The sequence below is a fragment of the Nostoc sp. LEGE 12454 genome, from assembly GCF_056620565.1.
On the sequence record NZ_JBWQXL010000004.1, the window covers coordinates 230,685 to 288,355 of the forward strand.

58 protein-coding genes and 1 pseudogene (2 of these 59 cut by a window edge) are annotated in these 57,671 nt (G+C 42.0%); 26 read left to right on the forward strand and 33 right to left on the reverse strand.

From position 1 onward, the window contains the following. The 3 genes from AC1F2U_RS06510 to AC1F2U_RS06520 all read right to left on the reverse strand — a co-directional run. On the reverse strand, window positions 1–539 hold the 5' portion of the coding sequence (locus tag AC1F2U_RS06510) for a choice-of-anchor E domain-containing protein (protein ID WP_480260361.1). It extends 166 nt beyond the left edge of the window; only the first 539 of its 705 coding nucleotides appear in the window; its start codon is at window positions 537–539; the stop codon falls past the left edge of the window. Window positions 540–1,120: 581 nt separating this feature from the next. Continuing rightward, window positions 1,121–2,497: a dihydrolipoyl dehydrogenase family protein gene (locus tag AC1F2U_RS06515; protein WP_480260362.1), complete on the reverse strand. Its 1,377-nt coding sequence runs from the start codon at window positions 2,495–2,497 to the stop codon at window positions 1,121–1,123. A 290-nt stretch (window positions 2,498–2,787) separates the two neighbouring features. Continuing rightward, complete coding sequence (locus AC1F2U_RS06520; RefSeq protein ID WP_480260363.1) at window positions 2,788–3,612, reverse strand: alpha/beta fold hydrolase; 825 nt, start codon at window positions 3,610–3,612, stop codon at window positions 2,788–2,790. 328 nt (window positions 3,613–3,940) lie between these two features. On the opposite strand from AC1F2U_RS06520, the gene polA reads away from it, so the two are divergent. From polA to AC1F2U_RS06535, 3 genes are all read left to right on the forward strand, one after another. Then, window positions 3,941–6,886, forward strand: a complete 2,946-nt coding sequence (gene polA / locus AC1F2U_RS06525; RefSeq protein WP_480260364.1) for a DNA polymerase I — start codon at window positions 3,941–3,943, stop codon at window positions 6,884–6,886. Between the two features lie 117 nt (window positions 6,887–7,003). Then, window positions 7,004–7,939 (forward strand): ABC transporter substrate-binding protein, encoded by a 936-nt coding sequence (locus AC1F2U_RS06530; RefSeq protein ID WP_480260365.1) that lies wholly within the window; start codon window positions 7,004–7,006, stop codon window positions 7,937–7,939. Between the two features lie 157 nt (window positions 7,940–8,096). Next, entirely contained in the window at window positions 8,097–8,669 is a 573-nt protein-coding gene (locus AC1F2U_RS06535) for a hypothetical protein (protein WP_480260366.1), read from the forward strand. A gap of 372 nt (window positions 8,670–9,041) precedes the next feature. Here AC1F2U_RS06535 and AC1F2U_RS06540 read toward each other — a convergent pair whose 3' ends face one another. From AC1F2U_RS06540 to AC1F2U_RS06560, 5 genes are all read right to left on the reverse strand, one after another. Continuing rightward, complete coding sequence (locus AC1F2U_RS06540) at window positions 9,042–9,479, reverse strand: hypothetical protein (RefSeq protein ID WP_480260367.1); 438 nt, start codon at window positions 9,477–9,479, stop codon at window positions 9,042–9,044. Window positions 9,480–9,750: 271 nt separating this feature from the next. Further along, window positions 9,751–10,719, reverse strand: coding sequence for an FTR1 family iron permease (locus tag AC1F2U_RS06545; protein ID WP_480260368.1), 969 nt, complete (start codon window positions 10,717–10,719; stop codon window positions 9,751–9,753). 127 nt (window positions 10,720–10,846) lie between these two features. Then, window positions 10,847–11,281, reverse strand: a complete 435-nt coding sequence (locus AC1F2U_RS06550) for a ferritin-like domain-containing protein (RefSeq protein ID WP_099099278.1) — start codon at window positions 11,279–11,281, stop codon at window positions 10,847–10,849. Window positions 11,282–11,438: 157 nt separating this feature from the next. Continuing rightward, window positions 11,439–12,476 (reverse strand): ComEA family DNA-binding protein, encoded by a 1,038-nt coding sequence (locus tag AC1F2U_RS06555; RefSeq protein ID WP_480260369.1) that lies wholly within the window; start codon window positions 12,474–12,476, stop codon window positions 11,439–11,441. A gap of 171 nt (window positions 12,477–12,647) precedes the next feature. Then, entirely contained in the window at window positions 12,648–13,673 is a 1,026-nt protein-coding gene (locus AC1F2U_RS06560) for a multicopper oxidase domain-containing protein (RefSeq protein ID WP_480260370.1), read from the reverse strand. 702 nt (window positions 13,674–14,375) lie between these two features. Between AC1F2U_RS06560 and AC1F2U_RS06565 the strand changes: the two genes are divergently transcribed. The 3 genes from AC1F2U_RS06565 to cofH all read left to right on the forward strand — a co-directional run bounded on the left by AC1F2U_RS06565 (window position 14,376) and on the right by cofH (window position 17,594). Beyond that, on the forward strand, window positions 14,376–14,567 hold the full coding sequence (locus AC1F2U_RS06565) for a CbtB domain-containing protein (RefSeq protein ID WP_322670735.1): 192 nt from the start codon (window positions 14,376–14,378) through the stop codon (window positions 14,565–14,567). Window positions 14,568–15,004: 437 nt separating this feature from the next. Then, on the forward strand, window positions 15,005–16,174 hold the full coding sequence (locus AC1F2U_RS06570) for a hypothetical protein (RefSeq protein WP_480260371.1): 1,170 nt from the start codon (window positions 15,005–15,007) through the stop codon (window positions 16,172–16,174). 274 nt (window positions 16,175–16,448) lie between these two features. Further along, on the forward strand, window positions 16,449–17,594 hold the full coding sequence (gene cofH, locus AC1F2U_RS06575) for a 7,8-didemethyl-8-hydroxy-5-deazariboflavin synthase subunit CofH (RefSeq protein ID WP_480260372.1): 1,146 nt from the start codon (window positions 16,449–16,451) through the stop codon (window positions 17,592–17,594). A gap of 36 nt (window positions 17,595–17,630) precedes the next feature. Here cofH and AC1F2U_RS06580 read toward each other — a convergent pair whose 3' ends face one another. Further along, complete coding sequence (locus tag AC1F2U_RS06580) at window positions 17,631–17,786, reverse strand: hypothetical protein (RefSeq protein WP_480260373.1); 156 nt, start codon at window positions 17,784–17,786, stop codon at window positions 17,631–17,633. 61 nt (window positions 17,787–17,847) lie between these two features. On the opposite strand from AC1F2U_RS06580, the gene psb27 reads away from it, so the two are divergent. From psb27 to AC1F2U_RS06595, 3 genes are all read left to right on the forward strand, one after another. After that, entirely contained in the window at window positions 17,848–18,252 is a 405-nt protein-coding gene (psb27, locus tag AC1F2U_RS06585) for a photosystem II protein Psb27 (RefSeq protein ID WP_190240755.1), read from the forward strand. Window positions 18,253–18,514: 262 nt separating this feature from the next. Then, window positions 18,515–18,643, forward strand: coding sequence for a hypothetical protein (locus tag AC1F2U_RS06590; protein WP_480260374.1), 129 nt, complete (start codon window positions 18,515–18,517; stop codon window positions 18,641–18,643). A 361-nt stretch (window positions 18,644–19,004) separates the two neighbouring features. Continuing rightward, the gene (locus AC1F2U_RS06595) at window positions 19,005–20,504 is read left to right on the forward strand and encodes a family 10 glycosylhydrolase (protein WP_480260375.1); all 1,500 of its coding nucleotides are present in this window, start codon (window positions 19,005–19,007) and stop codon (window positions 20,502–20,504) included. A gap of 107 nt (window positions 20,505–20,611) precedes the next feature. On the opposite strand, the gene AC1F2U_RS06600 is transcribed toward AC1F2U_RS06595, so the two are convergent. Both AC1F2U_RS06600 and AC1F2U_RS06605 read right to left on the reverse strand, forming a co-directional pair. Next, window positions 20,612–21,253, reverse strand: a complete 642-nt coding sequence (locus tag AC1F2U_RS06600) for a chloramphenicol phosphotransferase CPT family protein (protein WP_480260376.1) — start codon at window positions 21,251–21,253, stop codon at window positions 20,612–20,614. Between the two features lie 351 nt (window positions 21,254–21,604). Beyond that, window positions 21,605–22,201 carry a molybdenum cofactor guanylyltransferase gene (locus AC1F2U_RS06605; RefSeq protein WP_480260377.1) on the reverse strand — a complete coding sequence of 199 codons (597 nt, stop codon included), beginning with the start codon at window positions 22,199–22,201 and terminating at the stop codon, window positions 21,605–21,607. Window positions 22,202–22,294: 93 nt separating this feature from the next. Between AC1F2U_RS06605 and AC1F2U_RS06610 the strand changes: the two genes are divergently transcribed. Both AC1F2U_RS06610 and AC1F2U_RS06615 read left to right on the forward strand, forming a co-directional pair. Then, complete coding sequence (locus AC1F2U_RS06610) at window positions 22,295–22,519, forward strand: hypothetical protein (protein WP_480260378.1); 225 nt, start codon at window positions 22,295–22,297, stop codon at window positions 22,517–22,519. Continuing rightward, window positions 22,516–22,938: a PIN domain-containing protein gene (locus AC1F2U_RS06615; RefSeq protein ID WP_480260379.1), complete on the forward strand. Its 423-nt coding sequence runs from the start codon at window positions 22,516–22,518 to the stop codon at window positions 22,936–22,938. Before AC1F2U_RS06610 ends, AC1F2U_RS06615 begins: the two co-directional genes overlap by 4 nt. 102 nt (window positions 22,939–23,040) lie before the next feature. Here AC1F2U_RS06615 and AC1F2U_RS06620 read toward each other — a convergent pair whose 3' ends face one another. Both AC1F2U_RS06620 and AC1F2U_RS06625 read right to left on the reverse strand, forming a co-directional pair. Next, a complete protein-coding gene (locus tag AC1F2U_RS06620; protein WP_480260380.1) occupies window positions 23,041–25,098 on the reverse strand; it encodes a thioredoxin domain-containing protein in 2,058 nt (685 codons plus the stop codon). Window positions 25,099–25,344: 246 nt separating this feature from the next. After that, window positions 25,345–25,500 carry a hypothetical protein gene (locus AC1F2U_RS06625; RefSeq protein WP_179065022.1) on the reverse strand — a complete coding sequence of 52 codons (156 nt, stop codon included), beginning with the start codon at window positions 25,498–25,500 and terminating at the stop codon, window positions 25,345–25,347. 478 nt (window positions 25,501–25,978) lie between these two features. On the opposite strand from AC1F2U_RS06625, the gene clpP reads away from it, so the two are divergent. Next, window positions 25,979–26,590, forward strand: coding sequence for an ATP-dependent Clp endopeptidase proteolytic subunit ClpP (gene clpP, locus AC1F2U_RS06630; protein ID WP_335197050.1), 612 nt, complete (start codon window positions 25,979–25,981; stop codon window positions 26,588–26,590). Window positions 26,591–27,369: 779 nt separating this feature from the next. Beyond that, entirely contained in the window at window positions 27,370–27,843 is a 474-nt protein-coding gene (locus tag AC1F2U_RS06635) for a hypothetical protein (protein ID WP_480260381.1), read from the forward strand. Between the two features lie 272 nt (window positions 27,844–28,115). Here AC1F2U_RS06635 and AC1F2U_RS06640 read toward each other — a convergent pair. Together AC1F2U_RS06640 and AC1F2U_RS06645 are read right to left on the reverse strand one after the other, a co-directional pair. Next, a pseudogene (locus AC1F2U_RS06640) lies at window positions 28,116–28,337 on the reverse strand (hypothetical protein); the annotation flags it as partial. A 394-nt stretch (window positions 28,338–28,731) separates the two neighbouring features. Continuing rightward, complete coding sequence (locus tag AC1F2U_RS06645; RefSeq protein WP_480260382.1) at window positions 28,732–29,616, reverse strand: hypothetical protein; 885 nt, start codon at window positions 29,614–29,616, stop codon at window positions 28,732–28,734. A 1,018-nt stretch (window positions 29,617–30,634) separates the two neighbouring features. On the opposite strand from AC1F2U_RS06645, the gene AC1F2U_RS06650 reads away from it, so the two are divergent. From AC1F2U_RS06650 to AC1F2U_RS06660, 3 genes are all read left to right on the forward strand, one after another. After that, the gene (locus AC1F2U_RS06650; RefSeq protein ID WP_480260383.1) at window positions 30,635–32,989 is read left to right on the forward strand and encodes a ribonuclease R family protein; all 2,355 of its coding nucleotides are present in this window, start codon (window positions 30,635–30,637) and stop codon (window positions 32,987–32,989) included. Between the two features lie 17 nt (window positions 32,990–33,006). Next, a complete protein-coding gene (locus tag AC1F2U_RS06655; RefSeq protein ID WP_480260384.1) occupies window positions 33,007–33,627 on the forward strand; it encodes a flavin prenyltransferase UbiX in 621 nt (206 codons plus the stop codon). 166 nt (window positions 33,628–33,793) lie between these two features. After that, entirely contained in the window at window positions 33,794–34,495 is a 702-nt protein-coding gene (locus AC1F2U_RS06660) for a LapA family protein (protein ID WP_480260385.1), read from the forward strand. Between the two features lie 19 nt (window positions 34,496–34,514). On the opposite strand, the gene AC1F2U_RS06665 is transcribed toward AC1F2U_RS06660, so the two are convergent. The 3 genes from AC1F2U_RS06665 to AC1F2U_RS06675 form a co-directional block, all read right to left on the reverse strand. Further along, entirely contained in the window at window positions 34,515–34,709 is a 195-nt protein-coding gene (locus tag AC1F2U_RS06665; RefSeq protein WP_480260386.1) for a hypothetical protein, read from the reverse strand. 851 nt (window positions 34,710–35,560) lie between these two features. Further along, the gene (locus AC1F2U_RS06670; protein WP_480260387.1) at window positions 35,561–35,899 is read right to left on the reverse strand and encodes a DUF5615 family PIN-like protein; all 339 of its coding nucleotides are present in this window, start codon (window positions 35,897–35,899) and stop codon (window positions 35,561–35,563) included. After that, window positions 35,868–36,209, reverse strand: coding sequence for a DUF433 domain-containing protein (locus AC1F2U_RS06675; protein ID WP_480260388.1), 342 nt, complete (start codon window positions 36,207–36,209; stop codon window positions 35,868–35,870). Before AC1F2U_RS06675 ends, AC1F2U_RS06670 begins: the two co-directional genes overlap by 32 nt. A gap of 197 nt (window positions 36,210–36,406) precedes the next feature. Between AC1F2U_RS06675 and AC1F2U_RS06680 the strand changes: the two genes are divergently transcribed. After that, window positions 36,407–36,952 (forward strand): shikimate kinase, encoded by a 546-nt coding sequence (locus AC1F2U_RS06680; protein WP_480260389.1) that lies wholly within the window; start codon window positions 36,407–36,409, stop codon window positions 36,950–36,952. A gap of 144 nt (window positions 36,953–37,096) precedes the next feature. Here AC1F2U_RS06680 and AC1F2U_RS06685 read toward each other — a convergent pair whose 3' ends face one another. Genes AC1F2U_RS06685 through AC1F2U_RS06695 form a run of 3 tightly spaced genes read right to left on the reverse strand, consistent with a single transcriptional unit; the run spans window position 37,097 to window position 38,124 of the window. Beyond that, a complete protein-coding gene (locus tag AC1F2U_RS06685; protein WP_480260390.1) occupies window positions 37,097–37,699 on the reverse strand; it encodes a Uma2 family endonuclease in 603 nt (200 codons plus the stop codon). Beyond that, complete coding sequence (locus AC1F2U_RS06690; protein ID WP_480260391.1) at window positions 37,674–37,907, reverse strand: PIN domain-containing protein; 234 nt, start codon at window positions 37,905–37,907, stop codon at window positions 37,674–37,676. Before AC1F2U_RS06690 ends, AC1F2U_RS06685 begins: the two co-directional genes overlap by 26 nt. Continuing rightward, the gene (locus AC1F2U_RS06695; protein ID WP_480260392.1) at window positions 37,897–38,124 is read right to left on the reverse strand and encodes a hypothetical protein; all 228 of its coding nucleotides are present in this window, start codon (window positions 38,122–38,124) and stop codon (window positions 37,897–37,899) included. The genes AC1F2U_RS06690 and AC1F2U_RS06695 overlap by 11 nt, the downstream gene beginning before the upstream one ends. A gap of 189 nt (window positions 38,125–38,313) precedes the next feature. Between AC1F2U_RS06695 and argB the strand changes: the two genes are divergently transcribed. Beyond that, window positions 38,314–39,210 (forward strand): acetylglutamate kinase, encoded by an 897-nt coding sequence (argB, locus tag AC1F2U_RS06700; protein WP_480260393.1) that lies wholly within the window; start codon window positions 38,314–38,316, stop codon window positions 39,208–39,210. A 67-nt stretch (window positions 39,211–39,277) separates the two neighbouring features. Here argB and AC1F2U_RS06705 read toward each other — a convergent pair whose 3' ends face one another. Then, the gene (locus AC1F2U_RS06705; RefSeq protein ID WP_480260394.1) at window positions 39,278–39,676 is read right to left on the reverse strand and encodes a hypothetical protein; all 399 of its coding nucleotides are present in this window, start codon (window positions 39,674–39,676) and stop codon (window positions 39,278–39,280) included. A gap of 169 nt (window positions 39,677–39,845) precedes the next feature. On the opposite strand from AC1F2U_RS06705, the gene AC1F2U_RS06710 reads away from it, so the two are divergent. The 3 genes from AC1F2U_RS06710 (at window position 39,846) to AC1F2U_RS06720 (ending at window position 42,428) form a co-directional block, all read left to right on the forward strand. Then, window positions 39,846–40,388, forward strand: a complete 543-nt coding sequence (locus AC1F2U_RS06710; RefSeq protein WP_480260395.1) for a tetratricopeptide repeat protein — start codon at window positions 39,846–39,848, stop codon at window positions 40,386–40,388. Between the two features lie 172 nt (window positions 40,389–40,560). Beyond that, a complete protein-coding gene (locus AC1F2U_RS06715) occupies window positions 40,561–41,463 on the forward strand; it encodes a DUF3153 domain-containing protein (protein ID WP_480260396.1) in 903 nt (300 codons plus the stop codon). Window positions 41,464–41,810: 347 nt separating this feature from the next. Next, complete coding sequence (locus AC1F2U_RS06720) at window positions 41,811–42,428, forward strand: FMN-dependent NADH-azoreductase (RefSeq protein WP_480260397.1); 618 nt, start codon at window positions 41,811–41,813, stop codon at window positions 42,426–42,428. A 138-nt stretch (window positions 42,429–42,566) separates the two neighbouring features. On the opposite strand, the gene pdxH is transcribed toward AC1F2U_RS06720, so the two are convergent. Next, window positions 42,567–43,211 (reverse strand): pyridoxamine 5'-phosphate oxidase, encoded by a 645-nt coding sequence (gene pdxH / locus AC1F2U_RS06725; protein ID WP_480260398.1) that lies wholly within the window; start codon window positions 43,209–43,211, stop codon window positions 42,567–42,569. Window positions 43,212–43,349: 138 nt separating this feature from the next. On the opposite strand from pdxH, the gene AC1F2U_RS06730 reads away from it, so the two are divergent. From AC1F2U_RS06730 to AC1F2U_RS06740, 3 genes are all read left to right on the forward strand, one after another. Further along, window positions 43,350–44,435, forward strand: coding sequence for an AI-2E family transporter (locus AC1F2U_RS06730; RefSeq protein ID WP_480260399.1), 1,086 nt, complete (start codon window positions 43,350–43,352; stop codon window positions 44,433–44,435). Window positions 44,436–44,748: 313 nt separating this feature from the next. Next, window positions 44,749–45,591 carry a segregation/condensation protein A gene (locus tag AC1F2U_RS06735; protein ID WP_480260400.1) on the forward strand — a complete coding sequence of 281 codons (843 nt, stop codon included), beginning with the start codon at window positions 44,749–44,751 and terminating at the stop codon, window positions 45,589–45,591. Between the two features lie 412 nt (window positions 45,592–46,003). Next, window positions 46,004–47,173, forward strand: coding sequence for a nucleotidyltransferase family protein (locus AC1F2U_RS06740; RefSeq protein WP_194044580.1), 1,170 nt, complete (start codon window positions 46,004–46,006; stop codon window positions 47,171–47,173). 91 nt (window positions 47,174–47,264) lie between these two features. Here the strand turns inward: AC1F2U_RS06740 and speA are convergent, their stop codons facing one another. Beyond that, a complete protein-coding gene (speA, locus tag AC1F2U_RS06745) occupies window positions 47,265–49,283 on the reverse strand; it encodes a biosynthetic arginine decarboxylase (protein WP_480260401.1) in 2,019 nt (672 codons plus the stop codon). A 309-nt stretch (window positions 49,284–49,592) separates the two neighbouring features. Here speA and ndk point away from each other — a divergent pair, with 309 nt between their 5' ends. Next, a complete protein-coding gene (gene ndk / locus AC1F2U_RS06750; RefSeq protein ID WP_104910011.1) occupies window positions 49,593–50,042 on the forward strand; it encodes a nucleoside-diphosphate kinase in 450 nt (149 codons plus the stop codon). A gap of 71 nt (window positions 50,043–50,113) precedes the next feature. Here ndk and AC1F2U_RS06755 read toward each other — a convergent pair whose 3' ends face one another. Next, a complete protein-coding gene (locus AC1F2U_RS06755; RefSeq protein WP_480260402.1) occupies window positions 50,114–50,836 on the reverse strand; it encodes a TerC family protein in 723 nt (240 codons plus the stop codon). A gap of 90 nt (window positions 50,837–50,926) precedes the next feature. Then, a complete protein-coding gene (locus tag AC1F2U_RS06760) occupies window positions 50,927–51,088 on the reverse strand; it encodes a hypothetical protein (protein WP_480260403.1) in 162 nt (53 codons plus the stop codon). 20 nt (window positions 51,089–51,108) lie between these two features. Here AC1F2U_RS06760 and AC1F2U_RS06765 point away from each other — a divergent pair, with 20 nt between their 5' ends. Next, entirely contained in the window at window positions 51,109–51,372 is a 264-nt protein-coding gene (locus AC1F2U_RS06765) for a DUF5615 family PIN-like protein (RefSeq protein ID WP_480260404.1), read from the forward strand. Between the two features lie 21 nt (window positions 51,373–51,393). Here the strand turns inward: AC1F2U_RS06765 and AC1F2U_RS06770 are convergent, their stop codons facing one another. The 7 genes from AC1F2U_RS06770 to AC1F2U_RS06800 all read right to left on the reverse strand — a co-directional run. Then, window positions 51,394–52,779, reverse strand: coding sequence for an EH signature domain-containing protein (locus AC1F2U_RS06770; protein ID WP_480260405.1), 1,386 nt, complete (start codon window positions 52,777–52,779; stop codon window positions 51,394–51,396). A 13-nt stretch (window positions 52,780–52,792) separates the two neighbouring features. After that, a complete protein-coding gene (locus tag AC1F2U_RS06775; protein ID WP_480260406.1) occupies window positions 52,793–53,458 on the reverse strand; it encodes an OmpA family protein in 666 nt (221 codons plus the stop codon). Beyond that, entirely contained in the window at window positions 53,436–55,715 is a 2,280-nt protein-coding gene (locus AC1F2U_RS06780; RefSeq protein WP_480260407.1) for a hypothetical protein, read from the reverse strand. The genes AC1F2U_RS06775 and AC1F2U_RS06780 overlap by 23 nt, the downstream gene beginning before the upstream one ends. A 25-nt stretch (window positions 55,716–55,740) precedes the next feature. Further along, window positions 55,741–56,088, reverse strand: coding sequence for a hypothetical protein (locus AC1F2U_RS06785; RefSeq protein ID WP_480260408.1), 348 nt, complete (start codon window positions 56,086–56,088; stop codon window positions 55,741–55,743). A gap of 346 nt (window positions 56,089–56,434) precedes the next feature. Further along, complete coding sequence (locus AC1F2U_RS06790; protein WP_480260409.1) at window positions 56,435–56,638, reverse strand: hypothetical protein; 204 nt, start codon at window positions 56,636–56,638, stop codon at window positions 56,435–56,437. A gap of 29 nt (window positions 56,639–56,667) precedes the next feature. Next, window positions 56,668–57,108, reverse strand: coding sequence for a hypothetical protein (locus AC1F2U_RS06795; protein ID WP_480260410.1), 441 nt, complete (start codon window positions 57,106–57,108; stop codon window positions 56,668–56,670). A gap of 67 nt (window positions 57,109–57,175) precedes the next feature. Further along, on the reverse strand, window positions 57,176–57,671 hold the 3' portion of the coding sequence (locus tag AC1F2U_RS06800) for a hypothetical protein (protein ID WP_480260411.1). Its footprint extends 194 nt past the window's final position; 496 of the gene's 690 nt are visible here — the last part of the coding sequence; its start codon lies beyond the right edge, outside the window — the gene reads right to left on this strand; the stop codon is at window positions 57,176–57,178.

Below are 57,671 nucleotides of genomic sequence, written 5' to 3' on the forward strand. Positions count from 1 at the left end.
ATGTTGCCCGAACCCGTAACTACTGAGTTGGCTAAAGCTGAGAACAAAAAGTCTATATCGCCATTACCAGTGAAAGACTGCAAGAATTGTGTATTGGTGAAAGACTGAGTAGCAGATTGTGTGGCAGTTAAGTTAGAAATACTCTTTCCAGAGGTGCCACTATAATCAGTAATGCCGTCATACTTAGCAGCTTGATAACTCGATATATCTTGTGGATTGAGCGCAAACAGAGACTGATTATTTAGTTTTAAACTGAGTTGACTAGCGAGATTTACTGTCACCTGAGTCGGGGTTGGACTCCTGTTTTCAAAACCTGCATTTCCAAGTATGTCGCCAGTAAAGCTTATCGTTACACCCTTGAGTGTACCCAGGGATGAGTCAAATTTTTGGACGCTCAGAGGTGCATCAATAATATTTGTGAAATCGTAATTAGTGGAATTAGTGTAGGAGAGAGAAGCTGCATTAGCTGCTCCAGATGTTGCAACAATTCCTGCCAAAGTTGTAGCAGCAGCTAGAGTGTTGAATAGTTTTGTTGTCATGGATAAAAGATGCCTTTCTGAAACGAATCATTACGGGATTACTAACCTATTTCTAACTCTGAAACTTTGCTTGTAGTCTTGATAAATACACGTAACTTTATGTAAAGTTATTATGTTTAAATTTCTTCGACAAATAGACTTTTTCAACGGTATATATAAAGTTTTGTTAAGGTAAAGTGATTTAATAGTGGTAATTTGATGTCGAAATATTAAGCTAGTTTTTGTTGGTTCCTGAGATGTAAGCTAGGTCAACCTAATTAAATGTAAAAGGCTCAGGAGATAGATCCCCGACTTCTGGTGATAACTTAGGGATCTAGTTACTATCTGGTTACTATGCTTATACTCACGTACTTAATTGGGCTGGTATACCTGCCAAGAGTTGGTTATACTTGGCTTCCGTACTAAAGCTGCAAATATGTAGACGTTAAGCTGTATAAAAAGCACAAAAAAGCTCATTAGTACCAGGGGTAAATGAGCAATCGAAACAGAGAACAGTTTTGTCACCGAGTCAGGAGGATGTCTTCCTGGCTTAGGCATCTACTTATTAATGCCAATTGATGTTGTACATCAATAAAACCTCTTCACATATTCGGACACCCTGGCATATTATCTCCAAGCAGCAACCGTGCCAGACTAGGTAAAGCTTCACCATAGGTGGGATGGATGTGAACCGATCGCTCTAATAATTGCCAGGTTGCTCCTGCTTCTATCAGGGATAAAAAAACATGCACCAGTTCAGCAGTTTCGTAGCCCACCAGGGTTGCTCCCAGAATTTTGTCTGTGTCGTTGTCGATCGCCATACGATAAAATCCGAGGTCATGTCCCCACTCGATCGCACGCGCAATTTGGCTCATAGGTAACGTGACAGCACGCGCGTTGATGCCTTGTTTCTGAGCCTGTTCTAAGGTCATACCCACTCGCCCCACCTGGGGTTCTGTGTAAACCGCATAGCCAAGGACGCGATCGCTCCGTGTCCGGTTTTCTCCACACAAAATTGCTTTTAAGCGGCGATAATCCTCCCACGACACATGCGTAAAGGCAGGCTGTTTGGCAGCATCTCCGATCGCATAGACTCCAGAACAGGTGGTATGGAACTGGTCGTCAATTTTAATAAACCCTCGATCGTCTAGCTCAATTCCGCTGGCGGCTGCATTTAATGCACTTGTATTCGGTTTGCGTCCAATCACAACCAGCAACGCTTCTCCTTGAAGTTGTTCGCCACTGCTCAGAGTCAGGCTAAACACATTATTCTCATGGGCAACGTGATTTACATTAACTCCAAAATGAAGCTTAATCCCATCCTGCTTTAATGCTTCTGCTAAGACTTTGCTGACATCAGACTCTTCCTGTCCGAGGACGCGATCGCCCCGGACAATTAAGTGGGTCTGACTGCCCAAACGCGCTAGTCCTTGTCCCAATTCCAAGCCAATATAGCCGCCTCCAATCACCAATAAACGGGGTGGTAAGGTGTTCAAGTCAAAGAAGTTGCGGTTGGTCAGGTAGGGAGTTCCTGCAAGTCCGGGAATGTCAGGAATCAGCGATGACGTACCCGTGTTAATGATTACCAGAGGAGCCTGAAGGGTAACATCCCCACCTTTGACCGTCCGTTCACCTACAAAAGCAGCTTCGGCACAAATGACTTTGACACCCGCAGTCTCCAATCGCTGGCGAATCCCTTGATTAAAGCTGCTGCGGATTCCCCGAACTCGCTCCATGACAGCGGGAAAATCCACTTCTACTTCCGTGTGGATGCCTAACTTCTTAGCCTGGCGCGATCGCCCTGCTGCATGAGCCGCTGCTAAAAACGCTTTGGACGGAGTGCAGCCATAGTTAATACAACTGCCGCCTAAAGCATCCCGCTCAAACAAGACAACCTTACGTCCCTCATTGGCAAAATCAGCCGCCAGTGGAATGCCTCCTTGACCACTGCCGATGACAATGACATCTGCTGTTTCCATCAGTGCAAAACTCCTTGGAGATAGTTTGCTTTTATCAGACTCTCACACTCAAAGTTAAAAACTCTCTGGCTATTGAGGGAAGGGTGCAATGATTGCAGCTGCCAGATGTTTGGCGATCGCGGCACTGATGCCTTTTGAAGCACCTGTAACGACTGCGATTTTTCCCTCTAGTTTAGTTTTTGATTCCTGTGGTTGTTGGGTTTAAAATAGCTGTCCCAAACAGGTGCGAACCTATAAGAATGAACCCATTGAGATTTTTAACAGTGATGTCTCACATCCATACTTCCACATCAGGATTTGATAAATTCCAGCAGATCGGCGTTAATCTGTTCCTTGCTCGTGTCGCCCAGAGCGTGCGCTCCCCCAGGATAGATTTTCAAAGTCGAATTTTTGACGAGCTTTGCAGACAGGAGGGCAGAAGCACCAATCGGCACGATCTGATCGTCATCACCATGAACGATCAACGTCGGCACATCAAACTTCTTCAAATCCTCGGTGAAATCTGTTTCCGAAAACGCCTTAATGCAGTCATAGGTGTTTTTATGTCCAGCCATCATCCCCTGCATCCACCACGAATAGATTAGCCCTTGGGAGACTTTGGCACCGGGTCGATTGAAGCCAAAGAATGGCCCACTGGGTACATCTAGGAAGAATTGCGATCGGTCAGCCAACAACGCCGCCCGAAAGCCATCAAAGACCTCAATGGGTAGCCCACCCGGATTCGCCTCCGTCTTGAGCATGAGTGGCGGCACCGCGCCCATCAGCACTGCCTTGGACACGCGTTCTGTGCCATGCCGTCCAATGAAGCGCGCCACTTCACCGCCGCCGGTAGAGTGTCCGATCATCACCGCATCTTTAATATCCAGCGCCTGGAAAAGCTCCGCTAGATCGTCAGCGTAGGTATCCATGTCATTGCCATTCCACGGTTGGCTCGACCGTCCATGACCGCGACGATCGTGCGCGATGCAGCGGTAGCCATGTGAGGCGAGAAAAAACATCTGCGATTCCCAAGCATCCGCGCTCAATGGCCAGCCGTGGCTGAAGACAATAGGCTGTCCTGTGCCCCAGTCCTTGTAATAGATTTGCGTACCATCCTTAGTCGTGATTGTACTCATGTGGCTCCTATGTAAATTGTGAGCGTTTCCCAATCTGTATCTGGTTCGGATCGTAAAGATAACTACATTCGCGATCGGCAACTTATCGATAAATTGCTACTCGATCAATTGATACATAACTGATTTCAGCACTCTTATTTTGATGATCTGATTGCTTGCGAAGATGGCTTATCTACCTATAAATCAGTTGTCTGACTCAAGTTCTTTAATTTAAGATACCAGTTAACTGAGGGCTTACTCGCTTCTTGACATCAACGAGTAACAATAAAGGTAGCCAAAGCTTTGAAATTGCTAACTATGTGACAAAGCTTCTGGCTAAAATAGGGCTATGTCTGAAACTTTCACTTCTGCAACTGCAACACGCCCCACGTTCATCCTCGTAGATGGACACTCCTTGGCTTATCGTTCATACTTTGCTTTCGCCAAAGGGCGAGATGGAGGACTGCGTACCAAAACAGGCATTCCCACCAGTATATGTTTTGGTTTTGTGAAGTGCCTGTTGGAGGTAATGGCAACACAACAGCCTCAAGCAATGGCGATCGCTTTTGATTTGGCTGAGGCAACTTTTCGCCACGAAGCGGACGAGACTTATAAAGCCGATCGCCCGGAAACACCAGAAGACTTTATTCCCGACTTAGCAAACCTGCATGAGTTGCTAAATGGCTTCAATCTGCCCTTTTTCACTGCCCCTGGTTTTGAGGCTGATGATGTTTTAGGAACCTTAGCACAGCGAGTAACTGCGGCTGGGTATAAAGTGAAGATTCTGACTGGCGATCGCGATTTATTTCAACTAATCGACTCTGACAAAGAAATCACTGTTCTGAATTTTAGTCCAGATGCCCTTAAGCGCTCTACAAATAGCATCACGGAATTTAAAGCAGAACAAGTCAAAGAGAAGATGGGCGTTTTACCTTCACAAATTGTTGATTTTAAAGCTCTTTGTGGTGATAAATCAGATAATATTCCTGGTGTCAAGGGAATTGGCGAAAAAACAGCAGTGCAGCTGCTGAATACATACGGTTCACTTGAGAATGTTTATGCTGCGTTAGATGAAATTAAAGGCGCAACTCAGAAAAAACTCGCAGTCGGTAAAGAAGATGCCGAGAAGTCTCGCTATTTGGCAACCATAGTTTTAGATGTTCCTATAGAATTTGATTTAGAAGATTGCAAATTAAAAGGCTTTGATACAAACGTTTTATCACCAATTTTAGAAAAGTTAGAATTTAAGTCTTTTTTAGGTAGAATCAACGACCTTCAGCAACGTTTTGGCGGACAAGTTGAAGAAAAGCAAGAAGCCAAAATAAATGCAAGTAATTCCAATTTTACTAACTCAAAATTCAGCGCTGATGAAGATAATGATTTGTGGTTTTTTAGTGCTAGTGATACAGCCGCAGTTCCACAACAATCTACTTCTCCAATTACACCACGTATCATCAACACCAAAGCCAAATTAACTGAGTTAGTGAAAGTTTTGCTAAAATTCACTAATCCAGAAACACCCGTTGCTTGGGATACTGAAACCACCGATTTAGAACCAAGAGACGCTGAGTTAGTAGGAATTGGTTGCTGTTGGGGAACCCAACCAGATGAAGTAGCCTATATTCCTGTGGGGCACAAAATTGGGGAAAATTTAAATAAAGATTTAGTGCTGGAAGCATTACGCCCAATTCTCGAAAGTGCCGATTATCCTAAAGCTTTACAAAATGCTAAATTTGATCGCTTAGTTTTTAGGATTCAAGGAATTAACTTGGCGGGAGTGGTGTTCGATCCCATGCTGGCAAGTTATATTCTAAATCCAGATTCAAGCCATAATTTGATGGATTTGTCGCAGCGATATTTGGGATTGATAGCTAAAAGTTACTTAGATTTAGTTCCTAAAGGCAAAAATATCGCTGATATAGATATTCCCGCCGTTGCAGATTACTGTGGAATGGATGCTTATTCTACCTTTGGTTTAGTGTCGAAATTGCGCGAGGATCTGGATAAAATTCCAGCTTTATCTAAGCTCTTAGTGGAAGTGGAACAGCCGCTAGAAGCAGTTTTAGCCGAAATGGAATACACAGGTGTTCGGATTAATTCAGCTTATTTACAAGAACTTTCGCAGCATTTAGAAACTGAGTTAGCCAGGTTAAAAGAAGAAGCAACTGAAATAGCTGGGGAAAACTTTAACTTGGGTTCTCCTAAGCAGTTGAGCCAAATTTTGTTTGAAAAATTGGGGTTAAGCACCAAACATTCTCGTAAAATTCAAACGGGCTACTCTACAGATGCAGCAACACTGGAAAGACTTCAAGAAGATGATAAAACTGGATTTGTTGAAGCGATTGTTGAGTATCGCACCCTATCTAAATTAAAGTCTACTTATGTTGATGCATTACCTGCATTAGTACGTCCAGATACCCAGCGAGTACATACTGATTTTAACCAAGCAGCAACATCAACTGGTAGGTTATCTTCTTCTAATCCGAATTTGCAAAATATTCCCATTCGTACAGCTTTTAGTCGCCAGATTCGGAAGGCGTTTTTACCAGAACCTGGTTGGTTAATGGTGGCTGCTGATTACTCACAAATTGAATTACGGATTTTGGCTCATTTGAGTCAAGAGCCGATATTAGTGCAAGCATATCAGCAAAATGAAGATGTTCATACTGTGACGGCGCGGTTAGTTTTTGAAAGAGAAAATATCACCTCAGAAGAACGAGGAATAGCAAAAACTATCAATTTTGGCGTTATTTATGGAATGGGTTCTCTCAGGTTTTCGCGCTCAACTGGGATAGATAAGTCCATTGCCAACGAGTTCATTAAGCGGTTTAATGAACGATATCCGAAAGTTTTTGCATATTTGGAGCGAGTGAAAAAAGAAGCGATCGCTCTTGGTTATGTAGAAACTATTTTCGGTCGCCGTCGCTATTTTGACTTTACTAATAACAGTTTACGCAAATTAAAAGGCAGCAACCCAGAAGATATCGATCTGAGTAAATTGAAGAATTTAGGTGCTTTTGATGCAGGTTTATTACGCTCCGCGGCTAATGCACCAATTCAAGGTTCCAATGCTGATATTATCAAAATTGCAATGGTGAGATTGCATGAGGTTTTGAAGAACTATCAGGCGCGTTTGTTGTTGCAAGTTCACGATGAATTAGTGTTTGAAATTCCCCTTAATGAGTGGGAAGAATTACAACTACAAATTAAGTCAGTGATGGAAAATGCAGTGCAGTTGAGTGTACCGTTACTGGTAGATGCACGTGTCGGTGAAAATTGGATGGAGACCAAATAAGTTTAACTGGGGGATTGGAAGAATTACATTAGTATGGGTGTATATCTGTGTTAGTAATTACAACAGCCCTACTCTATATCAATTTTATACCATTATTACCCCAGAAGGAATTTTAATATGTATCGTCGTTGGCTCCTATCTGCTTTAGCAATTTTGTTGAGTATAGTTTTAGTTGCTTGTACCACTGCAAATACTCAGCAACTACAAACAAAAGTGGAAAATGCCACTGATGCGACTAACACGAACTCTCGGCAATTACCAAAAGGATCGGCAAAAAGAGTAGTTGCTCTTTCTTCTCTTTCTGCTGATATTATCTCTCGACTCGATCGAAAAAAAGTTGTTGGAATCACCGGTAGTAAATTATTTAAGAATGACTTAAGATTCAAGGATATTCCCCGCGTTAGGGAAGGCCAAAGTCCGCCAAATTTAGAGAAAGTGGTAGCGCTAAAACCAGATTTAGTTATTGGTGCTGAAGGTTTTTCTAACATTCCAATTCAAAAACTTCAGCAGCTAGGTATTCAAACTTTGCTCACTAAAGTGAATAGCTGGGAATCTCTAGAAGAACTTACTAAAAAGCTCGCTGAGTTAATTAATGCCAATCCTCAGCCTTTGTTAAATCGTTATAAAACTTTCTTACCAGATAAACTAACTCAGAGTCCTTCTACTCTAGTACTGGTCAGTCGTCAACCAATTTTAGCGCCGAATAAAAACAGTTGGGCAGGGGATTTACTGGCGAAATTCCAGGCGAAAAATATAGCAGCAGATTTACAAGGAAAAAGTCCAATCGGTGGCTATGTGACGCTTTCGGCTGAGAAAGTTTTAGAAGCAAATCCAGAGGTGATAATTTTAGTTAATCCTCCACAAGGAAATTCGGAAGCGACGCTTTTAGATTCTTTGAAAAAGGAAAATTTTTGGCAGCAACTACAAGCAACTAAAAATAATCGAGTCTATGTGTTTGATTATTTTGGCCTAGTGAATCCAGGTAGTATAGATGCAATAGAAAAAGCTTGTCAGCAGCTTAAGCAAGCGTTATTTGCACCACAGGGTACTTAGCTCGATACTGGGAGAACAGTCAATAAAGGATGGATTTATCGGAGATGATTTTAGATAAAATCCCGATCAAACAGCCTTTTCAGTGTCAGTATGTTTTCAAAAATAAAATCTGAGTGCTATATTAAGGAGTATTATTTATAGATACCAGTATTTAAAGATGCAGATTGCTAAACTTGTCAAAAACTTTTGGCGATGGGTTCGTTTGTTCTTGATAAGTAGACTTGATAGACCTTCAGATAACTTAGTGGTTATTATAATTAGTCTAATACCGCTCGTTTTTAACTGGGATTTAAATTGGTCAAGCAAAATTATTTTTGAGTTTGACCTATTCAACAAAATTACCACATTATATTTTTATATCACACCTTTATTACTATTTATCAATAGCTTTTTGTTCAAAGAAGACTTGCTAAAATTTTTTAGTATTCTAGTAACAGGATTTTTTGGCTGTTTCATTCTTTTTGTGTTTATCGTACAATTCGCTCTAGGTAATCATATTAATCTTGTTGAGCGAGTAGAATGTCCAAATGGTAAAATTTTTAGTGTTTATGAGAACTTTGAACCGAGTTTCATCACTTCTGATGACGCTATTTGCCGATTTGAGTTACAACAAGAGAGAATTTTTATAGGAGTTATCAAAAACAGCAGGGAAGTTGAAAAAAAGGAGTGTCAAGTTAATACTAGAGAACCTAGTTTTCCAAACCGTCTTATAAATGCGTGTACCCGATAGATCGTAAGACAACATAAATTTGACAATTACTATAGCGGTTCTCGAATGGAAGCAATACAGTTTGACCTCTCTCCAAACCTTGCTCCTAAAAGGAGAGAGGCTTTGAATTTTACTCCCCAACGCTAGTAGGGAAGGGGCTGGGGGTTAGGTCTGTATTTATTGCACTCAACCCAGAAGCGCTATATGATTAGTTTAACATTCCAATTACTTTGAAACTGCTGCAAAGCATCTGTATTGTTATTTTTTACTAAAAAATCATTAACAAATTCGTGCTTTAAAGCATTCTTTGCACTCAATATTCTTACTTAACAACACTTTGTATTACAAAGCAGTTAAATAAAGGCGCTTCAGCTTTTGCATCTACTAAACTAGCTATTTACAGTGTTGTTGAAGAAGAGATATAGCTAATTCAAAACTATTAGGTTGAGTTTGCACTGCATAAGCTTCTTTTTCTAAATCTTGTCGTTTGACATCGGTATAGCGCCTAAAAAATGGTCGAGCATAATTGCTTGGTTGAATGTCTAAACCTAAAGCTTTTATTTTTCCTTTTCCGGCACATACCTGGGCTGCATGAACAGTTTCATGGATTAGTGTTTGAATTCCAATATGTAACTCAAACACTACGGGATTGATCCAGATTTTTTTGTCAGCTTCTCTTAGTAAACCATAAGCTCCTCGCTTTGGTGGTAGTGCAATGATTACCTGAAACCCTTTATTTTCTAGTTTATTTTTTAACTCTAAAAATTTTGCTTCTTGATTGGGTATTTGAGAAAGTAACAGTAAGGAATTTAATATAAAAACTTTGCTCATTTACTTTTTTGATTACACCAATTCAATTAATGATTGCAACACGTCCTTGGCTAAAGACGCGATGAATCGCGTCTCTACAAATAGTTGCATTATTTTTTCAAATTGGTATTACTTGAAAACATTTGTATTCAATTACAATGGCAAAAATATTAACTGTGGTTTTAACTAAGGCAGCTACTTCTAAATCGACATAAGCGTAGCTATCCAAAGGCGATTCCCAGTCATAGACTGGGAATAAGGGAGACTGCAAACGAGGTAACTGACTGTGCTTTTAATCTTTTGCAGAACTAATTGGTTTTTGACCAAAAGGGACATTCTTTTTACCTTCAGAAGAAGCACCCCCAAGGCTGCGGAAATACAGCCCTCCAATGGTGAGTAAAAATCCCACGTATCCCACTGCTTGTACAAGATAGAGATTGTCTCTATAGCCAAATAAAGATTTGAGAATAATCCCAGGAAACTGTTCGTCAGGTAAGATTGTGGAAGTATTGGAAACCATTGGTCCCAAAATACAGGAGTGGACTTTTGTAAAACGTTCGTAATAGAAACAAAGGTTTTCTGTGGCACGACTGCTAAGGGCAAGGTTAGCTACAGCTTCATCAAAATGTTTCAAGGCTGAAACTACCAATCCAGCGACAATCAACACTAATAAAATGCCCATTACCTGGAAAAACTGGCGGATGTTAATTTTGACACCCCATTTAAATAGCAGTACCCCAATGGCAGATGCGGCTACCAAACCAGCAATAGCGCCCAAGGCTGGCATTAATCCCTGTTGAAAATTAGCTGCAACGAAGAGAACAGTTTCAAACCCTTCGCGGACAACGGCAATTAAAATTAAAGTAAAAACACCCCAGCCAGCATTTGAGTTTTGTGTCAGTGCTTGTGTTACCGCTCCCTCAACTGTAGCTTTCATGAATCTGGCTTGTTTGGTCATCCAGATTAGCATCCAACTGAGCATTGCGATCGCTAATACACTAAATACACCTTCTAGCGCTGGTTCAACTACGGTGGTGTATTGAGGATTCGCGGCTCCCAGTACTTGAATTATCCAACTGAATAACACGCCTATTAAGGCACTGACGACAATGCCAACGCCGACACCAGCATATACCCATGAATTGAGTCGGGATTGTTTAGCTTTTTTCAGCAAAGCTAGCACAATGCCAACAACAAGGGCAGCTTCCACTCCTTCTCGAAGTGTTATTACAAAAGTAGGTAGAGCAGTACTAAAATTCATCTTTTGTCCTTTGTCTTTTGTCCTTTGTCATTAGTCCTTTGTCCTTTGTCATCTGTCCTTTGTCCTTTGAATTTCTTTTTGACTAATGACCAATGACTAAGGACTAATGACTAATGACTAATGACTATTAACCAAAATCGCGTAGCATCTTTTTCAGTTCGAGATTATGCATCTCTTCTTGTCCAATCATACCGCGAGCGAATTCTTCAAGGTAAATGCTGGCATTGGTGACAGTTTCGAGCAATTTTTTATACAGCTCCAATGCCTTTTTTTCATGGGATAAACTTTCTTCCAAGATATCCTTGACTTTATGCTGGTAGGTTTCTTCCATTGGGGCGATTTTCAGGGAGGGATGCCCATCTAAACCAGTGAGAATTTCTCCCACTTGTTCGGCATGAAGTAAAGATTCACTTGCCTGTGCTTTGAAAAAAGCCACAATTGGAATACGGTTAGGGCCAGTTACCATCAAAGAATAATGTGTGTAGCGCACTACTCCTGCTAGTTCAAATTCCATGATGGCGTTCAGCAGGTCAATAGTCTTTTTATGGTCAAGTTCTTGCATCAGTTGTTAGTTAAAGTAACGAAGGGAGTGTAATTAGTTAGGAGTGAGGAGTTGGAAGTTAAGAGTTAGTATTTTGGGATTCATAACTCATAATTCATAACTCCTAACTCCTACTAGTTTAAACTCTTTAACCTATACTTCCCATTAAATTAAAGTGTTATCGCTGTGCTTGGGTATTGGATTTGTCAACCACTTTTTGAGAGTTTTCCTCAATGGTTTTCACTAGCTTGGTAACATCATTAGGAATTTTTACTGCTTTTGCTGGTGGGATGGCGGCGGGCCAAACTTTTATGAGTTCAGTAAAACTAGTGTCGATCGCTTTGTGTGCTTCGGGATCTGCTTGAGCTACTTGACTAGAAATTCCTTTGTATAATTCATTGGCGTAAAAGACAAAACCACGGGAGTCTTGATACTCAATTGGCGCGGTTACTTTACCATTTGCGATCGCCGCACCATATTCGGAGTTAGCTGAATCTAGTAGTTCGTTAATTACTTGGAGCGCAAATCCTGGTTTTGAGCGTTGATCTGCTGGCAAAGCTGCGATCGCTCCATCAACTGCTTGCATTGAAGAAGTAAAATTAGTTTTAACTTTGCTATCCTTCGGACTAGATTTCACTAAATCTTGCAAACTTACTAAAGTTGTCTTAAATTCTTTGACTTTACGTTCATTAAGTTGATCTTCTACATCAACGTAAATCTCTTCTACTGGATGCCCAATATGAGGTTCTGCCTGTTTCGGCTGATTCTGATCTAGCAGTTCTTTGGCTACCAAAAGATGCCCTTTCATTAAGCCTAATTTAGACATATAATCAACATCTTTTGCCTCACCCGTGAGTACCACTTCCTGAACGCCAACCTGGTCTTTAATTTGGTCGAACTGTTCTTGAGTAATTATTTTTTTAGTAACTAAATCTTCTGGTTTTCCATAAGGACGACCTGCCTGGATTTTGTTAGATAAAGCTGGAACACCTAGTTTGGCTTCAAACTTATCTAATTCTGACAAGATAGCACTATTAATGTTAATTTTTTCTTTGCTACCGTGACCACTATGACTGTTATTACTTACTGCCTCTGTAGCTGGAGTGCTAGCAACTGGTGCTGATGGATTTTCTGCGGTTGGGGTATTACTACAGGAACTCAAGGTAACTATTACCGCTGCTGCTGCTGCTAAACATATATAACGAAGTTTTATCATTTTTGCTCCTCACACTAATTAAAAGGTATTAATTGAAACATTTCAAACTATTATCTAGAAAGTAGTTTGTTTGACAGATTGTCATAGATTTTACTGTTGCATATAATGAGATTTTTTATCAACTACTTACGGAAACTTTAATAAATTAATTACAAATTACTAATAATATTGTCAGGAATGTTTAACATTATTTTGAGAGTTACTTTCAGCAAGTACTTCAAATTGACCCATGCAACCGTTTTCTGCGATCGCATCTTGATGGGGATGGAACATATACTTACCTGGATAACGAAAAGCAAATTCTAAGATGTGCCTTTCTGCGACACCCATCGTAATCACATCTGCTTTCTCGCTAGGAGTCATAGTCATACCAGAGCGATAAACATCAAAGAAGTTGGCGTGGAGATGAAACGTCACTGCCGGATCGTATTCAATGATGTTGAGGACATACAACCGAATCAACTGATCTTTGTAAATACCAATGGGATGATGCATGTAATAGTGGGGCAGACCGTTGAAGGCGTAATAATCGTTATGGCTATCATCATTCACGTCATATCCACCCATCACTAGTACGATTTCATCAGCTGGGGGACGAGGAGTCGGTGGATCGATGATAAACATTCCGTACAGTCCCTTGGCAATGTGACGGGTCACTGGTTCAATATGACAGTGGTATAAATGAACGCCATAAGGTTCAGCATCAAATTCGTAGATTGTGGCATTACCATTGCTGATTGGGCGAACACCATCCATTTCTGCTGGATGAACGCCATGAAAATGCAAAGAGTGAGAATGTCCCGCGTTGTTGAGAAATAGTACCCGGATGCGATCGCCCTGTTTTGCCCGTAGCGTTGGCCCTGGTATGCGACCGTTTAAATCCCAGATGTTGTAAGAGACAGCACTATTGAGCTTTATGATGGAAGAACCAGCAGTTAACTTAAATTCGCGGATAGTTCGCCCATTTTCTTGCTTTACCGTCCCATAATCAAAATCTCTCAACATCTTCATTGGGTTAGTAACATCGTCTGGTGCTGACCTATCGAATGGTGGCACTTTAACGATTGACTTACTTGGTAGATTTAGCATCTGCCAAAGTCCAGCTGCACCAGTTATTCCAGCACCTGCTAGGCCCAGCTGCAATAATTGACGGCGGCTCCAAGGTTTTCCGTTACCTAGAACGAAGTTGTTGGGCATGACATTTAGTTACAGTTAGCGCCAAAAAAGAATTGCAAAAGATTTGCAATTGCTTTTAGATATTAGAGGAATTAATAATTATTGTCAATAATTTTTCAGTGCTTCTAAATTGCCAGTTAAGTTATTGAATCTAGATCGAACTCTAAAAACTATCGCAATATTTTCGTGATTTTAACTGTAGTTATACGCTTAGTTATGTATAAATAACCTTTACACAAAACTAGCTGTTTCATACATCTTCCTGATATACTTATTGCTTCAGCAATACTTACAGTATAAATAATGAGTATAATAACACCTTGAATATGGACACAAGCAAAAAACTATTGCTAATCTCTAGTGTATTGAATTGGTTTAGAGATAACAGAAGTTACCTTTATTCAAGGATTTTTGAATGCTTGGCAACGTAAGAACTTTTAATTTTTAATTTTTATCTGTTACCTTCGTGTTAGCAGCGCTGAAAATGCCGTCACTCAAAATCATGTGTCATTCTTTTGTTATTTGTATGGACTTTATGTGTAGATTTCTGCATCGCGATCGGCCGATGTCAAAGGATAGTATAGTATTCACTAAAGTCGAATTACACAATACATTTGATACACACTTGTCAAATACAAAGTTGATGGTATATCTTTTTGCAATCAAGCGGCGTTATGCCCTTTGATTGATGAACTACCGAAATTTATTATTAGGAGGTCAAAAATGACTAGTTTTTCTCATATTTCACTATTGCAGAAGACCGCAGGTATTACCTTATCCAAGCCTGTGCAGGTAACACTTTATATGCTTCTATCTTCTTTAGTTATCTGGACTGTTTTGTTCTCCACCTATCCTGCGGTTCATAACACAGCACACTCAGCGCGTCACCACACATTAGGCGTTGCATGTCACTAAATTATCATAATCCAAAGATTTTTAGGTGCATGAAGCTTTGCTACATCACATAACAAAGTTATGACGCTAAAATAGTGCACATTTCGCACCAGTTTTTTGCTGGAAAATAACTTTTAGGTTTTGTAGAGATGCTTTGTTTATCATCTCTACATCACCTTAACTTGATACCAATTCTTTATGAAGATGCACAGAATATTAAACGAACCGCCAAGAACGCCTTCGCGTAGCGTCTCGTTAGAGAAGAACGCCAAGAATAGACAGTTACTCATTTAGTGCAGCTTCACATTAAATTGGTATAAGATGATGTCTGATTTCTGACTAATTCTTTAACTGGAATTTTTTTACTTAGTAATAATAATCTGGAGTAACTTTCATCCATTGCTATGAAAGTTTAACTTGCAGAAATTACATGAGCTTCACATTTACCGTAGGTTCGTATGAAAAAATATCGAATTTTTGGAGTTATCAGCACTGTTTGCATTGTTTTGTCAGTTCTTTATTCATTTGTGGGAAGTTCCCAAATTTCTACATCTAGAGTGCTACTTTCCACCAACCCACCTTTAGAACGTATTCTTCCTTTTGAAGCAGAGGCAGAAAAACCGCAATCTCCTGTTACTTTAACTTTACAAGCTGTTGATGCTGCGGGTAAATCTTTAACAAATGCCAAAATTAATTTACAAATTCTGACACCACCGCGTAATCCTTGGTTAACAACAGATTTTCCCATTGTTGAGGGAACAAAATTGTTGCAAATGAATGCCAATGCACCTGATGGTAAGCTAGAAATTCAGCAGATGTTACCCATTCGTGGTAATTACCAACTGTTAGTTAAAGTGTCACCCTTGGTAGCAAACACTTTTACTGCTTATGAACAAACTTTAAATCTCAATGTCCACGAAAACCCAATCAAATATAAATATTTTGTTGTAATCGCAGCTATTTTATTGTCACTTGGATTGTTGGGTGGTTGGGTTATCGGTGGACAAGAAGAACTACAACAAGGAGAAATCGCACCACAGTCAGTCCGCCTTTTATTAAGTGCATTAACTGTAGTGGCTATAGTAACCCTATTAGTTATCAATATTAGTGCAGAAGTTGCAGAAGCTCATGGCAGCGAACATCACTCAACTAGTACTGAAACGATCGCACCATCATCTCAAAAATCTCAGGGATTAGAAATTAACCTTGGCGGAGATAAAAACGCAACTGTCGGAAAACTTGCGAATTTAGCGTTACAGGTGAAAGATACCGCAACCGGACAGCCTATAACAGATGTAGCTTTGCAAGTAAAAGCGATCGCTACAGAACACAATTTAACAGTCTTTGACTACAAAGGTATTCCCGACGAACAAGGGAAGTTAACATGGCTTGAACAGTTTTTTGATGGTTCACCCCACAAAATCGAGGTGGAAGCCACTCCTCTACCAGGATCTAGCCGTCAATTTACACCAGTGAAAGTAGCGCAGGAAGTTGAAGTTGAAGCGATCGCACCACCAATGTACATCCGATTAATTGGTTTATTCTACTTTACAGCCTTTGTCGGCATTGGTATGGCGATTGGATTGCTAATACAACATCGACGAAAACCACAAGCAAGGACAAATTAGTAATATCAGAGTTTTACTAAAGATTCCTACTAATACAAAGATGTAAATTAATCAATTAAAATAGTTGTGGTTCAATCACAACTATTTTTTTATTAATGGGTTTTATAAACTATAAAAAGGTAGTGTCATGGGATAAAATAAGCTCTTTTAACAGCTTTCAAGGTAAAACTTATGTTCAAGCTTGGGATTTTCAATAAATTGGTATATTGATTAAGTAGAATTTTATTATTTACAAGCTCATAAAATTAATATTTACCGAGAAATTAAGAAAGTAATGCTGACACAAATTGGGTTTGAAACAATTCTGGAACGTGCTTTGATGGGATACGACTTATCTCCCGAAGAGGGAGTGGTATTGTTACAACAAACAGAGCCAGAGGCGATCGCAGCAATACGTACTACATCAGATACACTCCGCCACAGACAAGCAGGCGATACTGTCACCTACATAATTAACCGTAATATTAACTTTACTAATATTTGTGAGCAGCACTGTAGTTTTTGTGCATTCCGTCGAGATGATGGCGATGCCGATGCATACTGGTTAGATTCGGCGCAAATTTTGGAAAAAGCTACAGATGCAGTACAACGGGGTGCGACAGAAATCTGTATGCAGGGGGGGTTAAATCCACAAGCACTGATAAATGGTAAATCTTTGCCCTATTATCTCAAAGTCGTAGAAACGATTAAACAGGAATTTCCCCACATACATTTACACGCTTTCTCTCCCCAAGAGGTGCAATTTATCGCCAGACTTGATGGACTGGAATATGCTGAGGTGATTACTGCTTTGCGCGATGCTGGTGTTGGCTCAATGCCGGGAACAGCAGCGGAAGTGTTGGACGATGAAGTAAGGCGGATATTGTGTCCAGAGAAGATTGACACAGCCACTTGGCTAGAAATTGTCAGTACCGCTCACAAATTAGGCTTGCATACCACTAGCACCATGTTATCTGGGCATATTGAAACCCACGAACAGCAAATCGGGCATTTAGAAAAATTGCGATCGCTTCAAAAAACCGCCATCGATCGGGGATATCCAGCAAGAATCACAGAGTTTATTTTATTACCCTTCGTGGGACAAGAAGCGCCCAAATCCTTACGTCGCCGTGTTGGACGCGATCAACCAGTTTTAAATGATGCACTGCTGCTAGGGGCTGTAGCGCGGATTTACTTAGGTAATTGGATTCCCAACCATCAGCAGAGTTGGGTAAAACTGGGGCTTGCAGGCGCGACAGAAGCCTTAGCTTGGGGTTGCAACGATATCGGCGGCACTTTAATGGAGGAACATATTACCACAATGGCAGGTGCTTTAGGTGGTACGTGTATGGAAGTAGAAACCTTGCAAACTGCGATCGCTTCTTTAGAACGACCTTACCAACAACGAGATACTCTATATCAAAAAGTTATTAGTCGTTAATCATTGGGCACAAGAGGCAGAGGATAAGACTTACTGTTACTTCTCCTCTGCTCCCCTGCTCCCCTGCTCCCCTGCTCCCTGCTCCCCTGCTCCCTGCTCCCTTGCTCCCCTGCTCCCTGCTCCCCTGCTCCCCTGCTCCCCTGCCCCCCTGCCCCCCTGCTCCCCTGCCCCCCTGCCCCACTCTTCACTCAATTGATCCCCAAGTTACCAATCCAAGATAGGATGGACGTTGATTTACGTATTCTTTTACTTAATGCATATGAAGCGCTATTGGTCGCGTTTGCTTGCGCTGGTTTTGGTTGTAGCTATCGGCTTAATGGGTTGTTCTGGCAGTCCAGATAGTTTGACTGGGGATTATCGTCAAGACACCTTAGCTGTGGTCAATATTATGAGACAAGCTCTGGATCTTTCACAAGATTCACCAGACAAGGCAGCAATTCAAGCAGAAGCGCGTCAAAAAATTAATGACTTTTCAGCTCGCTACCAGCGGGTTAACTCTGTTTCTGGTCTTGGCTCGTTTACAACCATACGAACAGCCCTCAATTCTCTGGCTGGACATTACAGTTCTTACCCAAATCGTCCCGTACCCGAAAAACTCAAAAATCGTCTAGAGAAAGAGTTACAGCAGGTAGAGACGGCGTTGAAACGTGGCGGTTAGCTATTAACTATTGCTTACTCCATCATCAATAGTCAGGTGTCAAAAGTTTTGACTCCTGACTATTTTGTTTGTCAAGGCAGAAGGCAGGAGGCAGGAGGCAGGAGGCAGAAGGCAGAAGGCAGGAGGCAGAAGGCAGGAGGCAGGAGGCAGAAGGCAGAAGGCAGGAGGCAGAAGGCAGGAGGCAGGAGGCAGAAGGCAGAAGGCAGGAGGCAGAAACTCTTTATATCTGATGCGTAAGTCTTGCATTTTATAGCTCATTTACTTGAGAACTGCTGTAACAATGCAAGCCGATGCATTAACAATGCAAGCCGATGCATTAACAATGCGAACCGATGCATTAACAATGCGAACCGATGCATTAACAATGCAAGCCGACGCATTAACAATGTGAGCCGATGCATTAACAATGTGAGCCGATGCATCCGCATTGGGGGTGAAGTTTTGATATCTACTTCATGCACTGGAAACCGCTATACAAAAATACGGCAACAGAAATAGACCTTTGAGAGTCTTAAAAAATAGGTTTTAAAACCCTTAGTATTTAACTATATAATTCGATACACGTTGCCCACAATTATTTGAGTTGGGATCGTTTATTATCGCAAATTAAAGGCTTTAAGACCGAACGTTAATACGTAGCTCTGAGCCAGTGTCACTTTACCTCCGCTCAGTTATCCTGCGGGAAGCAAGCTACAGTCGGAGTTTAAATTTCTGTCTGAAACTCTTTTGAATTTGTTCATCTACTGGTAGGTATGTCTAACTGTCCCTTGAACGTTGCAAGATCGATATTATTTTGGCGGCGCTTATTCGCTGTTGTTTTTACTAGTAGTTTGTTGCTCCCCAACTTGAGAAGCGAGCCAGCAAGGGCGCAAGTAACTGAGTATTGTCAGTTATCATCAGCGGCGGCGCAACAAAAAGAAAACTTGCGTTTGTCAGCGCTCAAAGGCAAACAAGATGCTCAAACGCGTTACCAAAGCATAATACAAGAACAGGCACAGAAATTAAAGGAATGTCGCTCTCGAACTTGGCCGCAAACCCAAGCCCTTTGGTTACGATTGTATCCCTGTGACATTCAGCCAGGAATAATCGATCAGGTTATGGATCGGATTGTTAATGGCGGCTATAACCAAGTTTATATAGAAGTATTTTACGATGGGCAGGTACTATTACCAGCAAGAGCTAACCCGACGGTTTGGCCTGCTGTGATTCGTACTCCAGGGGCAGAAAACATTGATATACTCGCCACGGCAATAAAAAAAGGTCGGCAACGTGGTTTGAAGGTCTATGCTTGGATGTTTACCACAAATTTCGGTTATACTTACGCCCAGCGCCCAGATAGAGAAGGTGCGATCGCTCGTAATGGCAAAGGTCAAACGAGTTTATATGTGGTAGATAATGGCTCTCAACTATTTATCGACCCCTACAACTTGCAAGCAAAACGCGACTACTACAAATTGGTACAAGAAGTTTTGCGCCGTCGTCCAGATGGCTTGCTATTGGATTACGTGCGTTATCCCCGCCAAGCGGGAAGTGATTCCATCGCCACCAAAGTTTCAGATTTATGGCTATTTAGTCCGGCAACCCAAGAAGCTTTATTCAAACGGGCACAGAATTACAAAGGGCTGGACTTAATTCGCCGCTTTTTAAGCAAGGGATTCGTCACTGGTGGAGATGTCGCGGAAGTCGATAAACTTTATCCCCAGGAAGGAGAACCCCTTTGGCAAGGACGCACTCTCCCACTAGCGCAAAAGTCAATCCTGCCTGCAACCGATAGACAACCAGTTTTGCAATGGGAGTTGTGGCAGCTTGCCGTTGCCCACGCTATGCAAGGAATTCTAGATTTTGTCACCATCGCTAGTTACCCAGCAAAACAGCAAGGTGTTTCTACAGGAGTGGTGTTTTTTCCTGATGGCAACCAAACTGTTGGACAAGGGTATGATTCGCGTTTGCAACCTTGGGATCGTTTCCCCAATACATTAGAGTGGCATCCTATGGCTTATGGAAATTGCGGTAATGTCAGTTGTATCGTGTCGCAAGTGCAACGGGTTTTGAGTATGGCAAAACCGGGTACACAGATAATCCCAGCTTTAGCCGGTCAGTGGGGAAAACCTGTTAGTAATCGTCCATCCCTAGAAGTGCAAATGCAAGCACTTCGCAAATTTGCCCCGCAACTGAAGGGAGTTAGCCACTTTGCCTATTCTTGGCAATATCCTCAGAGTGATAGCGATCGCAAATTCTGTCGAGTTAAGTAGACTTTTTGCAGAATTAGTGGAAAGGGATTGAATTTCCCTTTCAACTTATAGAATCACACACTTTACAAATTCATCCCAAATATAGCGATCGCAGTCATAAATACAGCTTAAGTATATTGTGCAGCGAGTCGTTGGAATGCCGACGGTGCTGGACTATCTGCGAGGTACTGGCGTATCATCTCAGCACACGCACCTGGGCTTAACAAAGAGGTATCAACTTCAAGGTCATAGATGCCAGGGATGTGGACTTCACGTTGCCATAACTGAACCGGATGTGGTATTGGGGAGTCAGCTGTACTTCCCACGTTCCACCCCGTGTTTTGTCGTCGTTCCATAACGATTTCAATGGGGCAGTGAACGCCTACGAACAAAACCGGCAATCCCTTCAAACGTCGGGCACTATCAGCCAGAATGTCCCGCTTGATTGCGTAGGCGTCATGGTGTCCGACATCAACCACGACATTCAGACCCAAGCGGCTGTGGGCAGCGATAGACTCATACATGGCGCTGTAAAGAATGGGAACAAGGGGTTCGATGTCCTGGCGTTCTCCCCCTGGCCGCAAACCGATCCCAGGCAGGTATCGTGCAGGAGTCATTTGTATAAACCTATCAACACCCAAATTCATCCACAGACCATCAAATGTCTCCTGAATCACTGCGACAATGCTCGACTTCCCCGATCGCGGGACACCATTCAGGATGATAATCTGTCCTAGCCCCTGTGTCTGCCCCATGATTCCTCCTAGCATCCTTAATACATATAGTTAGCAGTTCCACGTTAGGGCTAAAACGTTGAATAGGCAATAATTCAGGAGTCAGAATTCAGAATTCAGAATCAAGACGCTATGCGTTTCTGAAAGAGAAGCCTCTCGAACGCGAGCGCATTTCCTTTTGAGAAAAAAGAAGCCTTTAGGCTGCGCTATCCGCCAGCGATGCACTGAGATTTCGACTGCGCTCAACTACCGCCGGTCGTTGTGTCATACAGAATACCCAACTGAATTCTGACTTCTGAATTCTGTTCGATCGTCCGAAAAATGACTTTATTACCAGAGTTTCGGTAGGTTCAGTTCGCGATTAAATCCCCACTTTTCAACTCAATTTCAAGCCAAGTCCTCTGGTGTATTACAGTTAAATAGCATTTCGGGTTCTGCTAAGGGCAAAACTTCTACAGGATATTGTCGAAGCCACTGCTGAAACGATCGCCCGCCTTGGTTGATAAACTCTAGGAGTTGTGGCAGACAGCGACGGCGATAGAAACCACACAGAGGTTCCCAACCTTTGGGATGACAAGCTAAAGCTGCGATCGCATTATCCCCCACGCGATCGAGTCTAGTTATCCAATCTTGCAACACCTCAACCCGCAACCTCGGTAAATCGCAAGCTAGCAGCAGCACCCATTCTGTCTTGACTTCAGCTAGCCCTTGGGCAAATCCAACTAGAGGCCCGTGGGCTAGAGATTCTCCAGACAAAGGTACTTCCCGAATAAACTTACAACCAGCCAAAAGTAAATCTTGATAGCGTTCTGGCCAGGGAGTTACTACATAAACAACCTCAGCACAGCTTTGAGCAATGCTACAAACTCGCTGCAACAATGGTATCCCTTGAATGGGAATCAAGGCTTTATCTTGACCCATGCGAGAACTTTTACCGCCAGCTAACACAATCGCTGTTAATTTGCTACATGAGTTAATAGTCATTCGTCAAAAAAAGAGAGGGTAAAAAACGAGTCAAACTAAATTAACCCCTGACGCTGAAAGTAGAATAAATTTATCTTCTACTTAAACCCCATCATGCCTATCCAAGAACTCGAACAACAGCTCCTTCAGCTTTCCCCCAACGATAAACTGTACATCATCCAACTCCTTGCTCAAAGCCTGACCACACACAACAACACCCACCCAGATCAACCAAGCAAACTCTCAGAGTTTTTCCGTCAATCCCCTCTAGCTGAACTTAATGAAGAACTTGATCTGAGTCGAGATCGCACCCTTCCCCGCGATGCCTTCACCCCATGACCTACCTCCTTGATACCTGCGTGATTTCCGAACTTGTTGCCAAACAACCACATCAACAAGTTTTAGATTGGCTAGATGCCCAAGTACCAGAAACACTTTACCTCAGCGTCATTACAATTGGCGAAATCGCTAAAGGCATCAGCAAAATTACTGCATCTAAGCGGAAAGAATCTCTAACAACTTGGCTGAATGAAACCCTACCCAATCGCTTTCAACAAAGAATCTTAAGTATAGATGTCTCAACAATGGTGTTGTGGGGAAATTTAGTTGGGCAACTAGAACTTTGGGGGCGACCTCTACCTCTCATGGATTCTCTGATTGCAGCGATCGCAATTCATAACTCTTTATCACTTGTCACTCGTAACGAAAAAGATTTTGCTGGGATAGGGCTTGTAATGGTTAATCCTTGGTCTGTTTAGGCATCATCACTATACGGAGTCAAATGAGCAACCGCACAGAAAGTTACGATCGAGACTGGATGACCTGCTGGCAACATTCTAGTTGGGAGAAATAAAACTATTTCACGCCCTCACCTGACTTTTTTCTACTTGCTGCAATAAATGCTCTACACTTTCTGCTGGTGCAAGACACTTCAAACCTTGGCAAACTAAGCCAACGCTTCTCTCTGGTAAATCAGATGTGATGGCAAACACAGCCGTCGGCAAATACTTGGGGATCAAAGCGTTGATTTGCTCAGTTGTGCTGCGAATCAAGGTAGAGTTACGATACCAATCCAAAGCTGTAAACAAGCTGGGACAAGCTTGGGGAGCGCGATGCATTACACTCCTAAAAGCTTTCAAACCAAGTTCCGCTAAATCTAAATAATCTAGATTATCGGTGAGTAAGGCGAGACGGACAAGGTTAGCGATCGCAATTCCATTGGCTGAGGGTGTAGCATTATCAACATAACTGCGCTCCCGCACAATTAAATCTTGACTAGAATCGCTAGATGTGTTATAGTAACCACCTAATTCTACACTCCAGAGAAATTCGTTAAATTCATCTTGGATAGCGATCGCATTTTCTAACCATTGCTTATGCTCAGGGTTGCAAGCTTGTAAATCCAAGAGAGCTTTAACAAACAAAGCGTAATCTTCAGACTGCGCTAAAACGGTTGGTTCTCCTTGATAGTTGAGTCTCTGGAAACGCCCATTGACAAACTGATTTTCCAAAATAAAATTCGCCGCTCGTGCTGCTAATTCCAGATACAAAGGTTGTTGGAAAACCCCAGCAGCCCTAGCCAGCCCAGAAATCATCAAGCTATTCCAGGCGACAATCATTTTCGTGTCTGTCACCGAGGGAATGCGACCTGGCCAATTAATGGTTTTTGCTTCCTGGTTGTTCCGAGCCGGGGGAAAAGTTTCCAGCGACTCAGAATTAACGCCATAACGAGCGGTAAACAGCTTACTCAGTGCCGTTTCCAACGTTGCACTCAGTTGACCTGAATGCTGTCTTTGCAAAACATTACGTCCTTCAAAGTTGCCGTTAGGGGTAACAGTAAACTGTTGTTGTAATTCCGTTAATTCTTCAGGCGTTAACAGTTGTTGTAGTTCGCTGTAACTCCAAACATAAAAGGCTCCTTCTTCTGGTTCTACTGCTGTGGATTCAGTGAAGCTATCGGCATCTTGAGCAGCATAGAAGTAACCTTCAGGGGCGGTCATTTCTCGTTTCAGCCATTGTACAGTTCCAGCAATTGCCCTCTCAAAGGCTGGCTCTTGTACTCCTGCACTCCATAAAGAAGCCAGATACTCGACAATTTGTCCATTGTCATAAAGCATCTTTTCAAAGTGGGGTACTGTCCAAGTCGGGTCAACAGTATAGCGATGAAAACCACCGGCTACATGGTCATAAATGCCACCCAGCGCTAAGTCTAGTCCCCGCTGGGTACAAATTTCTTTGCCATCATAGCGAGATTCAAAATTAAATCGAGTTCCCCGCAGTGCTAATTCTGTATAGGGAATCATCGGAAAACTGTTGCCAGATTGACTAGGAGTAATTACACCTGTGCTGGTTTCCCAACCTTGGCGGAGTAATTCATGGTCTTCCAGCTCATCTGTTGTACCGTCTTGCAACACCGCAGACGTGAGCAGAGACTCAACAATTAAGGCTTTACGTTGTTGTAAGTCCGCTTTTTCTGTATCGTAATAACGGCGAAGCGCTTGCAAAACTTGCAAAAATCCCGGACGACCATAGCGGGGGTCTACAGGAAAATAAGTACCAGCGTAAAACGGCACTAAATCTTCTGGGGAAAGAAAAATATTTAAAGGCCAACCCCCTTGACCGCTCATCATCTGCAAAGCTTGCATATAGATGCTATCGAGGTCTGGTCTTTCTTCCCTGTCTACTTTGATGGGAAGATAATTGGTATTCATGTAGTCAGCGATCGCAATATCAGAAAAAGCCTCGCCTTCCATGACAGTACACCAGTGGCAACTAGAATAGCCAATGGAAAGAAAAATCGGTTTATTTTGCGCCCTTGCAGTTGCAAGTGCTTCGTCACACCAAGGCCACCAATCAATTGGGTTTTCGGCGTGTTTGCGGAGATAGAGGCTCTTAGCTTCAGCAAGGCGATTAGTCATGATCAAACGCAAGTAGTTGCCTTCTTTGCTCAGTCTAGCCTGTTCTCAGGAGTGTTAGCCTAGACAGCTATATACATTAAGTAAGAAACTCAACGAGCGAGTTATCCCTTTGTTTTTAATCTCGCCTAAGTAAGTTGGTGTAAAAAATTGCAGTTTTGTAGTTAGGGCTAACTACAAGGGAAGCATCTATATAATTGGGTTTATTTACGGTAACTTACTTATACCTGTGCAACTTCTGAAACATTCTTATTGAAAAGATCGCAATAGCAAGCTAACAATATTTGGTGGCGTTTCTTGCATAGGTGATGCTGTCTTTGTTTGAATTAAAGTGTTTGGGCTAAGTCCTGCTATCAGATGGAGCAAGAAGGTGATGATGGCGGCTTGTATAAGTTTTTCCAGCATGGCACGTCTCTCTCTGAATGGATAGCATTTCAACTACGACTGGTTATTCTAAATACACCTCGTACTCCCGATTTACCGAATCTAACAAAAATCACTTGATAAATGCCGAAGGAAATCCTAAAAAAATGTTTAAAATGTTACTGATAGTTAACATAATTCCCTAAGCAAGTCGGATTTCGGTTATCGGTCAAATCAATACATCGCCAAGGTTGTACAGCAAAGTCCGAGATATAAAATTGGCGACAATTGAAGTTTTTTGATTTATTCTTCCCTAAACCGGGATATTTTCTTAGACAGCTTTTGTCGCTAAAAAGTGCCCTTGGAGGTTGAATCTATTGCAAAAGCACATTTTGCTCCTTTGTTGAATCAGACAGAATAGCCAAGATTTACTTATATCTACCTGGTAATAGTAGAGATCAGCCCCAGTTTCGTGCTGTCACCGATAAAATGTATTTAAAGTAGCCACAAACACGCTTCCATGATTCCTATCGTTATTGAACAATCGGGTCGAGGTGAACGCGCCTTTGACATCTACTCACGGCTGTTACGTGAGCGCATCATCTTTTTGGGACAACAAGTTGATAACAATATTGCCAACTTGATTGTTGCCCAACTGCTGTATTTGGATGCTGAAGACCCGGAGAAGGACATTTATATGTACATCAATTCTCCCGGTGGTTCGGTGACGGCTGGTATGGGCATTTTTGACACTATGAAGCATATTCGCCCTGATGTCTGTACAATTTGTACCGGATTGGCGGCGAGTATGGGTGCTTTTCTCCTCAGCGCGGGTGCTAAGGGTAAGCGGATGAGTCTACCCCATTCTCGGATTATGATTCATCAACCTTTAGGCGGCGCTCAAGGACAGGCGACTGATATCGAAATTCAGGCGCGGGAAATTCTGTACCACAAGCGGCGGCTAAACGACTATTTAGCTGAACATACAGGTCAACCAATTGAGCGCATTGCTGAAGATACTGAACGTGACTTTTTCATGTCGCCAGAGGAAGCAAGAGACTACGGTTTGATTGACCAAGTGATTGACCGTCACGCCGCTGGTAGCCGTCCAGCCGTTGCTGCTGTTAATTAATACTGACGATTGGTAAATGGCGATTTACCACTTTTAATCCTCTTAAACCCCAAAAATAACCCCTTTTCAGTGATGAAGAGGGGTTATTTGATTTCAAAAGTTGATTTAGAAGTTCAAAACTCGATTTTAAAGGGTCAAGATCCCATTTGTCGAGATGAAGGTAGTCTTAAACCGATAGCAGATATTGAAGAAATTAACTTTTAATTGTCTCAAGATACACATTTCGATCCTGACATAGGATCATCAAAAATTGGGAAGCATAATTTGTTGCTCTACAATAGCCTCAAAACCAGTTTGCTGGAGTAGATAAATGTTATAAAAACAGACTTTTTGTGACTAAATAATACCAAGCAATTTTAATTTTATTTTCAACTCCATACTATTAAAGTCTTTTTCCGACTGCATTTTTTTTATGAAAAGCTTAATTTAGATTTAGGTTACAAAAACACCAATTCAACTAACCTCCACTCAAATTCACCTACTATACCTCGGAGAAGATCAACTATTAAAGTTATTAAATTATAAACTTCGCCTACTAATTCTCAAACAATCAAAGGTACAAAATTATGCAAATTTTAAGTACTTTAGGATTTACGCATTGACAGAACTAACTAAATATGGATTTTCAGGCATTCAATTTTGATTGTTTTACTATTAGCCAGCGATCTAAAGGTAGTGTCCAATAGCGTGAAACGACTGAATTTCGTTACACACATGATAGTCCTTTTGTACAGTGTGTAATACCAAAAAACAATTATTTATCTTCAGGAAGAAACATCATGAATTGCTTCAAATTGAGTCTCAAGCTAACGTTGCTAACTTTATTGACTTGTGGATTGGTTTCCCCAGCTTTTGCGACACCCGATAACGACAATAGCATTTTTGCAGCGGATTTCGAGGGGAATTTGAATAGTGGTCAAGGATTTCTTCAGATCAAAGGCGATGTGACCACCACCGATGACTTAGAAGACTTTAGAAAAGTGCTACTCACGGGGCGCTCTAACTTACGTTTAAAACTGGAAGGCGTTGCCCCGAACGGAGGACGGACAGATTTGTTATTAGTTAGGGATTCAAACAACAATGGTCAAATCGATCGCAATCAAGGCGAAGTGATTGGCCAAAGTCGCGACTCATTTTCCCACCAAATTACACGCCAGAATCTAGCCGCAGGAAATTACTTCATCATTATCCGGAGCAGACAGTTTAGCTCAAACAAAGTTCAGTATCAAGTCAGTGTAGATGCACGGGTGTAGTCAATCCTGTAAACTCGCCGATCAAAAGCGCGATCGCGCTTTTGATCTTTCTCAACTCAAGAGAGTATTTTTCCCTCGTTAACCCTAACTCACTAATTGTCTAGTCAATGCATGAGTTCTAAACGAATCAATTCTGGATAGCCCAGGTGCGGCACAATTTCAATTCGCACACGAGGCATAGTTACTGACAGTTTTTATTTCTAGTTAAATAATACTATCTTCGGCAACTTCGTATAAGTCCTAATTAGAAATGACGAATGACTAATTACTAACTAAAATCCCGCTATTGGGTCTGGCTGAGATTGCAGGTATTTGAGAAATTTATGTAATTCTTCTTCAGTCAGCAAAGTCCGCCCGCGCTTACCGTAGGTTTCAATCAGATGCTCCCGTCCCCGTTCTGGTGTCCAACCTAAACGCTGTATTTCGACATCAGTTTTAGCAATTAAATCCGACAAATCTGCTGGTTGAGTTTTCTTTTTTCTCCTTCCTGTTCCTGTCAGAGGGACTACATCCTCTTTCATCCAACATAATCGTTCGATTTCAGCATTCATTTCCCTCTGCTGTTGTGTCCAACATAACTGTTCGGTGTCAACATCAATTTTGGCAGTCACAACTTCATTTAACGGTTGAGATTCGAGATATTGAAGGAAGTCTAGTAATTCTAATTCTGTCAGTAAAGTACGCGATCGCTTCCCATAATTTTTTATGAGATGTTCCCGTCCCTGGTCTATTGTCCACCCTAGTCGCTGCATTTCAACGTCTGTTTGAGCAATTACTTCAGAAAAATTCACAGGTTCCATAGCTTCCTTACTGTTTCAAGAGCCTATGTTATTAAGTCATTAGTCCTTACAAATGACTAATGACCAATGACAAATGACTAATGACTAATCAAAATCCCGCTATTGGGTCTGGCTGAGATTGTAAGTATTTGAGGAATCCGTGTAATTCTTCTTCAGTCAGCAAAGTCCGCCCGCGCTTACCGTAGGTTTCAATCAGATGCTCCCGTCCCTGTTCTGGTGTCCAGCCTAAACGCTGAAGTTCGACATCTGTTTTAGCAATTACATCTGATAAATCAACTGGTTCAGCTTTTTTCTTTCTCTTTCCTGTCACTGACGGGGTAGTGGCATTTTCTTGAGGGCTGTAACTCCGGGGTGTAAATGGTGTGACATTGTTGGCAGAAATTGCCGGAAAGGTTTGATTTTCTGGCTGGTTATCAAAATTTATTTCCAAGTTCTCAACTGGAGGATCGAATTCTAGCTCCTGGTTGGCAGTCATCGGAAAGTTTTGACCTAAATCCTGGCTATAGGTATCGTTTAGAGGTGCAGCATTGCTGTACCCGTATTGTTCCTTACTACTTGTTACTACTTCTGGTTTGATGTTCCGTTCTTTGGAAGGCGGTATAGAGATTTCTTTGTCGCTGACTGCTGGCCACTGACTACTAACAAAATCCTCATCTTTGGCAGAGGAATAAGCAGCAGGCTGACTCAATCCAGCTTTAATATTCAAGTCAGGATTTAGCTGTGCTGGGGAAACTGGACTTGAGGTCAACGCTACTGATTCTGGTGGCGCGTTTGTAATACCCAAAACTATCAGCGCCCTGGTTCTGGCTTGGTCTTCTGCTGCTTCTACTGTTTCTGCCGCTGCCATACCCGTAGCACGGGTTACGCCTTCAATTTGCACGCTTGCCCGAACAATATATTTTCCTTGAAAAATTTGCACTAATTCAGAAATCAAATTGCCCTTGGGATACAAGCTCTGGAATTGAGCCAACATAATACTGCTACCAATCTAAATATTTTTAATAACGGGGTTGATACTGCCTGTATATTCAAGCGAGATCGGCTGCCCTTACTTTAATTTACATCCACTCGATACCCAGGATGCCTGTCAATATTCCATTTATTTATTTTTAATTGCCTACTATGTATCATCAGTTTCTTGCAGGCGATGAGTAGGTATAATTCTCTGCTCTGAGCCGTCAAGGTGATATTCTTGCTTTGCCTGGTGTCCTAATTGTAGCAGTAGCTCTTTTTTGACGAAATTTTTGGTCAGTGCTAACTTATCTGGGTAGTCTTGCTTGCAATGCTATACTGATTACCCAACACTATATCTAGAACTATTTTCTGGAAGTGCGCTCTAAATCTACAATAATGGAGATAAGGTTCGCCCTCGCTGCTTATTAAGCTGCTTACCTAATTGTTACCGATTCTACATGTGGGAAAATTGGGTTCACCAGCAGTTCCTCCTAGTTAAAAATCAGAGTCTAATGGCGTAAAATTACCTTCCTCTAGACAATCAAACACCTGTAGTTTCCACGCCACTTGACGGCAGTTGCTCCACTTGTGGAGACCCCAAGACCGCACTGCCTCCTCCACTTGTGGAGACCCCAAGACCGCAGTGGCTCCCCTGCATAGCGCTTTTGGGCAGTATGGATTCTCTAAACCCAGCTTCTTAAAAACCCGTCGCGTAATTAACTAGCGGGGCTAAATTTTAATCAGGCGTGCAATCTTAAGTTTGGTTAGGTGAAGGGACTTGAACGCAGGCGAATTCTGAGAGCATCGTGCAGTGAGAAGTTCGTAAACGCCCAGAGTTGTCCGTGGGTCGGCTTCTTTGCCAAGGAACTGCGGGAGTAGTTTCCCGCTCTTACTGGGTCGGGCTTCCTTTCCTTAGAACTTAGGAAGCTTGCTTCAGGGCAATTAGTTTCCAGCTTGTTTCTGTAAGCCGTGAGGGTATACAGAAATGAACCAGATTAAACAACAAATGATGTTTTGACCAAAGGTCGGTTCACTGCATGGAATTTTCAATCGCTACACTCCTTGCCAATTTCACCGATGATAAATTGGTAGCTCGGAAGGTTTTAGAAAAGAAACTTGGCTGTGAAGATGAAAAAAGTTTACAAAAACTTCACATTGCCTTAGATGTTCTGGAAAAAATCGGTATTTTAGTGAAGGAACGGGGCAAGTACCGCCGTGTCTCAGAAGAGGGAATAATCGAGGCAAAACTGCGTTGTTCTAGTAAAGGCTTTTGCTTTGCTATTCAAGATGTGGAAGGCGCTGAGGATATTTACATCCGCGAAAGTCATCTGAGTAATGCTTGGAATGGCGATCGCGTTTTGGTGAGAGTTCTCAAAGAAGGCAGTCGCCGTCGCTCTCCGGAAGGTGAGGTGAAGCTGATTCTCGAACGCTCTAATCACACTTTACTGGCACGAATTAAACAGGTAGAAACTGGTTTTCGGGCTGTGCCTTTAGACGATCGCTTGCTGTTTGAACTCAAGATTCAACCTAACGGGGCAAAGTTAGAAGAAGCGATCGATCATCTGGTTCATGTGGAAGTTTTGCGTTACCCGTTGGCACAATATCCTCCCCTTGGTCGAGTAGTGCAAATCCTCGGCAGTGATGCCGAAGCCGCTGCTGATATAGATTTAGTTACGTGCAAACACGACCTTTCCCGGACTTTTCCAGATAATGTTCTTGAAGCAGCTGCGAGGTTGCCCAAAAAGCTCCTGAAAGCAGACCTGAAAAATCGGCTGGATTTACGTAATTTATTTACCTTTACCATTGAAGGGGTAAATGGCGATACCAAAGTTATAGAAAACGCTTTTAGTTTAGAAAAAAACTTAGCCGGAAATTGGCTTTTAGGCGTTCATATCACCGATGTTTCTCACTATGTCCAACCTGACGAAGCCCTAGATAGAGAAGCACTCAAACGGGGCAAATCAGTGTATCTAGGAGAATTGGTGTTGCCAATCTTGCCCCCAGCTGTAGCAGAACGCTGTTCTTTAGTACCTGGGAGCGATCGCTTAACCATCTCTTTTTTAATTACCATCGATCCCAAATCGGGAGAAGTGCTGGAATGGGAAATTCAACCCAGTGTAATCAATGTCGAGACTGCACTGACTACGGAACTTGCCCAAGCAATTCTCACAGGTGAAGCTCAAGATAAATCATCGCAGGTTTCCCAAATACTGCAAGACCTCCAAGCCTTGCAAACAGCCGTGAAACAGGTACGGTTAAATCGTGGTAGCCTCCAGTTGAATCTGCCGCCGAGCCAAAACGCCTATTATGATGAGGGGATTTTAGGCGCTGTGGTGGTAAATGATTTACCAGTGCGATCGCTACTCACGGAGTTGGTGCTGTTAGTTAATCAACTGTTTGCAACTCACTTAAATGCTCTTGGTGTTCCGGCTATCTGGCGAGTCCAAGGTACTCCTGATGTTGAAGATGTCCAGGAAATGCTGAAATTGGCAGTCAATTTAGGCGTTGACCTCACACTAGATCCAGAAGTTGATATCCAACCATTAGATTACCAACATTTGACCACAGCTTTTGCTGAATCTCCTTCTGAGCAAGTTCTTACTTACTTGTTACAAGATACCCTTAAGCCGTCTGCATACAGTACCACCAAAGGCTCTCACTTTGGTCTGGCACTACCGCAATATGTCCACTTTAGCGCTCCCTTGCGGCGTTTCCCAGATTTGCTGATGCAAAGAGTGTATTACACGCTACTCGAAAACGGACGCGATCGCCGCAATACCCGTGTCAGAGAGCGCGTTAACCTACGCCACTCCTCCAGCCACGAGGAAATTAACTGGAACGTTTTACCCCCAGAATTGCAACAAGAACTGCAAAGCGATTTGACTAGGGTAATTGTCCAAATCAACGACCGAGAAAAAGAAGTCCAAGAAGCCGAAGCCGATTTAGCCGGACTGCAAAAAGCCCAACTGATGAAGCAACGCATCGGTCAGGTATTTCAAGGCGTGATTACCGGGGTTCAATCCTACGGTTTCTTTGTGGAAATTGAAGTGCCTGCGGCTGAGGTGGAGTCCAGCAGTAATCCTGGTGTGCCTTTGCGGGTAGAGGGATTGGTACACGTCAGTTCTCTCAAAGATGATTGGTATGAATATCGCGCCAGACAACAGGCACTGTTTGGGCGCAAAAATCGCGCTTCTTATCGACTAGGCGATCGCGTCGCCGTCCAAGTTAAGAGTGTCGATTATTACCGCCAGCAAATTGATTTGGTAACAGTCGGCAGCGATGGCGTCGCCAAAGGTTTAACTGGCAATGATTCTCGTGACGAGCTTTCAGACCTCTACTTACCAAATGATCTGGAGCCTGATGACCTAGACCCTTACTCTGAGGACGAGTAAAATACACTAAAATTTACGTGTCAAATAACACCAAACCTTTAATTTTAGGCGTATCGGGCGCATCTGGTCTGATTTACGCTGTTCGCGCAATCAAATTTTTGCTAGAAGCGGAATATAGTATTGAATTGGTTGCCTCTAAATCAACTTACATGGTTTGGCAGTCAGAACAGGAAATTCGGATGCCATCAGAACCAACCGGGCAAGAACAATTCTGGCGAGAGCAAGCTGGAGTTGCACTTTCGGGAAAACTCCGCTGTCATCCTTGGAGCGATGTTGGAGCCGGGATTGCCAGTGGTTCCTTTGCCACTCTGGGGATGATGATTATTCCATGCAGCATGAGTACAGTAGCAAAGCTAGCGGTTGGCTTGAGTTCCGATTTACTAGAACGGGCTGCGGATGTCCAACTCAAAGAAGGGCGAAAGCTGGTTATTGTCCCGCGTGAAACGCCTTTTAGCCTCATCCACCTGCGTAACTTAACTTCTTTAGCAGAAGTTGGAGTTAGAGTTGTCCCCGCTATTCCCGCCTGGTATCACAATCCCCAAACCATCGAGGATTTAGTTGATTTTGTAGTTGCCCGTGCTTTAGATCAACTAGATATTGACTGTATTCCAATTCAGCGGTGGCAAGGTCGTCGCTAACGCCCTGAGTGGATTTATTGTAAATTTCACAATAGTCCTAAAAAGGTAATGATAGAGATGACTGATAGTGTCAGTAGTCAGCGAACAGTAATTAGTGAAGAATAACCAGACCGATCGCTGACTATTGACAACTGACCGCTGATAATTGACAACCGACAAAATTGCTATGGCTGTAATTCGCTTAATTCTATTGGTGGCAGTACTGGGAGGACTAACGCTGTTATTAGTCCAAAATTTCTCACCTGCCCTATCGCTAGTATTTTTGGGCGTGCGAACTCAACCATTACCACTAGCGATATGGATTTTGTTCAGTACTGTCACTGGTGCTTTCACATCAATATTGATTGCTACCTTATTTAATTTATCCAATTATTTTGTGGCAGGACAACGCCAAACTCCTAACAGAGCAACCACCCCTTCAAGTCGTGCGAAGGCAACCCGGAGAGAAGAACCGACATCTCGCCCTGCCAGTCCTCCACCACCAGCTAGTAAAAATGAAGAGCCTAGCAGTGAGGAATTTGATGATTGGGAGACAAATAGCAGTAGAGATGATGATTGGAACTTTGATGAAAAGTCAGAAGAAGCGCCTATTCCTAATTCTCAAGCTCAACAACCTAGAGACTCAACAACTTACGAACGTCAATCAGAAGCCAAAAGCAGTTCTCGGTCTGGTTCAGTTTACTCCTACAGCTACCGCGAGCCAAAAAATACCGCTGCGGGAAAAACTGAATCAATTTACGATGCTGATTACCGAGTAATTATCCCCCCTTACCAGCCGCCAACTACCAATCAAGCCGATGATGATGATTGGGAATTTTTTGAGGATGATGATGATTTTGAAGATGATGGTAAACGCCCCCGTCGGTGAGATGTAGCAGGCTACATCTCTATTTAATGCCACACCGTTCTCTAGACTCCTGCTTGACCCTACCAGTCATGGCAGCTTCCTGCAAAGTCATGAAAGCATTAAAATCTTCCAAGTCATATCGGGTAGTCAACAGTTGTCGTAGTTGATCTTCAGCTTCAACTGTCAAATAACCAGTTACTAAAGCTCTTTCTACAACGTCACGAATTCGAGTCATGGTTGACACCTCATTCATTCTATATTTATTCATTCAGGCTTATCGGGGTGGAATATGCAGTAGTCTTTGTGTCGAAACTTCAATTTATTTGCAAGTTTTTTTTGGGCGATCGCGGTAATTCAGTCATTATTTACACCTTTATTAGAAACATTTAATTGAGCGGGTCTTGTTATAACTGAATTTTTAGAATAACGACCCTGTGCTGTTAGAAACACAGTATTGTGTATACTTAAAATTAACCATCAGAATCAAAACTCTGATTATTTAGATAGACAGATATTGCTTGGATAAAGTTTCAAACAAGCTACGTTAATTTTTTGGTTAAGTATAGGCATTACTATGCAGCAATTACCTAGTTACTTCAGACAAATTACTACATTCCTAAAAAATTGATCAGTTATTACTGATAGTAATTTCACAGAAAAATCGTTCATTTATTGCCTAATACAAGTTACTTTAAATACATTTTCAATAGTAATAATAGTAATTCATTCAACTCAAATAGAAGATGTATTTATATAATCTAAAAACAATATAAAGTTATAAAATTTACACGTGAATTTTGAATTTGCAAAGAAAAAACCCTTAATGCCTGTTGAAAATAAATTACTGAGATGTCTACTTTGCAGTTGTAATTCTGCGGAAATTTCTAATGGAGTTTATCTTTCTAATTGATTAGATAAATACATAGAATAAATGCTGAGTAACCAAGTCAGATACTCATCAAGCTGAAAAACTGGAGTCGCCCAAGATGCTTTAGCATGCCCCTGCTCTTAAACAAGCTACGCGTAACGGACACAACAGAAAGTATCGCATCGCTTTTTTACATTTGAGTAAAACAATAAAAGCTTTCAGATAAATTCAAGTTGATATCTCATTTTTTCAGGCTCAATAACTTCCCAGATTAAAATTAAACTCTTCAATATTTCCCCAATTGAGCGCCGATTTTGAGCACAGTAAATAATGCCTGAATGCATAATCAAGCCACCTTGATGAAGTATCACAAAGTCATCATCATGGGTGAAAATTACCCGATTCTGAGACATTGCAAAATAAAGCTGTTCTCCATCTGATGCAGCTATCAATCCTGTTTCTGATGTAGTCGTCACATCAATCCCACGACGACGTAAGCCTTCTGCTATAGCATTACTGACATTCTCATCTAGGTGGAATCGAATTTTTTGTGTCATTTCGATTCTTTAGTTTTTCTTGCAAAATCGAAGGAGTTTGAGCCTGTACTTCTCTGACAAAGGCTTCTCCTTCCGCAATTTCTTGCCTGATCTCATCTTGACGATCGTGGTAATAAGCTAGAGCAGCATAGACATCAGCTAAAGTGATGCTGGGATAATGATAAACGATTTCGTCAGGGGAAAGCCCCATCTGTTCGTGCCAAATAACAATATCTTGCACTCTAATTCGGTGTCCAGCAATGCGCGGTTTCCCCCCACACACACCCGGAGTGATTTCAATGTGTTCTGAGATTACTGGTATCTTGGACATCTGATCGAGAAACGCTCCTATAAGAACAAATTATATTATGATTATCATCTTAATTAGCGATCGCTTTTCCAATGTTGTGGGCGATCGAGTGCGTTGGCACAACTTAACCCAGGCATTGCTTGAATACGCACGTATAAGTCGTTAAGTTTATAATTAGAAACTGTGACTCAGCACTCAGAATTGGAGCGAATCAACTGGTGAGCAGCTTATTACAAGGAGTTAACCTGTACTTAATTGGTATTATGGGCGTTGGTAAGACGACAGTAGGGCGCTTAATAGCAAAAGAACTGAGTTATGGGTTTGTAGATACCGATGATATCATTGCCCAAGCAACAGGTAAATCTATCAATCAGTTATTTGCTCAAGAAGGTGAAGCCAGGTTTCGCCAGTTAGAAAGCGAGGTACTTTCACAAGTTTGTGCTTTTACAAAGTTAACTATCGCAACCGGTGGTGGCATTGTACTGCGGCGAGAAAATTGGGGTTACTTGCACCACGGTTTGATAGTGTGGCTAGATACGCCAGTGGAGATAATTTATAGCCGTTTAGCTGAGGATACCACAAGGCCACTGCTGCAAGATGCCGACCCTAAAGCTAAATTGCGATCGCTCCTCGAACAACGAACACCACTTTACTCTCAAGCCGATTTGCACATCACCGAGCGAGAGGGAGATACACCTGAAGACGTTGCCAAACGAGTACTTGAGGCAATTCCTGGCGTACTAAAAAAAACTGTTTCTCATTAATAGGGAATATCGGTCTAACTGTGTCTGCAAAAGATATTTTTCATGAATCAGTTAAAAAACCTTTGCAAAAAGAACAATGAAGGATTACGAGGAAGCAATTCCTAACGTTCTCAAAATACAAGTTTCTCATTAAGAAGACTCAAGTTACCAAATTTTGCCCATCCGTAGGACAAATCCTGGTAATTCTGGATTGCCACTAACTGCTTCGGGATTATCCAAAATTTCAAGTTCTCGATTCGGACGGTAAATGTAGACTTTTCGATTCTGCCGATCAATTAACCAGCCTAGTAACGCACCGTTATCGATGTACTCCTGCATTTTCTCTTGTAATTTTATCAGGCGATCGCTGGATGAGCGTAACTCAATGACAAAGCTGGGGCAAATTGGTGCAAATGAAGCTTTTTGTGCATCTGTTAAGGCATTCCAGCGCTCCAGTTCAATCCAAGAAGCATCAGGGGAACGCATTGCTCCATTGGGTAGCGTAAAACCTGTACTGGAGTCAAAGCCTATGCCAGTGCCATCTTGTTCAGTCCAATACCCAAGCTGTGCAGCAATGTTAAAGTTACGGTTGCCCGTATCTGAAAAAGCTGGTGGCATAATGATGACTTCCCCATTAGCAGTGCGCTCGATTCGCAAATCTCCATTGGCTTGGCAGAATTCGTGGAACTGCTCATTTGTCATCTGCACAAGGGAGGGGAAATTTACCGTTAGGGGTGTGCTTTCAGTTTGAATTAGCAGCGTGGTCATTTTCATTCCCTAGCTTCAGCCGAATGATTTCAATTTTAGAAGTTTGAAGGAGCGATCGCCCTGATTTTCTAGCACCGTAGAATAATTCACCAATAGCAACACTAGGAATAAAAATTTCTTCTGCATTTACTAGCTGATTATTTACTGCGATATCATTTGCAAATAAAGCAATAATAATATTAGTGTCAAGCAGGTATCTACCACTCATCTATATCTACCTGTTCGCAACCTTGTTCAATTGCTTCGCGCATCAACTGAATATCGTTTGGTAATATTGTACCTGCAAAATTTAATAATTCTTTACCTGGAACACCATGAATTTGCGAACCTACTAAAGTTCTGGCAAACTCCAGCACTCGATATTGCAAGTCTTCAGGCATAACTTTTAATTCTTCAATTAGCCGATCGAGAATCGTTATATCCATATTTCTCCTGATAATTTTCGATTTTGGTTGCTAGTCCTTCTCTTATAGATTTTCACATTTCTGAGACGAACTAAACAGCTATGGCTGATCGGTACAAACATACTCAACTTTGGCAGCAGAGATTGTGAGGAGTTACAAAGTCTTCTACACTGACTGAAATAGGTTTTAACTCTCTCTGTTAGGCTCCTCATGACGGTCAACGATTCTGAATACATCAGGCAAACTGAAGCTACTCGTGTACGTGTACTAAGCGAAGCACTACCTTATATTCAACAATTCGCCGGTCGCACTGTTGTTGTCAAATATGGTGGCGCAGCGATGAAAGATAGCGCACTCAAAGACAAAGTTATCCGCGACATTGTATTCTTATCCTGCGTCGGCTTGCGTCCGATTGTAGTCCACGGCGGTGGCCCAGAAATTAACAGTTGGTTAGATAAGCTGGGCATCGAACCACAATTTAAGAATGGTTTGCGAGTCACTGATGCCGCCACAATGGATGTGGTGGAAATGGTTTTAGTTGGTCGAGTCAATAAAGAAATTGTCTCCCTGATTAACCAAGCTGGTGGATTGGCTGTAGGGCTTTGCGGTAAAGACGGTAATCTATTTACAGCCCGTTCCCAAGGTCAAGAAGGCATCGGTTTTGTGGGAGAAGTCAGCAATGTGAATATTAAGATTTTGGAGACCCTTGCTAGCAATGGCTATATTCCGGTAGTCTCTAGCGTCGCCGCAGACGAGACTGGGCAAGCTTATAATATTAACGCCGATACCGTAGCGGGGGAAATTGCTGCTGCATTAGGTGCAGAAAAGTTAATTTTACTGACCGACACCAGTGGAATTTTAAAAGATTACAAAGACCAATCTACTTTGATTCCGAAAGTAGATATCCGCGAAGCCCGCGAGTTAATTGCTAATGGTATAGTCAGCGGTGGGATGATTCCCAAAGTAAGTTGTTGTGTGCGATCGCTAGCTCAAGGAGTCCGCGCCGCACACATCATCGATGGTCGCATTCCCCACGCCCTGTTACTAGAAATCTTTACTGATGTTGGGATTGGGACGATGATTCTCGGTTCGCAGTTTACCTATTAGAGTGCTGAGTGAGGAGTGAAGAGTGAGGAGTTGCTTATCCCCTCCCTTATCTTCTCTACTCCCTACTCTATCGAGGATAGGTAATAATAACCCGCGATCGCCCGCCGCTAAATGGTGTACGACGCCATGAATTATTGATAATTACTGGATTAACTAGGGTTGAGTCTCGAATTATGGGATTGATCGGGATCGAATTTCTGAAGTTCTGCCTGAACTGGGGATAGGAATAATCGCGGTAATGATTGCGTTGTGGCATCAGTCCCGTTGTTGGGTCTACAGGCATAGGCATGGGAATCGGACTACCATAAATAAAGGAACCCACAGAAGGCGACGATCGCCTGGCTCCATAACCACCATCAATCCCGAACGCGCGCTGGGCGGAAGCTGGAGCAATGGTTACACCCATCACTACTAAAGTCATACCTGCTAAGAGCCAATTCAGTTGCGAATGCTTGATTTTCAACATAATTTTGCTCACGTGCATTTGATACCAGAATTTTTAATCAGAAAATAGTTGCAGCTACTTACTTAAAATTTTAGAAGTTTATCTGCTTCAGATTGCCAGCTTTTGAAAAGATTCCAAAAAGATTGCTGGCATTGGCAAAATAAAAATAGTGCTAATTTTTGTATAAGACGTGAGTACAGAAAGTTTAGAAATTGCTAAAACCCGCTACCAGGCTGGGAAATTTGCCTTTGAGAATGGGCAATACCGTGAAGCCGTAGAAAATTTAGAAAAAGCCAGCGCTCTCTTAGCTCGTAATTCTCGTCTTGGGGGCGAAGTAGAAATTCATCTAGTGACAGCTTATGAAGCGGCTGGACGCACGGATGATGCGATCGCTCTTTGCGAAAGACTCAAACGCCATGCCCATTTTGAAATCAGCAAACAAGCGCGGCGGATGCTTTATATCTTAAAAGCACCAAAGCTGAAAAGACCCAGCGAATGGATGACCGAAATCCCCGATTTGGGCGCATTAGCCGATAATGAACTCAAAATTTCTGTACCTGCTAAGTCTACTAAATCTTCTGGGGAGCAAAAGCCTAAACCTGCCGAGCCAGAATTCGTTGACCTCAGTCAGGTCAATACCAGAGATAATCGCTTTATCTGGGTGGCGCTAATTGCCATTGGTTTAACCATCTCGTACTTGGTTTGGTTGAGTTTTTCAGGAACCCCTGGCTGATAACAATTTTGGATTGGGGACTGGGAAGATTTGAATGAAGATTCAGATCCAAATCTTACTCATATTTTCTTACCCAGTCCCAGAGCCATCAAAATGGTATTTCAGGAATCTCAAACAATACTAAGAAGTCAAGATTGGTTAAAAAGTTTGACTTTTGGGGAGATTTATAGTTATGAATTCTTCAATTTTCGGAAAGATTTTCTTGTGGTTAGTCAGATCATTTAATTTTGTGTTGGCAAATATGAAATTGCCCTCACGGCTGAATGGTCGAAATCGAATGAACCGGGTTTTTCCCATCCGAAATCCTATTCTGTGGCTAGTGCTGTTAACATCTCTCCTACTGACTGGCTGTGTAAAGTACGATGTGGGGCTTAATTTTGACAACTCAAATAGTGGTGAACTAGTACAGCATATTAAGTTGGGAGAACGGCTAACTAGCTTTAGTGGCGATTCGGTCTACGAATGGTTAAACAGCATAGAACGTCGCGCCCGTCAACTTGAAGGTAAAGCACAGCGAGTTTCCCAAGAAGAAATCATCGTCACAATTCCTTTTAGCAATGGTACAGAATTGCAAGAGAAATTCAACGAATTCTTTAACTCCCGTGCGAATCAACCCTCTGAGTCTGTAGAGAGCCAATCTGACTCAGAACTGCCGAAAATTGAATCAAACGTCCTTTTGGAGCAGAATAATTTTTTACTTTTAGTCCGAAATCGGTTGATTTATGATTTGGATTTGCGATCGCTCTCTCTAATTGCCAGCAAAGGTAACGTCCTAGCTAATGCTGGTTCAATTCTCGATTTAGAATTTAGCTTAAAGACTCCTTGGGGAGCCAAAAATATTCAACTAACTGAAACTGCAATTGAGCCAGAAAAAAATGGCAATCAATTAGTGTGGAAACTCCAGCCTGGTGAGCTAAACCACATAGAAGCTGTTTTCTGGCTTCCTAGTCCGCTTGGTATTGGTGGGTTGTTAATTATCCTGTTTGTCTCAGGGGGATTGTACTTGAGATACAATTTCATGCCAGATCCAAGAATTCAGTTTCCTCCCAAAACAGCAGCAATCCAGGAACAGTAAACTATTTATCTGTTGAATATTATTAGCGAAGCCGATGGAAAATGCATCGGCTTTTTTTACACTTTACCCAGCTTTTTATAAAAATGAGTCATAACGAATTAGCCAAAGAAATTGTTCGTGTTTCCTAGTCCAAGACCCTGTTAATAAGGACATCAAAATACTTATTGAGCAAGCATCAGGATTTGTAGAAGCGGACATCGATAAGTTAGCCAAAATTATCCGACAGTTACTTTATGGTAACTACTTTACTTTAGTAACTAGTTACTTTTAGTATCTGATGTAATGCTTTGAAATAGAAACTCAAAAAAAGGAAAAGCAGTAAATCCTAGTTAATCAGGAGATATTTGGTGGTAAACATTCTACATATTGATTCCAGCCCCCGTGGTGAACGATCGCACTCCAGAGAACTATCTAAGGAATTCGTCAGTGCTTGGAGGGCAGCGCATCCTGAAGATGCGATCGCCTATCGAGATTTAGGACATCACCCAGTTCCTCACGTTGATGAAGCTTGGATTGCGGCGGCATTTTCACCACCAGAAACCCATACCCCAGAATTAACTGAGGCACTTAGGATTTCTAACGAACTGGTTGATGAGTTTTTGGCAGCCGATCGCTACGTCTTTGGAGTGCCAATGTATAACTTTAATATACCTTCCACCTTTAAGGCTTACATCGACCAAATTGTTCGCATTAACCGGACTGTTGCAATAGAAGCTCAAGGTTTTAAAGGGTTAGTCCAGGGCAAAAAGGCAGTTATCATCACAGCTCGCGGCGGTGACTTTAGCGCGACATCTCCTTTTCTTGCTTATGATTTCCAAGAACCCTACCTGCGGGCGATTTTCGGCTTTATTGGGATTACAGATATTCAATTTATTAACGCTAATAGCCTGAATGAAGGAGATGCCCGTACCCAATCTCTATCAGAAGCAAGGGCAGCAATTCAAGATGCGATCGCCCAGTGGTAAAAGGGATGCAGGGGGGCAGAGGGGCAGAGGGGCAGAGGGGCAGAGGGGCAGAGGGGCAGAGGGGCAGAGGGGCAGAGGGGAAAAATTTACTGCAATTTCTCCCCTGCTCCCCTGCTCCCCTGCCCCTTTGCCTCTTCATCAGGGTGACAACCGCTCAATCTTCCAAGTGCCATTATCTAAACGGCTATAGAGCAAGCGATCGTGCAGACGGCTAGGGCGTCCTTGCCAAAACTCAATTTCTGTAGGGATAACTCGTAAGCCTCCCCAATGAGGTGGTCGAAGAATCTCCTGATTTTCATGTTTGCTTTGAAACTCTTGCAAGCGTCGCTCTAAGACTTCTCGACTTTCTATGACCTCGCTTTGATTAGATACCCACGCACCCAGGCGACTGTTAGCAGGGCGACTGTGAAAATATTGGTCAGACTCAGTTTCGGAAACTTTCTCCACATACCCCGAAATTCGGACTTGACGTTCCAGTTCTGCCCACCAAAAGACTAAAGCCGCTTGGGGGTTTTCTGCTAATTCTTGTCCTTTATGACTGTTGTAGTTGGTAAAGAAGGTAAAGCCCCGTTTATCAAAATCCTTAAGCAGCACCATTCTGGCTGAAGGCTTACCGTCTGGCGTGGCAGTGGCAATGGTCATAGCATTAGGTTCGGGGAGTTGTGCTGTTAGTGCCTGATCGAACCATTTTTTAAATTGGATAAAAGGATTGAGGTCTATTTCGAGTTCGCTCAAACCTTCCAAAGTGTAGTCTTTGCGAAGGTCAGCTACGGTTTTGTCCATTGTGATTTGTTTCCTTGCTATCAGATACGCTTATATATATCTTTCTCAAAAATATCTATGATGATGATCGGATGACGATCAGCGCCATCAAGAATTTTACAAACTCTCTCAAAGAATATTTAAAATAGGTTGCATAAAATGCGCCGTTCGGCCTCCCTCCAACGTCTGTTAATTTATGGTCTGAGCGGTCCAGTTATCGCTCTCAATATCTGGCTACTATCCTTGCTTTTTCGCTATTTCCAGCATCCCATTACTGTCTTGAGCATTGCGGCGATTCTGGCTTTTCTACTAAATTACCCGGTTAAGTTCTTTGAACGTGCCCGGATCACGCGCACTCAGGCGGTGATCATAGTTTTACTGGCAACATTAACGCTGCTTGGGATTCTGGGCGTCACCTTAGTGCCGTTGATTATAGACCAAACAATCCAACTGTTAAATAAGATTCCTGATTGGTTAGGCGCTAGTCAAGCAAACCTAGAGCAGTTTGAGATGTTGGCAAAGCAACGACGTTTGCCAATCGATCTCAGGGTTGTGAGCAGTCAAATCAATGCCAACATTCAGAATGTAGTGCAACAGCTAGCTTCTGGTGCAGTAGGATTTGCTGGAACACTGCTTTCCGGATTACTTGACTTAGTGTTAGTCATTGTGCTTGCATTTTATATGCTTTTATATGGCGATCGCGTCTGGTATGGTCTGATCAATCTTTTGCCCTCTAATGTTGGAGATCCCCTAGCCACATCCTTGCGCTTAAACTTTCAGAACTTTTTCCTCGGCCAGCTATTACTAGGATTGTTCATGGTGCTAACCCTGACACCAATATTCTTAGTGATAAAAGTGCCCTTTGCCCTGTTGTTTGCCATCTTAATCGGTATTTCAGAACTCATTCCCTTTATTGGGGCATCTCTCGGTATTGGTCTGGTGATAATTTTAGTACTACTGCAAAATTGGTGGTTAGCAGTTCAAGTTGCGATCGCGGCAATTCTCATGCAACAGCTTAAAGATAACTTGTTAGCTCCCAGGTTACTCGGCAATTTTATCGGGCTGAATCCCATCTGGATTTTTGTAGCTATTTTGATGGGATTTGAGATTGCTGGCTTGTTAGGGACACTTGTTGCTGTTCCAATTGCTGGTACTATTAAGGGCACTTTCGATGCTATTAAGAGCGGCAAGCCGAGTGATTTTGTCTCAACTGTTACTATTACCCGTGACCCGCCCCCTGATTAAGGCGGCAGAGGGGCAGAGGGGCAAGGGAGCAGGGGAGCAGGGGAGAAAGTTGCAGTAAGTTTTTCTCCTCTGCCCCTCTGCCCCTCCGCACCTCTGCCTTTTATGCCCAATGCCCAAGGTCAAAAGTTGCACAATCTAATCTCACAATTCACAATGGTAATCGATTACAAATTTTAGAGGATATTGCCAGCAGGCAATTTCTCAAAAAAGAAGCGCAAGCGAATGTATAGAGTACACGCTTTGTTAATAGTCAATTAGTTTAGTCTTGAATTTACAGTCTTTTTATTCTCATTAATTAACTTAGAACCTGTTGATGGAAGCTTCCGAGCTGTTAGAAACAATTACATTTTTGATTTACCAAGCCGAGCAGGGGGAAATTGATCCTTGGGATGTCCAAGTGATTGAGGTGATTGACCGCTATTTAGAACTGATGGCACCGGGGGCAATAACAAGAGGCTATGAAGCGGACTTGTCTCAATCTGGACAGGCATTTTTATCAGCATCAATGCTGGTATTATTCAAGGCAAATACCTTGATGCAATTGTCAACAGTCGGAGATGCACAAGATGGTGTAGAAGATGATGCCCTATTGGAAGGTGAAGACGGTGTATTACATCAGGGTCATCGTCTACCCTTAGAACGGCAATTACGTCGTCGTCCAGCGGCAATGCCACCACCAAAGCGCCGGGTGACTCTGCAAGAGTTAATTGAGCAATTGCAGATTATGGCTAACCAACTGAAACTGGTAGAAAAAGTCAGCAAACCTATCCGTCCCAGGCGTCAACCTAGCGTTCAAAGTATGCGAGAGGCGCTGGAGTTAGCTCACCAAGAAAATCTGACAGAAGTCGCTGGGGAACTGGAGCAGGTGTTGAAATTGTCGACAAGAGAGCTAAGTTTAGAACAAAATTGGTTGAATTTAGAACAACTTGTAGAATTATGGACTAAGACAAAGCTTCTTAACCAAAATGGGTCTGGACATGGGTCTGGACATGAGTCTAAACACAGTAACCTAGTTAGCGTTTTCTGGGCACTACTATTACTCTCGGCTCAATCGAAAGTAGAGCTATTTCAAGAGGACTTTTACCATGAAATTAAAATTCGCTTAATTAGAGATTCAGCTAATATCGGCAAACCTTTTGAGAATCCGATGAACTAAGAAAGTCAAAAATAGTCGTAGTTATACAGATAATTTATCTAGAATTTCGCTCTGTCACGGGTAACAGCGCCCTAAATTTATGTATGGAAAGACAAAACAATTTAAATCTAGAGCGCAGGCATCAAGATTTCAGGCTGACTTGTGAGAAAAATAGGAATTTATTTATGGGGTTTTCCTCTTGGCTCCAGCATAGCTACTTCCTACATTGTCATAGATTTTTGATTCAGCCGCAAAATCCGAGTAAATTGAAAAGATAAGCGATCGCTTGTCATCTAAGTATACCGATGGTTGTAATAACCACTAAATTCCTGTTATCCCTATTGTGGGGGATGACTTAGAGCAGAAATAAAAACTGATGATTAAGTATCACTCGATGAAAGTAAACTGGCTTGTGGTTGAGGAATAAATTTTTATGAAAGCGATGATTCTCGCGGCTGGCAAGGGTACTCGCGTGCGTCCGATTACGTACACTATGCCCAAGCCGATGATGCCCATCCTGCAAAAGCCAGTGATGGAGTTCTTACTGGAACTGTTACGCCATCATGGATTTGACCAGATTCTAGTCAATGTTAGTCATTTGGCTGAGGAAATAGAAAACTATTTCCGTGATGGTCAGCGGTTTGGGGTGCAGATTGCCTATTCGTTTGAAGGGAAAATTGATGACGATGGTAAACTGGTAGGCGAAGCGATAGGTTCAGCTGGAGGGATGCGGCGCATCCAAGACTTCTCACCGTTTTTTGATGATACCTTTGTAGTTTTATGTGGTGATGCTTTAATTGACCTGGATTTAACTGCGGCTGTTAAATGGCATAAATCCAAAGGAGCGATCGCTACCATTATCACTAAATCTGTCCCCAAGGAAGAAGTTTCTAGCTATGGTGTGGTTGTGACTGACGAAGAGGGACGTGTCAAAGCTTTCCAAGAAAAACCTTCAACTGAAGAAGCCCTCAGCACCAACATCAACACAGGTATTTACATCTTTGAGCCAGAGGTTTTTAACTATATTCCCTCTGATGTTGAATATGACATTGGTAGCCAATTGTTTCCCAAATTGGTAGAAATCAAAGCCCCCTTTTACGCCATTCCTATGGACTTTGAATGGGTAGATATTGGTAAAGTCCCAGACTATTGGCGGGCGATTCGCGGTGTGCTGCTAGGTGAAATCAAAAATGTGCAAATTCCTGGTCATGAAGTCGCCCCTGGCATCTACACTGGTTTAAATGTTGCCGTAAATTGGGACAAAGTGGATATCACAGGTCCCGTTTACATTGGCGGGATGACGAGAATCGAAGACGGAGCTAAAATTGTCGGGCCAGCGATGATTGGCCCCAATTGTTGGATATGTAGTGGTGCAACAGTGGAAAACAGCGTGATTTTTGAATGGTCGCGCCTGGGCCCTGGAGTCCGGTTAGTCGATAAGCTAGTATTTGGACGTTATTGCGTAGATAAAACTGGCGCTGCGATCGATGTTCAAGCCGCTGCTTTAGACTGGCTGATTACTGATGCTCGTCAGACACCGCCATCACATACCCCTGTTGAGCGACAGGCGATAGAGGAATTGTTAGGGACGAACGTAAATTAAAGTTAGGAGTTAGGAGTTAGGAGTTATTATTTTGTGTTTCACTCTTCACTTCTAACTCTTAACTTTATTCCTAACTCTCCACTCCTAACTCCTAACTATTTAAGTACGTATATCTTCTAAGACTCTGCTCGTAGGTTTGCAGCAGTCGTTGAGATTCCGCTAGGGTAATGCGCTTTTCTTCTAATGCTTTCTCGCAGCGCTGGCGAATGTTTTCCACCATATCTTCGGAGTCATACTGGACGTAGCTTACTACTTCGCTCATGGTGTCACCTTTGACAACGTGTTCAATTTGGTAGCCTTTGGGCGTTAATTGAATGTGAACGGCGTTGGTGTCGCCAAATAGGTTGTGCAAATTGCCCATGATTTCTTGGTAAGCTCCATTCAAGAACATTCCCAAATAATAAGGTTCTCCGGGCTTATGGGTGTGCAGTTCTAAAACCGACTTGACATCGCGCAGGTCAATAAAGCGGTCGATTTTACCATCACTGTCGCAGGTGAGGTCTGCCAAAATTCCCCGCCGCGTTGGTTCTTCACCTAAGCGGTGGATTGGCATGATCGGGAATAGCTGATCGATCGCCCAGCAGTCTGGTGCTGATTGGAACACTGACATATTCACGTAGTAGATGGAAGCCATGATTTTCTCTAGGTCTTCCAGTTCATCGGGTACGTATTCTTGCTGTCTAGTGATGGTAAGAATTTTTTGACAGCAAGCCCAGTAGAGGCGTTCGGCTTTGGCTCGTTCTCTGAGACGTAAAATTCCTAAGTTGAAGCGACTGATGGCTTCTTCTTTGAATTGTGCAGCGTCATGGTAGAACTCTTGATAATTCTCTTTGTTGATGGATTGGTAAGTTTCCCAAAGATAATTAATAATCGGGGATTCTCCCTCTTGTGGAGGTTCTGGGTTGTCGAGAGGAACATCACTAGTACTGAGAACATCAAAAATCAGCACCGACTGATGGGAAGCGATCGCTCGTCCACTTTCACTAATCAGTGTTGGTACGGTAATCTGCCGCTCTGCACAGGTATCTTTTAACTCTGCCACGATGTCATTGGCATAGTTCTGCATGTTGTAATTTTTCGATGCATAGAAGTTGGTTTGAGAGCCATCATAATCTACGCCCAAGCCGCCACCAACATCAAGGTATTTCATATCAGCTCCCAGCATTGCCAATTCCACATAAATGCGGCTGGCTTCTTGGATAGCATCTTTAATCACATTAATGGCAGAGATTTGTGAGCCGATATGGAAGTGCATCAACTGCAAAGAATCGAGCAGGTTAGCTTCGCGTAACTTGTCAACAGCCTCGATGACTTCAGGCATTGTCAAACCAAATTTAGCGCGATCGCCACTAGAGGTTCCCCAACGTCCCATACCTTGGGTACTGAGTTTAGCACGAACACCTAATATCGGCTTAATACCTAACTGGCGATTGGCATCAATCACCAAATCAACTTCTTCAATCTGTTCTAAGACGATGATTGGTGTTTGCCCTAATCTTTGGGCTAACATTGCCGTTTCAATGTATTCTCGGTCTTTGTAGCCGTTGCAAACTAACAATGCTCCTGGTGTATCCAACACAGCTAGAGCAATCATTAGTTCTGGTTTGGAACCGGCTTCTAAACCAAATTGGTGGGGTTTGCCAAATTTCACTAAATCCTCAATCAAATGCCGTTCTTGATTGCATTTGACGGGAAATACACCACGGTAGACACCAGGGTAATTGTAGCGAGCGATCGCTTTATTAAAACAAGCGTTCAACCGCTCAATCCGGTCTTCCAAAATATCAGAAAAGCGAATCAACATGGGAAGTCCCAAGTTGCGCTGCTTCATGGCATTGACCAATTCAAACAAGTCAAGAGATCCCCCGCGATCGCCCTTGGGTGACACGGTAACGTGACCAGCAGCGCTAATGGAAAAATAAGGTTGTCCCCATCCTTCAATACGGTACAAGGCTTCGCTATCCTCAATTTTCCAGGAGCGAGGTAAATCTCCTGTGGTAGGACTCGGTGGTAAGAGTTTTTTTTGTTTATGATTTTTCACTTCAGATTTTTGTCCATTGGACGGTACTTGTACCACCTCGTCAGATGTAGCAGTTGACTCAACACCCATTTCTTCCTAACCTCTGTTTTTCACCCACGAGTTAACAATTTAGCGCATTCATTTAGGAACGTATATGCACCCAAGGATAATTTCTGAGATAAACTCTGATTGGTCAAGAGTCGTATGTCATTAGTCATTGGTCATTGTCATTCGTCACTTGTACTGAGCGACTCGTGCCGAGCATCTCGACTTCGCTCGATGGAGCCGGAGCCGAGTTAAGTCGAACTATTGGTCATTAGTGCAAAACCCTTGGACAAAGGACAAAGGACAAAGGACAATTGACTAGATAAAAACTTTATTAAGCTTTGGGAGATAGCAATGGAGCGCACATTTTTAGCAATTAAGCCTGATGGAGTCCAGCGGGGATTAGTGGGAGAAATTATCCGTCGCTTTGAAACTAAAGGTTTTACCTTAGTTGGTTTAAAGTTACTGAAAGTCAGTCGGGAATTGGCTGAACAACACTATGGTGTTCACCGAGAACGTCCCTTTTTTGGTGGTCTAGTCGAATTTATCACTTCTAGCCCAGTGGTAGCGATGGTATGGGAAGGTGATGGCGTTATTGCATCTGCCAGAAAGATTATTGGTGCGACAAACCCCTTAACAGCAGAGCCAGGAACGATTCGCGGCGATTTTGGGCTGAATATTGGTCGCAATTTAATCCACGGTTCTGATGCTCCAGAAACCGCTCAACAGGAAGTAGCCTTATGGTTTAAGGATGAAGAATTGGTCAGTTGGCAACCACATTTAACGCCTTGGTTGCACGAGTAAGGGAGAGTTAGGAGTTAAAAGTTAGGAGTTAGGAGTTCAAAATTCCTCACTCCTCACTCCTAACTCCTCACTTATTTAGAGACTTCGCTCTTTTCTGGTTCTTCTTGGGGTAATTCAGTACCAACACGCTTAGAAAATCCCCAGCCTAAAATCAGGAAGATGGCAGCAATCATGATCCATTCTGGTGGAACTAAACTATCGTTCACCACTTTCAACAACAGGCGCAAGCCTACCAAGGCTACAGTTACATAGCCTGCATCTTCTAGGTTTTCATATTCGTCTAGCCAACGGATGAACAATCCCGCCATAAATCGCAGCGTAATAATACCAATTGTTGCACCCGTTAGCACTAGCCATTTTTCTTGAGAAACTGCGATCGCAGTTGTCACGCTATCCAAAGAAAATGCCAAATCTGTAAATGCAATCACGGGTATGGCTTGCAACAATGAATTAAAACGCGGCCCGTGATGGCGATCGTCCTTGACTTCTTCCGAGGTAAAGTGTTGGAATACCAACCACAGCAGATAAGCAGCGCCCAATAATTCAAATTGCCAGAATTGTTGTACCCAAGTGGCAGTGAGAATCAGGGAGATTCGCAGCACATAGGCAACGACTAAACCAAAGTTCAAAGCTTTACGCTCAAGTTCTTTGTCTTCCAGCCCCCTAGCGATCGCAGCCAAGGCGATGGCATTGTCGGCAGATAACAGCGCCTCTAAAACCACCAGGATCAGCAGAACTATAGGGGCTTCAACGCTGAAATGAAAGTCGAGGTAATCAAAAATTCGGTCTAGCATTCCGGGTTTCTCAAGCAGAAAAAATTAAAATTTGACAAAGACAGAGATTTGCATATTAAAATGCGCAATAAATTGCCACTCTAATTCAGCTTAACGTGGTTGTGGTGCATTTTGAAGAGGGTTGAATGTATGCGATCGCCCTACAATTGGGGTAATTTGCGTATAAGTCAATACACCCAAAGTTTTAACATTTGACTCGGTGCGATCGCAATGGACTGCTGTCAGTTCGCATCTAGAATTAGAAGATGACAACAAAAATATGGTAAGAGTTTATGGATAACACTGCTACGCCAGATAATGAGATTAATACCATATCAATTCAACAAAATCGAATTTTAATTACTAAAGATGTGGATTTGGTCAACTCTTTTTTAACAGTTCAGGAACCTTATAAACTACTTTTAATAACGACAGGTAATATCAATAACTCAGAATTGGAATCCCTATTTATAGCTAACTTCCAATGTGTAGTTGAATTGTTTAAGCAGCATTCCTATATTGAAATAAATCGAGACACCATTATTGTGCATCAGTAGTCTCTAGAAAAATTTCTAACATCACACATAGGCTTTAGCTTCCCGTTCTAGATACTCAATTTCTCTTTTCCACCGCTCAAGCTTGTTTTCTCGCTCTTGTAATTGAGGTGTTGTAGGATTTCTAGAAGGCTGGGTATTTGGATTAGGCAAAATTCCCTTATTTGCAAGCCAGGTGCGGGAAAATACCTGCCAAAGAAATACATGATCGTGCTTATCGCCACCCAGACAGCGAATGCGTTTGACTGAAAGTGTGGATTCACCGAAAAGAATTTGCTGATTCCTGGAATTTTTCGGAAACAGGCGCGTCTCACTACCTCTTCCACGAAAGAATTCGACTACAAACCACTCACCAAAATCAAATATACAAACCTCTGTTGGGTCGCTACCATCATCCTCTAATAGATCAACATCACCTTGGATTTCATACCCTATGGCAATTTGTGATGTCTTGGGTAACAAGATACGAAGCCGTTCAAAGCGGTTACTGTAATTAGCCCAAAAATCCCTGCGACTACATAGCCGATTTGACTCGAAGTTTTCTAAATCCAGCTTGTTCAATATGAGATTTACTAACTTTTGGAAATCACCATAATTGATACCTCCAATCCACTCTCGAAGTCTTTGCCTTGCTGGATCTGAAAGCTTATACCAATTTTCACCATTTCTATAGTTATGTCTCAACCAATCAACCAGTAAAGAATGATTGCTTGCTATATCATTGGAAACATTAGTTAGCAAATGATTAACAGCTTTTATTTGCTGACTCTCTGACATTTCATCCAAACAACTTAACAACCATCTTACTTGCTGCTGACTTGGAGAGCGAATCGTAGTAAAATAGGGGGTTATATCTTCTATAAATTTGCTAAATAATGGAATCCAAATAGGTAAATATTCTTTGATTGTGTTTAGCAATTCAGTTCTATTAATACGCTGTTCACAAGCAATTTTTGCTAATTCTCTACCAGCTTGTTTACTACAAAGCGCCCGAATAATTTGAACTGGTAGCAGGTGACTAACTAAGTCAGAATGAGCAAAGATATCAAAAGATTCAGCTAAAGACTTTGCTAACACGTGTTCTTGATGACCACTATAATAAAGAGCTAAACGCCACAATAGCTGATGTTGCAACCATGAGTTATAAATTGCTACCTTCCAAATGGCTGCTGATGTTTTCCTGGATTGGTCAATATTTTGCTGATCCCACTGTGCTTTAGCATAGATGCAGTAAATCCAGTCCAACTTACTTAGTTGATCGGCTTTACCCTGTTCAATAGCTTCCAATATTTTATCAACACTTGGTATTGATATTGTTGCATCTGGTAAGTTACTTGCAAGCTGAATAAGTTGATTAGGACTACATTTGGGAGTTTCAGGTAGGGAAGGAATAGAAAACTGATAATTCAAAGTTGTAGCTCCTTTAGAGAGAGGTTTTTACGATATCTTTTTTTAACTCATCACTGCGAAACTGAAAGCGGAAAACTACCTTGCGATCGCCTGGATTATCACGTTTTTTGTCAGATTCAATTTCTCCCCGACCAGCAGCTAATATTTTCTGGCTTAAAGGTGCTTTGGTAGAGAAATTAATATCATAAAAAATGTAGTTGTAAACTGATGATGATCGCAACAAGCTTAGTTGTAAATTAGTTTTATCGTCTCCATCTGAGCTAGTATGACCTTCTATAACTACGCGGCTAATTTCCTGCTCAAATTCTGGTTTTGAAAAAATAACCCCACTGTAAACAGGAATAAAGCGGCGTAAAAAGGCTTTACCTTCTGGTTTAAGTTCTGTACTTCCCTTGGCAAAAAGAATTGATTCTTGGATACTGACATCCCCAGTTTCCGGGTTTACTTTGACATTGATATTGTTACTTTTCATCTGTCCCACAACATTACCAATTACTACCCGTTTTGGTACATCCTTTTGTGCAAGCTGGAGTAGTGCAGTAATAAATAGCAAAGCAAAAAACATTAGTAAACCAGACATCAGATCGCCTATAGACAGATAGATACTAGAGTCATCATCCTCTATAATCTCTGCATCAATTTCACCTCTGATAAAATCATCCATGATTGCTTCCACCATTACCAAATTGGCGGTTATCATGTGCAGCAACTAGAACTTTTGCTGTCTCTAGCAAACCTCCACAAACTCTAGCCATAGAAGTATCCGCCTGTTGGAAAAAGCTTAACTGTGAGTCAACAGTCCTTTGCATAGAAACTTCAAGATGACCCTGCCAAGCCTGAAGGCTATCGTCAAATTTTCGATTCAAATTTCTGTATGAATTGTCTACTATTTTCACTTGTTCGCCAATATCACGAGCAAGTTCTTGTAGTTGCATTAGTCGTTGTGTATCGTTTAATCCAGCCGCACTAACTAATCTGTTAATTTGTTCTACAGACACCTGAATTTTAGTCATGCTTTTATCTACTTCTTGAGTCAATTCACTACGCCTTTGAGATTCTTCTCGGAAGACTTGATCGAGATTGTTGACAATCCCAGATAATCCATCTCGTTGTTTGCCTAGCGTCCCCTCAAGTAAGTTATTTTGTTGTTCAAAGAACGTCTGTAAATTTGTTTGATATTCTTCTCTAAATCTTGTCAAATCATCTTCTACTGTATGGCGAGTTGCTGTAAGTGTTGCGTCGATATTTACTAAAGTAGCCAGAAGATTATCCTTCGCATCATTCATCAATCCAGAAGCTTGATTACCCACTGTTTGTAGAGTATTAGTTTGCTCGTGAAAGGTTTTATTTGCTTGGGTGAGAATTTGGATAATTCCAGTCCGAGTAGCTTGAAGCATCTGCTGTTCTACTGCTGCGCGTTCTTGTAGCGCTGTTTGAAGTTCCTCTCGAATTCCTTGGAAGGTAGCAGCAGCTTGCACTGCACTGGCTTCAAAAGCACTTCGCTGGGCTGTCATTCCTTCGATACTCTTATCTACAGCTCGATTAATTTCGTGAGATGTTTGTTGTATAACTCCTGTAGTTTCAGTTTGGAATTGACTCAAAGTTTGTCCCATATTGTTAGCAAATCCTTGAAGCATTTGCTGTTCTACTATTGCCCGTTCTTGTAGCGCTGTCTGAAGTTCCTCTCGAATTCCTCGGAAGGTAGCAGCAGCTTCTACTGCACTTTCTTTAAAAGCACTTCGCTGGGCTGTCATTCCCTGGATACTCTGATCTACAGCTCGATTAATTTCGTCGGCTGTTTGTTGTAAAACACCTCTTGTATCTGTTTGAAATTGATTGAGAGTGTATCCCAAATTCTTAGCAAATCCTTGAAGTTCTACTAAAGTCTCTTTTTGAAAGTTTTCAATTGTCAGGATGGAATTTGCCAAACTTTGAGAGATACCGCCCAATTCTCTATGTAGAGTCAGTACAGCTTCAGAAGCTTGTTGGGTTAACTCTGCACTTTTATCTAGCCGATCTGCAATCGGTTCGAGTACCTGAATTCGCAAATCTTTGATGAGTTCTTCTAAAACTCTCTGTCCCTGGTTTTCTTGAATTTCTCGGAGTTTTTTCTGTTCTTTGAATATTTCTCCCAAGGCTGGCTTAATCTGCTGACCTACGGCTTGACCAATAGCTTGGGCTGACAATTGATTTAAACCTGCGAATTGTTCTGCAATACTTCTACCTACAGCTTGACCAATGCCTTCTGCATTTAGCTGCTTTAACCCAGTCAAGCTTTTTGCTACAAGACTAAGTGCTTCAGCTACTTCATGGTTGCTATTGTCTGCCGTTTTTAAGGTTGCGATCACCTTCAATTTTTGACGCAGGCTATCACGCCGCTTCTGTTTTAGCGAATCACACCCAAACAAAACTAGAGTAAACAAGCTACCAGAACCAAGCCCCATCAGGGAAGTGGAAAAAGCTGTTTTCATTCCTACCAGTAGCCCTTTACTGGCAGTCATCAATTCTTTAGGATTTTCTGTAGATAAATTGATTCCTTGCAGTCCCTCTTGTATACCATAAAAGGTTCCTAAAACACCGATCGCAGTACACAAGGTTATCACAAAGCGCAGGGAACTACGAGGTATGGGATGGGCTAAGACAGATGGATACTTTACCAGTATAAAATTACCATCTTGTTGTTTGAATCTACTAAAGTCATCGGTTCCTAGATGCTCTTTTAACCAGGGGCGAACTTTGTCTAAAAGCTTTACATTTTTACCCTTTTTCAAATTAATCAAAAATTTAATCGAGGTTCCAGTTATGCCACACTCTGAGCGCCAATACTGCCATAATGTGTAAAGTTCGACAAAAATTGCAACTACTAATACAAAAGCAGTTGCCCAATGAAAAGGTTCGTTATCCCAAATAATGTCCCAAATTTTTGCTATTTCCACGCTGCACCTTTCTTGTTTATCTTGGTTATATCTTTTTGAATTTCTCTAATTCTTTATCCGTAAGAACTTCTTCAGCTATCCGTATTGGGAGATGCTCTGCATACAGGCGTTCTCCTATAGGTTTTCGGAGACGTAAACTGTAAAGTGGTTCACCTTCTGATTCTTTATCCTCAATTAAATAAACCTGTTCTGGTGCATAGCTTCGCAACAAACGCACTTGCAAACAGGTTTTTAGATCCCGTGAAGAAATAGATAGGGGTGAATCTTGTCCAAATAATTCACAAGCCACTTTCCAAGCGTGGTTAACCGCCACAATTTCGTTAACCAATTTTTCCACCGAGGGGTACAATATTTTTGCAGTTTCACTAATCAATGCTTTTGACCTACTTGCCTGGGCTTCAATAGGTCTATAATTCCCAAAATGGGAACTTTTATTTAACTTTTATTGGTAAATCTATTTTGATAAAAGTAGTTTTTGATGCCAAACCACTCTTTAGGCGTTGAAAAAATGTAGAGTGTGTTATTGCTGTTACTGTGTTAACGTAACCAAAAACCTGAATAAGTACACACACAAACAAGTCACCAGTTTTATCCCAATACCCTTGGGATAAGCCAGAAACCCCTCATGTAGAGACGCGATTTATCGCGTCTAAAAAACTGACACGTTAGGGAGACGCCATAAATCGCCGTCTCTACAAAGAATGGACTCGTCAATTATTCTATTTCGGACTTGTGTGTACACCGTAGCCTTGGTAACGAGAGGGATGTCTGATAGGACAGGGTGAGGTTTTTACTGTAGAATAAAACAGCGATCGCTCTCCTAAATGCTGTCTTATAGTAAAAATTAATAAAATCATGCGATCGCTACCATTATTTTTTAGTAGCTCAACATTACCATTGCGAATTCGATACTTTAAGGGCAATTGAATTTACCACTACGCAACTAAAAATTTCACAAAATCTCTGCCAACTTTCCCACCAGACTATCTGCTAAATCCAATAACCTGATATCATCTGTATCAAAACTATTTCCTTCACCAGCTAACAGATTTTTTACAGCAGATAACCTGTCATTGGTTTGGGAAATTCTCCAAGATTCATCTAAGTTTACTGCAAAATCAAACAGCGATCGCTCTCCTAAATGCTCTCTTACCCTAACAGCTACACTATCATTACTTACCAAAAATTCTTTAATAGTATCTAATTGAAAATTACCTAAAATCTCGTCATGTCCCCACGTTTCTAGCCAGTCTCCCTCTACATCTTCAACGTAAATATTGACAAAATCAACCCCATAAGTTAGCCAGTTCTGCTGCATTTGTCGCGCCGTTGCTAAAGCTTCAGCAAATGTATCTACTTGATTGTTGCAGTGAGTTTCTCTTTTATTAGGCATAAAAGCTGTAATTAGCACGTAAGTATATAGGCTAGACACAAATCTGAAATATGAAATTCCTGAAAAGTTACGAAAATTTTAAATATTTGCCACCAGAAAGGTAATCACTGTTATACAGGGCCACGTTGACTAACTGGTTGACAAAATTAGCATCCTTGGGATTGTAACTTAAAAACAGCCCCCTCTCGATTTCCCACGAGCGCAGTGTATTTTGCCAAGCTTGGTACTTTTGTTGATTGAGTTCTTCACTAACACTGGTAACTTGAATGCACAGTGGTTGATTGTTACGACTAACAATTAAATCTGTTGCCATAGAAAGGTCGGCAATATAACGCTGCCAAAAACTACCTTCTCGCTGAACAATATCTTGGGCTATCGATCTAATGATATCATCATCAACCTGATTAAACTCGCCTGCCATCAATTTTTGTTTCCAAATATAAAACTTGGAGTCACTTGCATTGAACCATCTGGGAAATAGATAACCATACCAATATCTCTCAATCGGCGTCATCATCTCGAACTTTGCTTTTTGTTCCTCTTCTGAAGGTAAGGATTTAATC

Bases quoted from the DNA above. Each gene is read 5' to 3' on its own strand.
- AC1F2U_RS06515 (WP_480260362.1), bottom strand. From the start codon at position 2,497: ATGGAAACAGCAGATGTCATTGTCATCGGCAGTGGTCAAGGAGGCATT.
- AC1F2U_RS06650 (WP_480260383.1), top strand. From the start codon at position 30,635: ATGGAATTTTCAATCGCTACACTCCTTGCCAATTTCACCGATGATAAA.
- AC1F2U_RS06690 (WP_480260391.1), bottom strand. From the start codon at position 37,907: ATGAGTGGTAGATACCTGCTTGACACTAATATTATTATTGCTTTATTT.
- AC1F2U_RS06775 (WP_480260406.1), bottom strand. From the start codon at position 53,458: ATGGTGGAAGCAATCATGGATGATTTTATCAGAGGTGAAATTGATGCA.
- AC1F2U_RS06755 (WP_480260402.1), bottom strand. From the start codon at position 50,836: ATGCTAGACCGAATTTTTGATTACCTCGACTTTCATTTCAGCGTTGAA.
- AC1F2U_RS06765 (WP_480260404.1), top strand. From the start codon at position 51,109: ATGGATAACACTGCTACGCCAGATAATGAGATTAATACCATATCAATT.
- AC1F2U_RS06550 (WP_099099278.1), bottom strand. From the start codon at position 11,281: ATGCAAGAACTTGACCATAAAAAGACTATTGACCTGCTGAACGCCATC.
- cofH (WP_480260372.1), top strand. From the start codon at position 16,449: ATGCTGACACAAATTGGGTTTGAAACAATTCTGGAACGTGCTTTGATG.
- AC1F2U_RS06735 (WP_480260400.1), top strand. From the start codon at position 44,749: ATGGAAGCTTCCGAGCTGTTAGAAACAATTACATTTTTGATTTACCAA.
- AC1F2U_RS06685 (WP_480260390.1), bottom strand. From the start codon at position 37,699: ATGACCACGCTGCTAATTCAAACTGAAAGCACACCCCTAACGGTAAAT.
- AC1F2U_RS06625 (WP_179065022.1), bottom strand. From the start codon at position 25,500: ATGCTGGAAAAACTTATACAAGCCGCCATCATCACCTTCTTGCTCCAT.
- AC1F2U_RS06795 (WP_480260410.1), bottom strand. From the start codon at position 57,108: ATGCCTAATAAAAGAGAAACTCACTGCAACAATCAAGTAGATACATTT.
- AC1F2U_RS06635 (WP_480260381.1), top strand. From the start codon at position 27,370: ATGAATTGCTTCAAATTGAGTCTCAAGCTAACGTTGCTAACTTTATTG.
- AC1F2U_RS06695 (WP_480260392.1), bottom strand. From the start codon at position 38,124: ATGGATATAACGATTCTCGATCGGCTAATTGAAGAATTAAAAGTTATG.
- AC1F2U_RS06740 (WP_194044580.1), top strand. From the start codon at position 46,004: ATGAAAGCGATGATTCTCGCGGCTGGCAAGGGTACTCGCGTGCGTCCG.
- AC1F2U_RS06595 (WP_480260375.1), top strand. From the start codon at position 19,005: ATGTCTAACTGTCCCTTGAACGTTGCAAGATCGATATTATTTTGGCGG.
- AC1F2U_RS06715 (WP_480260396.1), top strand. From the start codon at position 40,561: ATGAATTCTTCAATTTTCGGAAAGATTTTCTTGTGGTTAGTCAGATCA.
- AC1F2U_RS06730 (WP_480260399.1), top strand. From the start codon at position 43,350: ATGCGCCGTTCGGCCTCCCTCCAACGTCTGTTAATTTATGGTCTGAGC.
- AC1F2U_RS06615 (WP_480260379.1), top strand. From the start codon at position 22,516: ATGACCTACCTCCTTGATACCTGCGTGATTTCCGAACTTGTTGCCAAA.
- speA (WP_480260401.1), bottom strand. From the start codon at position 49,283: ATGGGTGTTGAGTCAACTGCTACATCTGACGAGGTGGTACAAGTACCG.
- AC1F2U_RS06620 (WP_480260380.1), bottom strand. From the start codon at position 25,098: ATGACTAATCGCCTTGCTGAAGCTAAGAGCCTCTATCTCCGCAAACAC.
- AC1F2U_RS06600 (WP_480260376.1), bottom strand. From the start codon at position 21,253: ATGCTAGGAGGAATCATGGGGCAGACACAGGGGCTAGGACAGATTATC.
- AC1F2U_RS06660 (WP_480260385.1), top strand. From the start codon at position 33,794: ATGGCTGTAATTCGCTTAATTCTATTGGTGGCAGTACTGGGAGGACTA.
- AC1F2U_RS06645 (WP_480260382.1), bottom strand. From the start codon at position 29,616: ATGTTGGCTCAATTCCAGAGCTTGTATCCCAAGGGCAATTTGATTTCT.
- AC1F2U_RS06560 (WP_480260370.1), bottom strand. From the start codon at position 13,673: ATGCCCAACAACTTCGTTCTAGGTAACGGAAAACCTTGGAGCCGCCGT.
- AC1F2U_RS06545 (WP_480260368.1), bottom strand. From the start codon at position 10,719: ATGAATTTTAGTACTGCTCTACCTACTTTTGTAATAACACTTCGAGAA.
- ndk (WP_104910011.1), top strand. From the start codon at position 49,593: ATGGAGCGCACATTTTTAGCAATTAAGCCTGATGGAGTCCAGCGGGGA.
- psb27 (WP_190240755.1), top strand. From the start codon at position 17,848: ATGCATATGAAGCGCTATTGGTCGCGTTTGCTTGCGCTGGTTTTGGTT.
- polA (WP_480260364.1), top strand. From the start codon at position 3,941: ATGTCTGAAACTTTCACTTCTGCAACTGCAACACGCCCCACGTTCATC.
- AC1F2U_RS06570 (WP_480260371.1), top strand. From the start codon at position 15,005: ATGAAAAAATATCGAATTTTTGGAGTTATCAGCACTGTTTGCATTGTT.
- AC1F2U_RS06705 (WP_480260394.1), bottom strand. From the start codon at position 39,676: ATGTTGAAAATCAAGCATTCGCAACTGAATTGGCTCTTAGCAGGTATG.
- AC1F2U_RS06535 (WP_480260366.1), top strand. From the start codon at position 8,097: ATGCAGATTGCTAAACTTGTCAAAAACTTTTGGCGATGGGTTCGTTTG.
- AC1F2U_RS06530 (WP_480260365.1), top strand. From the start codon at position 7,004: ATGTATCGTCGTTGGCTCCTATCTGCTTTAGCAATTTTGTTGAGTATA.
- AC1F2U_RS06605 (WP_480260377.1), bottom strand. From the start codon at position 22,201: ATGACTATTAACTCATGTAGCAAATTAACAGCGATTGTGTTAGCTGGC.
- AC1F2U_RS06555 (WP_480260369.1), bottom strand. From the start codon at position 12,476: ATGATAAAACTTCGTTATATATGTTTAGCAGCAGCAGCAGCGGTAATA.
- clpP (WP_335197050.1), top strand. From the start codon at position 25,979: ATGATTCCTATCGTTATTGAACAATCGGGTCGAGGTGAACGCGCCTTT.
- AC1F2U_RS06670 (WP_480260387.1), bottom strand. From the start codon at position 35,899: ATGACACAAAAAATTCGATTCCACCTAGATGAGAATGTCAGTAATGCT.
- pdxH (WP_480260398.1), bottom strand. From the start codon at position 43,211: ATGGACAAAACCGTAGCTGACCTTCGCAAAGACTACACTTTGGAAGGT.
- AC1F2U_RS06610 (WP_480260378.1), top strand. From the start codon at position 22,295: ATGCCTATCCAAGAACTCGAACAACAGCTCCTTCAGCTTTCCCCCAAC.
- AC1F2U_RS06565 (WP_322670735.1), top strand. From the start codon at position 14,376: ATGACTAGTTTTTCTCATATTTCACTATTGCAGAAGACCGCAGGTATT.
- AC1F2U_RS06540 (WP_480260367.1), bottom strand. From the start codon at position 9,479: ATGAGCAAAGTTTTTATATTAAATTCCTTACTGTTACTTTCTCAAATA.
- AC1F2U_RS06665 (WP_480260386.1), bottom strand. From the start codon at position 34,709: ATGACTCGAATTCGTGACGTTGTAGAAAGAGCTTTAGTAACTGGTTAT.
- AC1F2U_RS06675 (WP_480260388.1), bottom strand. From the start codon at position 36,209: ATGTCCAAGATACCAGTAATCTCAGAACACATTGAAATCACTCCGGGT.
- argB (WP_480260393.1), top strand. From the start codon at position 38,314: ATGACGGTCAACGATTCTGAATACATCAGGCAAACTGAAGCTACTCGT.
- AC1F2U_RS06520 (WP_480260363.1), bottom strand. From the start codon at position 3,612: ATGAGTACAATCACGACTAAGGATGGTACGCAAATCTATTACAAGGAC.